We start from the raw sequence: 57,671 nt of genomic DNA, 5'->3' as shown, positions 1-57,671 counted from the left end.
GGGTCGGGGGACCGCCCGGGCTCGTTCCTTCAGTGGCGCCGTGTCCGGCACCGATGCTGAAGTTACCCGCGCACTCCGCGATTTCGACCCCACTGAACTGGGATTATCACGATGGATTTGCGACGCGTCACTTTGAGTGATGGCTTTTCAGGACAAAGGACGGCCAAGTAGCGGACCGAAGAAGCACGAAGCGTCACCATCGGAGCCGATTCAGCACGACTCCAATGCGCATTGCGGTCGGAGGCCTATCCGGGGAGAGGATTCGTGCGCGGGTCCGCGGCGGAGTGCGCGGCCCCGGGCACACGAAAACGCCGCCCCGTCGTCACGGAGCGGCGCTGGAGCAGTCGGCCCGGCCCTGTCGGGAAGGACCCGGCCGGACGTCTCCGACCCGTCCTTCCCGGCTCTCAGGACCGGAAGGCGTTGACCACTAGTTCTTGACGGTGGCGCCGGAGTCCACGCAGTTGGCACCCGCCACACCGAGGATCGCGATCGCGTTGCCGCAGACGTTGATCGGCACGTCCAGGTCGGCGACCAGCTGGTTGCCGCCGAGGATGCTGCCGTTGCCAGAGGTGAAGACGTTGCTGTTGGCCATGGCCGGAGCGCCGGTGAACAGGACGCCCGCGGCGGCGGCGACGATGGCACTGGCGGCGAAAGCCTTCTTCAGCATGTGTTTTCTCCCGTCGGACCGAACGGCGGGGGCGCCGATCGGTCGATAACGTTGACCATGTGTACAACCAAGAACACTCAACGTGTTCAGTCACCATTTAGCCATACTCGGCGGCCATCAGAGGCCAGAACACGCGAGTTTTCCTTGGTCTTGACCTGGAAGAATCACCCATCGTGAGCACCCATGTCGGACATGAGAGCCATTAGTGGAAGCAATTTGTACCGCCAATGTGAGGCACGCCACATCAGCTGTCGGAGGTGTCCTCCGCGCGCGTCATCGTGGCCCGTGTGGCCCACCGCTCGGGCCCCGCGGACGGGACCCGAGCCCGTCGTCCCAGGTCGACCATCGCGTCCAGCATCCGGCGGGCCTCGGCGGCCTCCCGGCCCCGGGCCCGCGCCCGGACCGGCCCCGGCGGGACGCCCACGCCGACCGCCGCCCGGCCGGTGAACCGGGACAGGGGGCCCGCGGTGAGCCGCAGGGCCTGGACGCGCTCCATCGGGACGACCTCCGTCACCCGCAGGAAGAGGCCGGAGACGGTGACAAACAGGTGCTCGTCGACGCCCACCAGCGACCGCGAGCCCTCCCGGCCCGGGACCAGCGGCACGTACGCCACCTCACTCTCCGGGAAGAGCTCGTCGACCAGCGCGTAGGCCCGGCGCCGGGGCGCCACCGGCAGCAGCGTCGCCGAGTCGGCCTGGCGGGCCCCGGCGTACCCCGCCACCGTCGCCTCCACCCGGGCCACGCCCAGCGCCCGCCACAGCAGCGGCTCCACCACGCGCACCGCCTGGACCCGGCCCGGCGGGACCGTCTGCATGCGCCGCTGGAACATCCCGTAGCGCAGCCTCAGCCCGTCGGAGGAGACCGAGGCGTAGTAGTCGGTGTAGCGGGCCAGCGGCCCCAGGAACGACCGGATGAGCCCCAGCGCGAGCGGCACCGCCGCGCCCAGCACCCCGGGTTCGAGGAACATCACCCCGGCGGTCATCATCGCCGCCAGCGCCAGGGAGGCCAGCAGCACCGGCACCCGGAAGGTGAGCGAGCCCAGCAGGAGCAGGAACGGCAGCCGGTAGAACGGCCACTCGGGCGCCTCCGGGGAGCGGCCGGACAGCCCGGCGGCGTGCGCCAGGACCGCGACCCGCATCCGCTCGGCGACCCCGTGGCGCAGGTAGCGCAGGCGGACCGCGCTGTTGTCGCCGCCGGCCAGCTCGATGCGCAGCTCGGCCAGCCCGAACACCTGGCCCAGCAGCGGGCGCACGACGTCGACGGCCTGGAGCCGGCTCAGCGGGATCTCCCGGGAGCCGCGCATGACCAGCCCGCTGTGGACCACCAGGTGGTCCTCGCGCAGGCCGAAGCTGCCGTACCACCAGGAGGGCAGCGTGTACGCGAACGCGCCGAACAGGACGGCGACGGTCAGCGTCACCATCCAGGCGACGCCGAAGATCGTGAGAATGGGGCCGGCCAGCGCCACGAACGCCAGGGTCACGCCCAGGACCCGCACGGGCACCATCAGCCAGTGCGCCCGGTAGACCCCGGTGGTGACGTCCTCCTCCACGCGCCGGGGGGGCGCGGGCGGCTGGCGCTGCCACACCGTCGGGGGCAGCATCACGGGCGGTCCGTACCCGGGCCCCTGCGGGCCGGGCGGGTGGGCGGGTCCGGGCATCCGGTGCGGCGGCCCCGGCGGGACCGGGGGCCCCGCCGGGTGTCCGGGGTATCCGGGGTGACCGGGATGCGCCGCCGGACGGGCCGGCGGCGCGGGCGCCTGCGGGACCGGCACCCCGGGGCCCGGGGGCCGGCCGGGGTCCGGCCGGACCGGGGGCGGCGGCACGGGCGCGGGCGGCGGGCCCTGCGGGGCCGGCGGCGGGTCGGGACGGTCGCGTTCGTGCATCTACAACCCCGTGGAGAACGTCTCGCTGCGGGAGGCCAGCCGGTCGCGCAGGGCCACCGCCTCCAGCAGGGGCAGGCCGACCACGCGCGTGTCGGCGGTGCTGGCGGCGGTGCGGACCCGCACCGTGGCGATTCCCAGCGCCTGTTCGAGCAGGTCGGCGGTGGTGTCCACCACCTGCATGCGACCGTAGGGCACGACCACCAGCTGGCGGACCAGCACGCCGTACGTCAGGTACAGCTCCGTCCGGCCCTCGGTGTACCCCCAGGAGTCCCGGAAGCGGCCGGCCGGGAACCAGCCCGCGGCGAACACGGCCAGGGCCGCCGCGGCCCAGACGGCCGCCCAGACGCGGTCCGCCCACAGGAACAGGAGCAGGGCCCCCAGCAGCCCCGAGCCCAGGCACAGGGCCCCCAGGACCATCCGGCGGTACCAGGCCAGGGCCGGGGACACCCGGCGCCACTCGGAGCCCCCGGGCGCGGCGAAGGCCGCGTCGAGCGGGCGCTCCGGCGCGGGGGGCGGCGGGTTCGGAGGTGTCGGTTCGCTGGTGTCCACGGGCCCAGTCAACCATCCGTCGCCGCTCCCCGTCCGGAGGCGGTCCGGCCGGGGCGTTCAGGCCGCCCCGGGCCGGTCGTCGTCGCGTTCCCCGTCGCCCGGGACGCGGCAGGCGTACTCCAGGTACAGGGCGGCCGCCGCCAGCACGGCCGCGGCCAGCGCGGTGCCCAGCGCGGTCAGGAAGACCTCCCGGTGGACCGGCAGGCCCAGGTTGTCCGCCACCGTCAGCGCCACCCCCGCGCAGAAGCCGCCGAACAGCGCGGCGGCCAGCACGCTCGCCTTGGCCAGGGCGACCAGGCGGGCGGCGCTGAGCGGCGGGATCGGCTCGGTGCCGGCCGCCCGGCGGATCCTGCGGCGGGTCCGCCCCGCGGTGAACGCCTCGGCCAGGGCGAGCAGCAGCAGGGTCGGAACGGCCGTCCACGGCATCGGCGGCAGCCCGGGGAGCACGGACGCGAACAGCGCGCCCAGCAGCACCCCGACCGCTCCGAGCAGCACCGGCGTCCGCCACCCGGTGGGGTGCATCCGGCGCTCGTCGTCCTCGTCGGTCACCGGACACCCCCGGACGGGTCCAGCCGCAGGTCGTCGCGCCGGTACAGCCGCTGGTCCCCCGCGGTGTCCGCGGCCTCCACCGCCGCCAGCAGGTCCGCGACCGGACCGCGCCCCGGCAGCACCGCCCCGGGGTCGGCGTCCAGCCACGGGCGCAGCACGAACGCCCGCAGGTGGGCGCGCGGGTGCGGCAGGGTGAGCACCGGGTCGTCGGAGCGCACGTCGCCGAACGCGACGACGTCCACGTCCAGGGTGCGCGGGCCCCACCGGACCTCGCGCACCCGGTCGAAGGCCCGCTCCGCGGCACGCGCCCGCTCCAGCAGCTCCCGCGGCGTGCCGCCGGTGTCGACGACCACCACCGCGTTGAGGTAGGCCCCCTGTTCGGGGCCGCCCACCGGGGCGGTCTCGTACACCGGGGACAGCGCCGCCGGGGCGGGCGCGCCCGCCCCGGACAGCACGTGCTCCACGCCGCCCCGCAGGGCCCGCCACCGGTCTCCGAGGTTGGAGCCCAGGGCCAGCACCGCGCGGGTCACCGCGCCCCTCCGCTCCCGGACGGGGACGCGTTGGCGCGCACGACCGTCACGGACACGTCCGCGAACTCGTGCCGGATCGGCGCCGACGGCTTGTGCACCGTCAGCTCGACCTCCCGCACCGCCTCGTCGGTCAGGCACTCCGCGGCCAGCCGCTCGGCGAGGGTCTCGATCAGGTCCACCGGCTCCCCGGTGACGATCGCGACCAGCCGGTCGGCGAGCAGCCCGTAGTGGACGGTGTCGGCCACGTCGTCGGAGGCCGCGGCGGGCGCCAGGTCCAGGTGCAGGACGGCGTCCACCACGAAGTCCTGGCCCTCCCGGCGCTCGAAGTCGAACACGCCGTGGTGGCCGCGGGCGCGCAGGCCGCGCAGGGCGATGCGGTCGGAGGTCACTCCCCGTCCTCCTCCTCTTCGTCGTCCTCGCCCATGAGCACCGGCGAGGCGTGGTGCGACCACAGCCGCCACCCCTGGGCCGTGTCGACGAACAGGTTGGTCGTGACGACCTGGCCCCCCGCGATGAACCCGGGGTTGCCGTCCTCGGCGGTGAGCACGTTCTCCTCGCACGTCACCATCGCGATGTCGCCGCCCACCCCGATGTGGGTCTCGGTGAGGACGTACTGGATGTAGGTGACGTTGGCCATGATCAGCGACCAGGCCCGCATGATCTCGGTGCGCCCGCGCAGCAGCGGCCACCCCGGGTTGACGCACACCAGGTCGGGGGCCTCGTGCTCCTCCGCCCAGACGCTGCGCATCAGGTCGATGTCGCCGTTCTCGATGGCGCTGTAGAACTGCGCGTTGGCCTCGGCCACGCGCTCCATGACCTCCTGGCGTGATCTCACCGGCGGCCCCGTCCCCGGCCGTCGTCCTCGAAGCGCCCCTCGTCGAGGGACGCCCCGCCGTCGGCCCAGGCCGCGGCCACCCGGACCGCGTCCGCGCTGGCGCGCACGTCGTGGACCCGCACCGCCCAGGCGCCGCGGTCGGCCGACAGCGTGGTCAGGGCGGAGGTGGCGGCGTCGCATTCGAGGAAGGCGCGGTCCTCCCCCTTGGGCTCGCTGAGCAGCCTGCTCAGGAAGCGCTTGCGGGATCCCGCCACCAGGACGGGACGGCCCAGTTCGTGGAAGCGGTCCAGGTGCCTCAGGAGCGCCCAGTTGTGGGCCTGCTCGGGTCGTTTGGAGAATCCGAGTCCCGGGTCGAGGACGATCTGCCCCGGGTCGACGCCTGCACTGATCATGGCCTCCATACGGTCTCGGAGCTCATCTACGACCTCCTGGACGACATCCGTGTACACGGCACGGCTCTGCATGTCATGACTATGCCCACGCCAGTGCATCAACACGTAGGCGACACCGGAAGCGGCCACGAGTCGCGCCATGGCCGGATCGGCCAGTCCGCCGCTGACGTCGTTGACCAGGACGGCCCCCGCCGCCACGGCGCGTTCGGCGACCTCGGCCCGCATGGTGTCCACGCTGACGGCCGCACCGCGTGCGGCCAGGGCCCTGACCACCGGTTCGACCCGGCGCAGCTCCTCCTCGGCGGTGACGCGCTGGGCCCCCGGACGGGTCGACTCGCCGCCGACGTCGATGATGTCGGCGCCCTCGTCGACCAGCCGAAGCCCGTGCTCGACCGCCCTCTCGGGGTCGAACCAGGATCCGCCGTCGGAGAAGGAATCGGGGGTGACGTTCACGACCCCCATCACCAGGCACCGCCCGCGGTCGGGCAGGCCCGGAAGTGTGTATTTCGGCCCCATGAGGGTCACCCTATTCGTAACGGGAGGGGCCGGGGGCTCACGCCCCCGGCCCCTCCCGGGAAGTTCCCGCCGCCGCGCCGCGCGCGGTCAGCGGCGGTCCAGGATGAGGCTCATGGCCTCCGCCCGGGTGCGGTCGCTGCCGCGGAAGATCCCGCGCACCGCGGAGGTGACGGTCTGGGCACCGGGCTTGCGCACCCCGCGCATGGTCATGCACAGGTGCTCGGCCTCCACGACCACGATCACGCCGCGCGGGTTGAGGTGCTCCATGACGGCGTCGGCCACCTGGCCGGTGAGCCGCTCCTGCACCTGGGGCCGGCGCGCGTAGATGTCGACCAGGCGGGCGAGCTTGCTCAGGCCGGTGATGCGGCCGTCGGAGCCGGGGATGTACCCGACGTGCGCCACCCCGTAGAACGGCACCAGGTGGTGCTCGCAGGTGGAGTACAGCTCGATGTCCTTGACCAGCACCAGCTCCTGGTGGCCGGCCTCGAACACCGTGGTGAGCACGTCGCCGGGCTTCTGCCCCAGGCCGGCGAACTGCTCCTCGTAGGCGCGGGCGACCCGCTCGGGCGTCTCGACCAGGCCGTCGCGGTCGGGGTCCTCGCCGATGGCGATGAGGATCTCGCGGACGGCGCTCTCGATCCGCTCCCGGTCCACCCGTCCGCCGGGGGCCTGCGCCCCGGTCACGTCTGGTCCCCCTCGGTGGGCGCGGAGGCGCCGTTGCCGGTGCCCTGGCCGGTGAACCCGGTGCCGTGCAGGGGGGACCCCGGCTCGGCGCCGTTGGTCTCGGAGCCGCCGGCCTCGGAGCCGTTGGTCTCGGAGCCGTTGAGCATGGCCAGCTCCTTCTTGGACCGCACGGGGGGCAGGTCGGAGGGCTGGCGCTTGCCGTAGCCGGTGTAGGAGCCGCGGATGGGCCGCTTGCCGACCGGGGCGAAGATCTCCAGCACCTGCTCGCGGGTGAGCGTCTCCTTCTCCAGCAGGGCCACCACCAGGGTGTCCAGGACGTCGCGGTGCTCGACCAGGACCTCGTAGGCCTCGTCGTGCGCGGACTCGATGAGCCGGCGGACCTCCTCGTCGATGATCGAGGCGATCTCCTCGGAGTACTCGCGCGCGTGCGACATCTCCCGGCCCAGGAAGGGCTCGTTGCTCCCGGAGCCGAACTTGCGGGCGCCCAGGCGCTCGCTCATGCCGTACTCGGTGACCATGTTGCGGGCCAGGCTGGTGGCCTTGTCGATGTCGTCGCCCGCGCCGGTGGTGGGCTCGTGGAACACCAGCTCCTCGGCGGCGCGTCCGCCCAGCATCATGGCGAGCCGGTCCATCATCTGCGAGCGCGAGGTGAGGAACTTGTCCTCCGTCGGCACGGACATGGTGTAGCCGAGGGCGCGCCCGCGGGGCAGGATCGTGATCTTGTGCACCGGGTCGGCGTGGGGCTGCGCGTGGCCCACCAGGGCGTGGCCGCCCTCGTGGTAGGCGATGATCTTCTTCTCGTGCTCGGACATCACCCGGCTCTTGCGCTCGGGTCCGGCCATGACGCGCTCGATGGCCTCCTCCAGCACCGCGTGGGTGATGGTCTCGCGGCCCGCGCGCGCCGACAGCAGGGCGCCCTCGTTGATGACGTTGGCCAGGTCCGCGCCGGTCATCCCGGCGGTCTGGCGGGCGATGGTGTCGAAGTCGACGTCCTCGGCCATCGGCTTGCCCTTGGCGTGGACCTTGAGGATGTCGCGGCGGCCGTCCATGTCGGGGCGGTCCACGACGATCTGCCGGTCGAAGCGGCCCGGGCGCAGCAGCGCCGGGTCGAGGATGTCGGGCCGGTTGGTGGCCGCGATGAGGATGACCCCGCCCTTGACGTCGAAGCCGTCCATCTCGACCAGCATCTGGTTGAGCGTCTGCTCGCGCTCGTCGTGGCCGCCGCCCATGCCGGCGCCACGGTGGCGGCCGACGGCGTCGATCTCGTCGATGAAGATGATCGCGGGGGCGTTGGCCTTGGCCTGCTCGAACAGGTCGCGCACGCGCGAGGCGCCCACACCGACGAACATCTCGACGAAGTCCGAGCCGGAGATGGAGTAGAACGGCACCCCGGCCTCGCCGGCGACGGCGCGGGCGAGCAGGGTCTTGCCGGTTCCGGGCGGGCCGAACAGCAGCACGCCCTTGGGGATCTTGGCGCCCATCGCCTGGAACTTGGCCGGGTTCTGGAGGAACTCCTTGATCTCCTGGAGCTCCTCGATGGCCTCGTCCGCGCCGGCGACGTCGGAGAAGGTGTTCTTGGGCGTGTCCTTGGTGATGAGCTTGGCCTTGGACTTGCCGAAGTTCATCACGCGGGAGCCGCCGCCCTGCATCTGGCTGAAGACGAACCAGAAGATGGCGATGATGAGCAGGATCGGCAGGAAGCTGAAGAGCGCCGTGGTCCACAGCGGGGTCGTCGCGACGGAGACCTCGTAGCCCTGGAGCTCGGTGCCCTCCTCGTCCAGCGAGGCCTGGAGCATGTCGGCGAGCTGCAGGCCCTGGCCGGCCACCCAGTACGCCTCGAAGATCTCGTCGTCGACCGTGGTCAGCACGATGCGCTGGTCACGGTCGATGATCTCGGCGTTGTCCACCTGGTTCTGCTCGATGAGCCGGTGGACCGTCGAGATGTCGGCCTCTTCGGGCTGCGGCTCCCCGCCCAGGTCGAACACGTTGAAAACGAGGAGGAGCATGGCGAGAACGGCCAGTATCCATATCCACGGGCCGCGGAAAAAGCGCTTCAGATTCATGTGAGCGGAACCCCGTCGGGTCCGTCCCTCCTGACCAGGCCGCCCGCACCGGAGGACTTTCCGAGGCAGGACCTCTTATCGGACACGTGCGTTCCCCGCGAATACGCCGGGATCGAATCGACGGTACACCTCGCCCCGTCGAACGGGCACACCGCTCCGGCGTGCCGGGCGGGGGCCGTCATGAGAGCAACGACCGCGCCCCCGCCGCTTGTTCCCCGACCCCGGTCTAGTGCTCGTAGACGTGCGGGGCGAGGGTGCCGATGAACGGCAGGTTGCGGTACTTCTCGGCGTAGTCCAGCCCGTAGCCGATGATGAACTCGTTGGGCAGGTCGAAGCCGATGTACTTGACGGGGAGGTCGACCTCGAACGCCAGCGGCTTGCGCACCATGGTGCAGACCTCGACCGAGCGGGGGCCGCGCGACTTGAGGTTGCCCACCAGCCACGACAGGGTCAGGCCCGAGTCGATGACGTCCTCGACGATCAGGACGTCGCGGTCCTTGATGTCGGTCTCTAGGTCCTTGAGGATGCGGACCACGCCGGAGGAGGTGGTCCCGGCCCCGTAGGAGGACACCGCCATCCAGTCCATCGAGACGGGCGTGTGCAGCACCCGGGCCAGGTCCGCCATGACCATGACGGCGCCCTTGAGGACGCCGACGATCAGGAGGTCCCTGCCCGCGTAGTCGGCGTCGATGCGTTCTCCCAGCTCGGCCAGGCGCGCCCTGATCTCTTCCTCGGTGACCAGGACCTTCTCCAGGTCCCTGCCCATGTCCTTAGCGTCCACGCTCACTGTCCTCGCTGCTGGGTTCCCCGTTTGCGGCAACCAGGATAAACGTGCCGAACGGCCCGGGGGCGCCGACCGGTCGTCCCGGGCCCGGACCCGGCCGGCCCGATATCCGACATCGGATGACCCGCCGGGAGATCGACGTGTTTCAGGCTCTCACCGCTCGAAGCGCACGTGACCGGCGACACGCCGGGCCCGGACCCCGCCCGGGAGGTCCAGGTGGGCCTGGCCGCGCCACGCGGTGACCAGCCGGTCCACCTCCCGCACGTGGCGGGAGGTGAGGGCCCCCGCGGGGCAGCCCGCGTCCAGCGCGGCCCGGCGCAGCGCCCGTGAGCGCAGGGCCTCGGGCGCGGCGCCCAGCACCTCCGCGGACAGCCCCTCCGGAGCCCGCGCCCGCGACCCCAGCTCCAGCGCCAGGGAGTCCAGCGCGTCGGCGTCGGCGCGCAGCAGGGAGGCGGTGCGGGCCAGGGCCGCGGCGACGCCGGGGCCCAGGGTCCGCTCCAGGGCGGGCAAGGTGTCGTGGCGCACCCGGGACCGGGAGAACCGGGGGTCGGCGTTGTGGGGGTCCTCCCACGGGGTGAGCCCCATCGCGGCGCAGGCCGCGCGCACCGTGGCGCGGTCCAGGTCCAGCAGCGGGCGCAGCAGCCCGCCGCTGCTCGGGGCCATCCCGGAGAGGGAGCGGGCCCCCGAGCCCCGGGCCAGGCCCAGCAGGACCGTCTCGGCCTGGTCGTCGAGGGTGTGGCCGAGCAGGACCGCCGCGGGGGCGTGCTCGGCGGCGGCCCCGGCCAGCGCGGCCCGGCGGGCGGTGCGGGCCGCGCCCTCGGGCCCGCCGGTCCCCGACACCTCGACCGCGCGGACCGAGACCGGGTCCAGGCCCAGCCCGGCCAGGACAGCGGCGACCTTCTCCGCGCGCTCGGCGGACCCCTCCTGGAGTCCGTGGTCGACGGTGACCGCCCCCGCCCTCAGGCCCAGCCGCGGCGCCTCGAAGGCCGCCGCCCCGGCCAGCGCCAGGGAGTCGGCGCCGCCGCTGCACGCCACCAGCACGGTGGTGTCGGCGGGCAGCGGCGCCAGGGCCCGCCGGACCGCCGAGCGCACGGCGGCCACGGCGGGCGGCGGACCGCTCATTCGGTGATCGCGGCCGGGCGCACCACCCGGTTCACCCAGGCGGAGGGGTCGCGGATCTCCGCCAGGGTGGGAAGGGTCTCGCGCGAGGTCCACACCTTGTTGAACTCGGCCATGCCGACCCGGGCCACCACTTCGCGGACGAAGGCGGCCCCCTCCTCGTACTGGCGCATCTTCATGTCCATGCCCAGCAGCTGGCGCAGCAGCCGGTCGAGGGGGTTGGAGGTCTCCCGCCGCTTCTGGAAGCGGGCGCGGATGCGCTCCACGGAGGGCACGACCCCCGGGCCGACCGCGTCCATGACGTAGTCGCCGTGGCCCTCGGCCAGGCTCATGACGGCGGTGACGCGGTCCATGATCTCGGTCTGCTCGGGCGTCTGGATGGCGGTGATGAGGTTGCCCTCGCCCCCGCGCACGGCGTCCGCCACGGCCTCGCCCGCGGCGCGCAGCCGGGTGATGAGGTCGCCCGCGTCCATCTCGGTGGACAGCAGCAGCTCGGTCATCAGCTCCTGGACGTATCCGCGCAGCCACGGCGTGGCCGTGAACTGCATGCGGTGGGTCTCCTCGTGGAGGCAGACCCACAGCCGGAAGTCGTGGGGGTCGACGTCGAGCTCGCGCTCGGTGTTGACGATGTTGGGGGCGACCAGGGTCAGCCGCCCGGTGGGCAGGGTGCCGTCGGGGTCCGGCGGCAGGAAGAGCTCGTACTGGCCCAGGACCCTCCCGGCCAGGTAGGCGAGCACCGCGCCGAGCTGCACCCCGGTGATCCGGGAGCCCACCGCGGAGGTGAGGGCCGCCGCCGCCCCGCTGCCGAGGCGGTCGGTGCCCATCTGGTCGAGTACGGGTTCGATCACGGCGCGGAAGCCGTCGACGTTGGCCCGGATCCACCCCGGCCGGTCGACGATCACCGCGGGCCCGGTGGGCTCCAAGGGGTTCATTCCGGTGAAGTCGCGCACGTGCCCGGCGGCCACGGTGGAGAGATCGCGCAACTGCGCGACGGCCTGTCGCGCGTCGGCGAGGTCCACCTGCGGGCCCGGTCGGACGAGGCGGACACCGGTGTTGACGGCTACGTCCCAGTCGATGACAGTCACATTCGCAGCCTACCCACGCAGAGGCTCCCGGCACGGGGATCGGGGTTCCAATTCGGGGTAAGCCCCGGGTTCCCCCCGAGACGGGCCGAAACACGGCGCCCGGCCGCGGGACGACCCGCGGGCCGGGTCAGGAGCAGCCGCAGCGGGCCAGGGCCGCCGCCAGGGGGTCGAGCTGGAACCCCTGCACGCCGGGGCTGTTGGCCACGAAGGCGAACACGAACATGTTGCCCTCCGCGTCGTGCACGGTCCCGGCGAGCGCGCTCACGTCGTTCAGGGTGCCCGTCTTGCCGCGGACCAGCCCGGCGGCGTCGTTGACCGCGGTGCCCTCCGTGTAGCGGTTGCCCAGGGTCCCGGTGGAGTTGGAGGTGGGCAGCCCCGAGACGGCCGCGTGGAGGTCGGCGCGGTCGGCCGCCACCCGGACCATCTCCACCAGGGCGCGCGGGGTGATCCGGTTCTCCGGGCTCAGGCCGCTGTTGTCGGCCAGCTCCACGTCCTCGATCCCGTAGGACTCCATGACCCGGTGGGTCGCCTCGGCACCGCCCGCGAAGGAGCCCTCGCCGCCCGTCTCCAGGGCGGCGACGCGGCCCAGCGCCTCGGCCATGTTGTTGTCGCTGGCCAGCATCATGTGCTCGACCAGCGCGGTCATCGGCGGGGAGTCGACCGAGGCGATCGGGTCGCCCTGCGCGGTGGCCTCCGCGGGATCGCCCTCGACGGCGAGCCCGGCCTCCTTCAGCCGCTTGGCGAACTCGTCGGCGGTGGCCCGGGGCGGGTCCGGGACGCGCACGCTCGTGTCCCGGGAGATCCGGCCGCTGTCGTGCATCAGCGCGTGGACGGAGGCGGTGCTGCCCTCCGTGATGTAGCCCGGCTTCCAGGACGGGCCGGTGTCCGGGCCGGTGAAGAGGGAGTCGTCGTAGCCGACCGAGACCGTGTCCACGCCCTCCTCCGCCAGGGCCGCCGCGACGCCCTCGGCCAGCTCCTCCAGGGTGGCCACCCGCGGGTAGGCTCCGGGGTCGACGGTCGTGGTCAGGGTGGCGTCGCCCGCGCCGCGCAGCACCACCATCCCCCGCTCCGCGTCGAAGTGGGCCGTGGTGGTCAGCACGTGGTCGGGTCCCACCACGTCCAGGACCGCGATGGCCGTGGCGATCTTGGTGGTCGAGGCCGGGATCGCGGGGACGTCCGGGCTCCGCTCGTAGAGCGCGGCGCCGGTGGCCCCGTCTGCGACGAAAGCGGAGAGGCCCTCCGCGAGCCCGGACTCCGCCATGGGATCATCGAGAACGGCCGCGATCCGTTCCGGGTCCGCCGGGGACGAGGACGCGGGTTCCGCCGCGGCCGCGCCTTCGGCGTTCACCACCGGGTGGGGAACCGCGGGGAGTGGTCGGGCCTCGATCACGTCGAGGGCGGCGAACCCTGCGATCAGCACGAATATGTTGAGCAGGGCCAGTGTGAGGAAGGCCTCACTTCGTACCCGTCGCACCCGGGGCACCCGCCCTTCCTGAGGTGTCGCGGCCTGACGTTGTTGTTATACGGCGACATTAGTCGCAATGGGAGCCGAGATCAGCATGGAATTCGACGTTACGATCGAGATCCCCAAGGGGGAGCGCAACAAGTACGAGGTGGACCACGAGACCGGTCGCATCCGTCTCGACCGCATGCTGTTCACCTCCACCACCTACCCCGCCGACTACGGTTTCGTGGACGGGACGCTCGGTGAGGACGGCGACCCGCTGGACGCCCTCGTCCTCCTCAAGGCCCCGACCTTCCCCGGCTGCCTGATCCGCGCCCGGGCCATCGGCATGTTCCGGATGCGCGACGAGGCGGGCGGCGACGACAAGCTCCTGTGCGTCCCGGCCACGGACCCGCGCATGGAGCACCTGCGTGACATTCACCACGTGAACGAGTTCGAGCGCCTGGAGATCGAGCACTTCTTCACGGTCTACAAGGACCTGGAGCCCGGCAAGTCCGTCGAGGGCGCCAGCTGGGTCGGCCGCCACGAGGCCGAGCAGGAGATCATCGCCTCGGTCAAGCGCGCCGAGGAGGCGGGCGTCCACGGCGACTCCTCCCACATCTCCGCCGACAAGGAGAAGTAGGGACGGCCTCCGTCCCCCGCGGGTGCGGCGACGGCCCGGCGGCGTCCGCCGGGCCGGGCCCGCGGCGCCGGGCCCCGGTTCCCGCCGCCCGGGCTCCGCGACCGCCCCACCGGCCGCGGGGCCCGGGTCAGCGGCCGAGCAGGGTGACCGAGCCGCTCCAGGGGCCCTCCGCCTCCGCGGTGCGGGTCAGCAGGTAGCCGGCGCAGACGGCCGCCATCAGTATCACCAGCATCATCAGCCCCACGGAGCTCACCAGCGCCGGCCCGTGCGGGGTCGGCGACGCCCCCGGCCGCACCGGGAAGCCGTCGCGGTCGAACCGGTCGGCGCGCGCCGCCACGTGCGCCCGGTAGCCGTCCAGCTCGGGGGCGGCCATCCCCTTGAGGACGCGGACCGGCACCAGACCGGTGTTCTCCGGCATGCTCCGCCCGCCCGGGAGCCGGTGGTCGTAGGAGCGGCGGCGGACGCACTCCACCTCCGCCAGGGCGTGCAGCCACTCGGCCAGCCGGTCGGGGCCGGGCAGCCGCCCGATGTGGGCGCAGGCCACGATCAGCGTGTCGCGCAGCACCACGTGCGCCGCGTCCCGGTCGCCCAGGGCCAGGATGCAGTGCCGGAACAACTCCTCGCCGTACGCGTCGAGCAGCCTGCCGTAGGCCTCGGCCGACGGCGCCCCGTCGGCGCGCAGTGCGTGGAGGAGGTCCCGGTCCGTCATGGACGAGAATCTACGCCGCCGAGCGCGCACTCCCCCGCGCTTCGCCGAAAGACGCGTGTGAGAGTCCTCTCCGTCAAGGATCCGAAGGCGGACGGCGCCGCGGACGGCCGCGCAGCCAGAGCAGGACGAACGTCAGCGCGGTCAGGGCGCAGACCAGCAGCGCGGCCCCGGGGCCCAGGAAGCCCAGCGCCATCACCCCGGCCGCGACCACGACGATCACCCGGACCAGCAGGCGCACCCACAGCCCGGCCGGATCGGGGGTCAACCGGCCCCTCCGGGCGTGCGAGCCGACACGGCCACTCCTCGTGCGTTCGGGGGACGGCGCCTTTCCGGCGGTGCTCTCACGCCGTTCTCGGGCACCACATGTCACCACCACGCGGCGCCTCCCGCAATACCGGGAAGTGAGAGGGGTGACACACGCGATTCTCCATGATCGCTTGACTCCCCGCGTCCTTTGCTGGTCTCCTTGCAACCATGTATCCGCGCACCCGCACCGACGCCATGGCTCGCAGGGCCCTCACGGCCCCCTGCCACCCGTCCTGTGCGGCGTGTCCGTGTTGTCGTCGCTGAGCCCTCTCCGGGGCGCCCCGCGCCCGTAGGCTCCCGGCCCGGCCGTCCGCCCGCGTACCCGCGGCTCCGGAACCGCCGGACCCCTCCAGCGCATCGCCCGCGGTGTCCCGCGCCCTGAGCGGCCCCGGCACCGCTCGCCCCGTCCCCTGAGCGACGGGGTCCTCTGACGACATCCGCGCCGCCGCCGGCGCGCACGCGAAGGATCTCTCCACGATGGCCCAGCAGGTTCTCTCCGTACGTACCGCCCCGCCCGCCCGCGTCCCGGGCGACGACGCACCCGCCGCCGCACCGCACCGCGTGTCGGTGGAGGGCATCGGCGACGTGGTGGACGCCGGGCGCAGCTCCGGCTACGCCCACCTGGCCGAACGCCGCCTGCCCACCGTCGGGCGCCTGGTGGCCGCGGCCCGCGGCGCCGCCGCGGTCCTGGCCCGGCCGACCCTGTGGCCGACCCGGCGGGGGCACTGGCAGCCCGCCCCGCGCGTCGCCCGCCGCCAGGCGTCCGGGCGGGTGCGGATGAGCACCGTGGCGCTGGACCCCGACGGCTTCGTGTCCGGCCCGGTGTCCCCGCGCGCGGCCGACATGGAGGTGCTGTTCCTGGTGAGCGGGCGCGCCCACCTCATCTCCTCCGGCTCGGACGGGCGCATGCGCGCGGCGGCCGAGCTGGCCCCCGGGCGGGCCCGGGTGGTCGGGGGGTCCCTGGGCGGGTACCAGCACCTGGTGAACACCGGCGGGGAGACCGCCGTGGTGCTCCGGGTGACCGCCTGAGGGGGGACTCACGCCCCCTCCTCGTACGCCTCTCCGTCACGCCGGGAGGAGAGGGCCGCGTCGACGGCCTCGACGGAGCGCAGGACGGCGGCGGTGCGCCGCCCCTCCGCCTGGTAGGCGCGCATCACCTGTTCGAGCGCGTGCGGCGGCAGGTGGGCGCGCAGGTCGACCCGGGCGGTGCGGTACCCCTCGCGGGTGGCGGCCAGGACCGCTGTCAGGTGCTGGCGCGCCAACCGGGAGAGGGCCACCGGGTACCGCCGCAGGACCCCGTGCAGCCGGTAGTCGGCGGGCAGGAGGTCGAACAGCCACACCGCGGCCGTCCGTTCGAAGGAGTCCGACCCCGGTGGGTGCACACTCGCGGGCCAGTCCGAACTCAGCGACTGATCGGGCATGGTCCGAGCATACCCGCTGTTCGAAAATCCGTTCGAAAAAGGTCGGTATCAATCCGACGAGGGGATCTCCTCGCCGGCCTCCTCCCGGCCCTCCCCGGACTCCCCCTTCCTTCTCTCCAGCTCGACCTTGATCGCGTGTTCCGCCGCGTCGACGGCGGCCCGGGCGGTGATGGCGTTGACGTGCGCCCGGTCCAGCTCCTCCAGAAGGATGCAGTCGAAGGCGACCCGCGCGTCGTGGATCGCCGCCTCCAGCTGACGTGATGCCTCTTGCAGACTCATGCACCCCCCATACCCCGCGAGGAGTGTTCCGCACATCCCGTCACAGGACGAGGAGGGGGCGTGCCGCTGGCCCGGGGCGGGTAGGGCGGTGGGCGACCGGAAATTCGGGAGGGCACATGGTCTATCTCATACTCGTCCTGCTGGCGCTGTGGCTGTTCCTGGCGATCCTGGGCCTGCTGGTCAAGGGGCTGTTCTGGCTCACCGTCATCGCGGCCCTGCTGTTCGTCGCCACCGCCGTCTGGAGCGGCCTGCGGAGCCGGTCCCGGATGTGATCAGCGTTCGAGGACCGGGGTGCCGTCGTCCTCGCCGCCCAGCGCGGCGACGATCCCGCGGGCCCGGTCCTCGTCTCCGTCGAGGCGGTCGCGGACCAGCCGCACCGCCTCCTCGGAGCGGCCCCGCGCCACGAGGTCGGCCACCCGCGCCCGCAGCGGCGCCGGCAGCTCGCCGGGGACGCGCGGCGCCGGGACGTACCCGCCGACCTGCGCGTCCGGCACGGGGCCCGCCGGAGCGGGCGCCTCGTCGGCCTCCAGCCGGGAGGCGACCGCGGCGATGACCCGCCGGAGCGCGTACGAACCGGCCGCCAGCACGAACACCGCTCCCACCAGCGCCAACAGCATGAACAAGAGGCTCATGCGCTGCTCCTACCCAGGCGCGCCCCCGGCCATTGCGCACGAAAGGTCATCATTCGCCCACGTCAGGTGGCGACCACGTCCCCGGGCGGCGGCGTCCCGGGTTCGGTCCCCGTCCGCTCGATCCGCCGCGCCCGCCGGGTCGGTCCCTCCTCGAACGCCTCGCGGCCGTCGGCGTCCGGGCAACCGCCCGGGACTCCTCGTGGACGGCGGCGCGAGAACGCGCCCGGGACCGGCTCCGGCAGGGGACGGGCCGACCCACGTGGGACAACACGGGCCGCCCGGGAGCTTCCAGGAACGGCGACGCAGGCCTCGCCCGGAACCGGCTTCCGGCAGGGGGCGGGTGAACACCGTCAAGGGCCGCACGAGAGACCCCATGGGCGGCGACGCAGGCCCCGCCCGGGGCCGCGCCGTAGAGCGTCTTCGCCGAGTAGGCATTGGTCACCTTTGGGCCCCATGCGAAACGCCACCCCGGTCCAGGGTGGCGTTCGTGCTGGAGCCGCCTGTCGGAATCGAACCGACGACCTATTCATTACGAGTGAATCGCTCTACCGACTGAGCTAAGGCGGCGCGACGCAGCGGGGTTCCACGCGGCGAGGCGATCACCAGTTTAGCGTCTTCGCGGAGTGCCGGGTACAGGGTTTCGGACCCGGCACCCCGCGCGGCTCAGGCGCAGGCCATCCCGTCCCCGGGGACCTCCAGGTCGAGCAGGTAGGCGTCCACCATGCGGTCCACGCAGGCGTCGCCCATCCGGTAGCCGGTGTGGCCGTCGCCGTCCCGGGTGACCAGGAAGCCGGACTCCAGCTCCCCGGCGAGGGCCTCGGCCCAGGCGTAGGGGGTGGCGGAGTCGCGCGTGGTGCCCACCACCATGATCGGCGGTGCGCCCGGCGCGTCCAGCGGGCCGCCGTCGTAGACCGCCTCCTCGGGCCAGAACGCGCACGGCAGCGCGCCCCAGGCCAGGCTCGGGCCGAAGATCGGGGACTCCTCCCCCGCCTCCTCCGCGGCCTCGGCGTAGGCGCCGACCTCGCGCGGGCTGGGCGAGTCCGAGCAGTTCACCGCGATGAGGGCGGCCGTGGAGTTCTCGTACTCCTGCGTGTCCCCGCGGCTGTACAGCTCGTCCCCCAGCTGGAGGAGCACGGTGCCGTCGCCGTCGTTCACGGCGTCGTCCAGGCCCTGGCGGACCCGCTCCCACCAGGACTCGGAGTAGAGGGCGGCGAGCACGCCCAGCTCGGTGCGGGCCCGGCCGATCTCCCGGTCGTCCACGGCGTTGGACAGCGGCTCCTCGGCGGTCGAGGCCAGGAACGCGTCGAGGGCGGCCACCCCGTCCTCGACCGTGTCGCCGCTCTCGCCCAGGGGGCACCCCTCCCGGGCGAGGCAGTCCTCGACGAAGGCGCGCAGCGCGGTCTCGAACCCGGTGGCCTGGGCGACGCTCAGGTCGAGCTGGTCCAGCGTGGGGTCGACGGCGCCGTCCAGCACCAGGGCGCGCACCCGGTCGGGGAACCGCTCCGCGTAGTGGGCGCCGATGTGGGTGCCGTAGGAGGCACCCAGGTAGGTGAGCTTCTCGTCGCCCAGCAGGGCGCGCAGCACGTCCATGTCGCGGGCGACGTTGACGGTGCCGACGTTGAGCATGAGGTCGGGCGCGTTGGTCCGGCAGGCCTCCACGAACCCGCGGCTGTCCTCCTCCATGTCGGCGACCCCGGCCTCGGTCAGCTCGGCCATGTCCCCGTCGCCGTCGACGGACTCGGCCCCCTCCCCGATGAAGTCGTCCAGCTCCGCGGCGGACAGGCAGGTGATCGGGGTGCTGCGGCCGACCCCGCGCGGGTCGAAGCCGACCAAGTCGAAGCGCTCGCGCACCTGGTCGCTGACGATGAAGGAGGCGTGGTCCACGTAGTCGTACCCGGAGCCGCCCGGGCCTCCGGGGTTGACCAGCAGCGAGCCGATGACGTCGTCGCCCGTGGCGGCCATGCGCTTGACGGCGATCTCGATGCGGTCCCCGCCGGGCTCGTCGTAGTCGAGCGGCACCTCGTAGGTGGCGCACTCGGCGTCGGAGGGCCCGCTCTCGCAGGCGTCCCAGTCGAGTTCCTGCTCCGTGATGTCGCCCAGGGCGCCGAGCGACTCGGAGGGCTCCTCCGCCCCGCCGTCCGGTGCCTGTCCCGTGCATCCGCTCACCAGGAGCACCGTGCCGGTGAGCGTCGCCGCCACCGCTGTCCGCAGCCTCGTCGCCACGCGTCCCCATCCTTCGCTTCGTCGGTCGGTCCCACCCTTGCCTGTGACGGCCGTGCCGCCGGTCCGGTTGCGACGGGGAGGTGGTGTCCTGCGACGACCGTATCCAGCGCGGCGGCGGCGCACCGCGGCGCCCCGTCCCCGCCGGGTCACCTCAGCCGAGCAGGAGGGCGGAGGTCATCGCCTCCATGGCGATCTGCGGGTGCACGTTGGCGGCGATGCGCTCGCGGCACTCCATGATGGCGTCGATGCGCCGCAGGCTGGTCTCGGGAGAGCTGGTGCGGGCGATCCGCTCCAGGTCGCCGGAGCGCTCCCCGGTGGAGCGCTCGACGGACGCCCCGAGCTGGAGGGTGAGCACGTCGCGGTAGAAGGCGGCCAGGTCCAGCAGGGCGCGGTCGTAGGAGTCGCGCTTGATCCGGGTGGCCCGGCGCTTCTGCCGCTCCTCCAGGTCCTTCATGGCGCCGGCCGAGCCGCGCATGGCCTTGGCCACGCCCTTGCCGGTGGAGCCCTCGCCGAAGGCGGCCCGCAGCTCGTCCTTCTCCTTGTCGTCCAGGGCGGCGGTGATCGCCTTGGACTCCTGCTCGGCGATGTCGTAGAGGCGGGCGGCGGAGGTGACGCAGGCCCCGATGCCGTCGAGCCGCGCCGGGATGGACAGCACCTCCTCCCGGCGGCGGCGCGCCTCGGGGTCGGTGGCCAGCTGCCGGGCCCGGTCCACCCGGCCGGCGGAGGCGACGGCGGCGGCCCGCGCCGTGTGCTCGTCGACCTCCCCGGAGCGGGTGAGCGCGGCGACGATCTCGGCGGTGGCGGGCGTGGCGAGGGTGACCAGGCGGCAGCGGGAGCGGATGGTGACGAGCAGGTCGTCGGGGGTGGGCGTGCACAGCAGCCACACGGTGCGCGGCGAGGGCTCCTCCACCGCCTTGAGCAGGGCGTTGGACGCCGCCTCGGTGGCGCGCTCGGCGTCCTCGAACAGCACGATCCGGAACCGGCCGCCGGAGGGCTTGGACCCGGCGCGCAGCACCAGCTCGCGGGTGGCCGCCACGCCGAAGCTCAGCCCGCTGGGCCGCACGTACAGCATGTCCGGGTGGGTCCCGGCCATGACCTGGTGGCAGGAGTCGCAGTGGCCGCAGCCGCCGTCGCGGCACTGGAGGGCGGCGGCGAAGGCGCGGGCGGCCTCGGAGCGCCCCGAGCCGGGCGGGCCGGTGAACAGCCAGGCGTGGGTCATGCCCGCGCCCGCGCCCCCGGCGACGAGGTCGGCCGCCCCGGCCACCGCGCGCCGCAGGTGGTCCACCGCGGTCCGCTGGCCGACCAGGTCGTCGAAGACCGTCACACTCCACCCCCACCGAGAAAGACGTGCCAGGGCTCCAGGATAGGAGGAGGCGGCGACGGTCGGGCCGCTGTCCACAGGTCCGGTCCCCGGCCGCGGAACGACCGGGGCCCCGCGGTCCGGCGCCGCGGGGCCGGGGCGGGAACGCGCGGGGCCCGGGGGCGTGCGCCCCCGGGCCCGTCCCGCCGTGGGCGGGTCAGTCGTTCCTGATGACCGGGATCATCCCGGTGACGGCCTCGGAGCCGCTCGGCACCGGGTCGGGCAGCAGGGCCCGCACCCGCTTCTGGATCTCGCGGGTGGTCTTCTCGCGCGGCTCCCGGGAGTCCAGGACCAGGTAGCGGTCCGGGTCCTTGCGGGCCAGGTCGAGGAAGCCCCGGCGGACCCTCTCGTGGAACTCCACGGACTCCGACTCGATCCGGTCGGCCGGGCCGCCCAGGCGGGACAGGCCCTCCTCGGGGCGCACGTCCAGCAGCACCGTCAGGTCGGGGACCAGGCCCTGGACCGCCCACGCGCTGATGTCGCCGATGTCGGACGCCGCCAGGTCGCGGCCGGCGCCCTGGTAGGCGAGCAGCGAGTCGGTGTAGCGGTCGCTGATGACCACGGCGCCGCGGCGCAGCGCGGGCAGGATCTCCTGCTGGACGTGGTCGGCCTTGTCCGCGGCGTACAGCAGCACCTCGGCGCGCGGGGTGATGTGGGAGTTCTCCCGGTCCAGCAGCAGGGCGCGCAGCCGCATGCCGAGCTTGGTGGCGCCGGGCTGGCGGGTGCTGACCACCTCGAAGCCCTGGTCGCGCAGCCACACGGTGAGCTCGCGGACCTGGGTGGACTTGCCCGCGCCCTCGCCGCCCTCGACGACGATGAACGCGCCGGAGGGGCGGTCGTCCTCGGCGACGGGCTCGGTGATCTCGACCCCGCGCAGCGCGGCGAACAGCTCCGGGAGCAGGCCCGGTCCGGCCTCGGGGTCGTCCCGGTTGACCTGGCGGTGGGCGACCGCCGCGGCGACCACGCCGAGCAGGGCGACCACCGTCAGCACGACGGTGCTGCCGCGCAGGTCGTAGGTGAGCGGGCCGAGGGGCAGCGCGTGGTCGCCGACGAGGCCGGCGGCGACCGGGGCGAGCACAGCCGTGGCCACCAGGGCCAGCCGGGCCGCGCCGTTGAGGTGGGCGTGCACCGCGGTGCGGTGCTCCTCCTCGACCTCCCGGGTGACCACGCCCAGCGCGGTCGCCCAGGCCATGCCCGCGGCCACACCCAGGGCCAGGGCCAGCACGGCGGCCAGGACCATGTCGCCGACGGCCCCGGTGAACAGCAGCAGGACCGCGGCGCCGACCGCGGTGAGACCGAACAGGCGGCGGCGGCCGAGCAGTTTGAGGATGCGGGGGCCGGAGACGGCGCCCAGGCCCATGCCGCCCAGGACGGCGGCGAACAGCATGCCGAACCCGGCGTTGCCCGCCTCCAGGCCCTCGGCGTGCAGGCGGCCGACGCCGATGACGGCGCCCACCGCGACGACCGTGGTGACCAGGCCCAGGGACAGCCCGCGCAGCAGGACCGGGTCCCCGGCACCGCGCAGGCCCCTGACCGCGGACGGCAGGATGCGCGCGTCGCGGGTGGGGCTCTGGGTGTCCTTGGCGGGCCGGTGCCCGGGGATCTGGAGTCCGGCGACCAGCGCGGCGGCGGCGAGGAAGAGCAGGCCGTTGAGGTAGAGCGCGATGTCCGCCTCGGGCGAGGCCAGCGAGGGGACGAGGGCGCCGAGCACATTGCTGACCGAGGCCAGTGCCGCGAACAGCAGGGCGGCGGCCGGGGCGGTGCCGTAGGAGGTGAACAGCACCAGCCGGTCGGCCTGGCCCAGCAGCTTGCGGGGCACCAGGTTGGGGATCGCGGAGTCCCGGGCGCCGGTCCACAGCAGCTCGACGATCTCCGCGAGGAGCGCGGCGATGAACAGCCACGGCAGGGCGAACCCGGGGGCGAGCAGGCCCACCACGGGGACCGAGACGTAGAGCAGGCCCCGCAGGACGTCGCCCCCGACCATGGTCCAGCGGCGGTCCAGACGGTCCACGAGCGCCCCGACCAGGGGGCTGAACAGGACGGCAGGGGCGAGTTTGACGGCCAGGACACCGGCGATGGCCAGGTACCGGACCAGGGCCGGGGCGTCGAACGTGAAGATCGCGGCCAGGGAGACGAGAGCCAGCAGGCTCAGCCAATCACCCAGTCCGGACAGCACGAGCGAGATCCACAGCCTTCGGAAGGGAGTGATCGCGAGGACGTTGTGCGCCTCGGACGGCGCTCCCGGAGATGCAGGTCTGCTCATAGCGCTCAAGGTTATTCAGTGAGGGGGAGGGAGGAGTGGGCCGTCGTCCGCCGGGGATTCGGTGGATCACTCGGGGAGGAACATGCGTTTCAGCGTCCCCGTCGGCCACACCCAGCGTAGTACGGAAGATCATGTCCCGACAGGGGTACGGCGGACCCCGCAGCGGACGTGGAGATCGTACCGACCCGGACACCCCGTGTCACACGAAGACGGCCGCCCCGGGCCGGCGGCGGCCGGTCCGGGGCGGCCGGGTGCGCGCCGCGGGGGTCGCCCGCGGCGCGGCTCAGGCCTCGTCGGCGGCCCTGGCCGTGCTGCGGGGCGTGCCCGTCTTCTTGGCCGGGGCCTTCTTGGCGGCGGTGGTCTTCTTCGCCGCCGCGGGCTTCTTGGCGGCCGTCTTCTTGGCCGGGGCCTTCTTGGCCGCGGTCTTCTTGGCGGGCGCCTTGGCGCGGCGCTCGGCCAGCAGCTCGGCGGCCCGCTCGTCGGTGATGGACTCCACCTCGTCGCCCTTGCGCAGGGAGGCGTTGACCTCGCCGTCGGTCACGTAGGGGCCGAACCGGCCGTCCTTGATGAGCATGGCGACGCCCGACACGGGGTCCTTGCCCAGCTCGCGCAGCGGCGGTGCGACGGTGCGGCGACCGCGCTGCTTGGGCTGGGCGAACAGCTCCTCGGCCTCCTTCAGGGTGACCGTGAACATCTGCTCCTCCCCGGCCAGGGAGCGGCTGTCGGTGCCCTTCTTGATGTAGGGGCCGTACCGGCCGTTCTGGGCGGTGACCTCCTCGTCGCCGATCACGCCGACCACGCGCGGCAGCGACAGGAGCCGGAGGGCGTCGTCGAGGGTGACGGTGTCCAGGCTCATCGACTTGAGCAGCGAGGACGTGCGCGGCTTGGGGGCCTTGGCCTTCCTGCCCCCGGTGTCCTCGGGCTCCTCGACGACCTCGGTGACGTAGGGGCCGAAGCGCCCGGACTTGGCCACGACGAGGTGCCCGGTCTCGGGGTCGGTGCCCAGTTCGCGGTCGCCGCTGGGCTGGGCGAACAGCTCCTCGGCCTTGTCCGGGGTCAGCTCGTCGGGCGCCAGGTCCTCCGGCACGTTGACGCGCACGCCGCCGCGGTCCAGGTAGGGACCGTAGCGGCCGACCCGGAGCACGACGTCCTCGGTGCCCGGCACCGTCAGGGAGCTGATCTCCTTGGGGTCGATGTCGCCGAGGCGGTCCCCGACCAGCTCCTTCAGGCCGGTCTCCTCCTCGCCCTCGGAGGTGGCGCCGCCGAAGTAGAACCGGCGCAGCCACGGCAGGCTCTCGGCCTCGCCACGGGCGATGGAGTCGAGCACGCCCTCCAGGCGGGCGGTGAACTCGTAGTCGACCAGGTTGCCGAAGTGCCGCTCCAGCAGCTGCACCACGGCGAACGCCAGGAACGACGGCACCAGGGCGGTGCCCTTCTTGAACACGTAGCCGCGGTCGAGGATGGTGCCGATGATCGAGGCGTAGGTGGAGGGGCGGCCGATCTCCCGCTCCTCCAGCTCCTTGACCAGGGTGGCCTCGGTGTAGCGGGCGGGCGGGCGGGTGCTGTGCCCCTCGGCGGTCAGGTCCCGGGCGGCGAGCGGGTCGCCCTCGGACACCGGCGGCAGCCGACGCTCGCGGTCGTCGAGGTCGGCGGCCGGGTCGTCCGAGCCCTCCACGTAGGCCTTGAGGAAGCCGTGGAAGGTGATGATCTTGCCGGTGGCGTTGAACTCGGCGACCTCGCCGGACGAGGAGGTGCCCTGCACCTTGACCGTGACGGACTCGCCGACGGCGTCCTTCATCTGGGAGGCGACGGTGCGCTTCCAGATCAGCTCGTAGAGGCGGAACTCGGGGCCGCTCAGCCCGGTCTGGGCGGGGGTGCGGAACTCGTCGCCGGCCGGGCGGATGGCCTCGTGCGCCTCCTGGGCGTTCTTGACCTTCTTGGCGTAGACGCGGGGGCGGTCGGGCAGGTGGTCGGCGCCGTACAGGCGCTGCGCCTGGGAGCGGGCGGCGCGCACCGCGCTGTCCGACAGCGTGGTGCTGTCGGTGCGCATGTAGGTGATGTAGCCGTTCTCGTAGAGCCGCTGCGCGACCTGCATGGTCTGCTTGGCCGACAGCCCCAGCTTGCGGGACGCCTCCTGCTGGAGGGTGGTGGTGCGGAACGGCGCGTACGGCGAGCGCCGGTAGGGCTTGCGCTCCACCGAGGACACGGCGAAGGCCGCGCCGGACAGCCGCTCGGCCAGGCCGCGCGCGGCGGCCTCGTCGAGCTGGCGGACGGTGCGGTCCGGGCGCACGGTGCCCTGGGGGGTGAAGTCGCGGCCCACGGCGATACGGGTGCCGTCCACCGAGACCAGGGTGGCCGGGAAGTCGGCCGGTTCGCCCGCGGGGAGGTTCGCGCCGGTGGCGTCGAAGAGCGCCTTGAGGTCCCAGTACTCGGCGGGGGTGAACGCCATCCGCTCCCGCTCGCGCTCGACCACCAGGCGGGTGGCCACGGACTGCACCCGGCCCGCGGAGAGCTTGGGCATGACCTTCTTCCACAGCACCGGGGAGACCTCGTAGCCGTAGAGGCGGTCGAGGATGCGCCGTGTCTCCTGGGCGGTCACCAGGCGGGTGTTGAGGTCGCGCGTGTTGTCGGCGGCGTGCTGGATGGCCTCCTTGGTGATCTCGTTGAACACCATGCGGCGCACCGGGATCTTGGGCTTGAGCTCCTCCAGCAGGTGCCAGGCGATGGCCTCGCCCTCGCGGTCCTCATCGGTGGCGAGCAGGAGTTCGTCGGCGTCCGCCATGAGCTCCTTGAGCTTGCGGACGTGCGACTTCTTGTCGGCGTTGACGACGTAGAGGGGCTCGAAGTCGCCGTCGACGTTGACACCCAGGCGGGCCCAGGGCTCGCCCTTGTACTTGGCGGGGATCTCCGCGGCCTTGGTGGGCATGTCGCGGATGTGCCCGATGCTGGACTCCACGACGTAGCCGCGCCCCAGGTAGCCCGCGATGGTCTTGGCCTTGGCGGGCGACTCGACGATGACGAGGGCGGTCCCCGAACCCCGTCGTGTGTTGTCCTGCGAGCCGTTCTTGCCGGCGCTGCCCTTGGTGGGTGGCACGTGTTCCCCTACGTCTACGTCTGGCCTCTGCGTGATCTGTCGGTCCCGGTCGCTCGGCTCCCGTGGAATCCGACGGTAACCGAAACTGCGGTCGTTCCCCCGTCGGTGGGCGGACGGAGGGCCCCGTGTACACGGGGCCGCACCGCGGAGAGCGGGCTCTCACCCACCGGCAACCGCAGAATAAGCGCTCGCCGTACCGCTACCGGCCCGTACCGCGCAGGACGTGGGTCGAGCCTGCGGGCGGCGGAACGGTCTGCGGCTCCGGCGATCACCCGGAACACTCCCTTTGAGTGACTTCAGTCACACTTCTGGGGGGCCGGATGCCCGTACCCCCCAAAAAGCGGCGAGTCCTCCCGGATATTCCCGGGAGGACTCGACTGTCGTCCGAGTGCTCGGCGGCCACCCCCACCCGCCCGCAGTCCACCGCGTTCCCAACGGAACGGGCGCGCGGAGGCGGTCCCCCTCGTCCTCGGCACGACGCGCGCGGCACCCTGCACGTGCCGCTACGGGTTTCGGACTCCCCGACCCGCCTCCCGCCCGTGGTGCTCGGCACCCCGCAGTCCACCGCGTTCCAAACGGAACGGGGCGCCCTGCACCACCGGCGGGGGAACGGGTCCGTTCGTCACCGACCCGAACGCGTCGTTACAGGCCGACGCCCACGGCGCCCAGGACCTGGCCCACCGGGTCGACCGGCGCGGTGGCCGCGGGCAGCGCCTCGGCCTGCTCCGGGGCGTGCTCGGCGACCGCCTGCTGGGCGGTCTCGGTGACGGTGTACTCGACGGGCAGCGTCTCGGAGACCGGCAGCTCGGGGAGCTGCTGGACCGCGGGCAGCACGTCCAGCGCGCCGGACTGGTGCTCGGTGGCGCTCTGGTGCACGACGGCCGCGCCGTCGTCGGTGGAGCTCGCGCCCGCCAGGCCGGCGACCGCGGCGATCGCGTTGCCGGACACGTTCACGGGGACGTCGCCGTCCACGACGGCCTGGTTGCCGCCCAGGAGGGAGCCGTTGCCGGAGGTCGCGATGTCCTCGTGCGCCTCCTTGACGACGGCGCCGCTGTCCGTGGAGGCCGCGCCCGCGACGCCGCCGACGGCGCCGACGGCGTTGCCGGCCGCGTTCACGGGAACGTCCAGGTGGGCGACCAGCTGGTTGCCGCCCAGGACCGAGCCGTTGCCGGAGGTCGCGATCGACTGGTGCTCGCGGACCGGGGCGGACTGGCGCAGCACGCCGGCGTCCACGCCGGAGGTGTCCGGCAGCAGGCTGACGTTGCGCGCGGCCTCGCCGACCAGGTCCATCGGGGTGATCTCGCCAGCCGCGGAGTAGTGCTCGCGGTCGTGGTGGTCGCGGTGCCCGTGCCCGTGGCCGTGGCCGTCCCGCACGAGGGCGTCCGCGTCGGTGGCCGCCGCGCCCGCGACGCCGCCGACGGCGCCGATGGCGTTCCCGGACACGTTCACGGGAACGTCCAGGTCGCCGACCAGCTGGTTGCCGCCGATCAGGGAGCCGTTGCCGGAGGTCGCGACCTCGGGGCCGTGGCCGTGGTGGCCGTGGTGGCCGCGGTGGCCGTGGCCGTCGTGCACCACGGTGGAGTCGGAGTCGGTGCTGGAGGCACCGGCGATGCCTGCGACCGCGGCGATGGCGTTGCCGGTCACGTTCACGGGGACGTCGCCGTCCACGACCAGCTGGTTGCCGCCCAGGACCGAGCCGTTGCCGGAGGTGGCGACCTCGTTGTGGTGGTGGTCCACCACGGTGGAGTCGCTGTCGGTGGTGGACGCCCCGGCGGTGCCCAGGACGGCGCCGACGGCGTTGCCGGTGACGTTGACCGGGACGTCGGCGTTGACGACCGCCTGGTTGCCGCCGAGGACGGAGCCGTTGCCGCTGGTGGCGGCGTCGGAGTCGGCGAAGGCCACGCCGCTGCCCAGGGCGACGAAGCCCGCGGCGAGCAGGACGGACTTCGCGGAGGTCCTGACCCACTTAGACATGTGGGAAGTTCCTTTCAGAAAACGTGCTGATGAGAAGGTGTGTGCTCGGGCCACAGGCCGTTCCACACCCCTGGGTGGGGTACGGGCCTTCGGCCAAGGCCGGGGATCGTCCTCCCGGCTCCGCACCTGGGCGGTGCGTGTCGGTCGGTGCTCGAGGGCTGCGTCGCCGTCCCGTCCGCCGGGTGCGGACGGAGGCGCGCGCCCCGTCGGTCAGCTCCGCCCTGGTGGGGCGGCGGCTGACGTGAACCCCGCGCACATGGCCTCGGCCGGTGCTGCGGGACTCGCGTCAACCCCCGGACCGCTCGCGCGGCCCGGGAAGCCGGACGGTCAGGCGCGGGCGCGCCGGCGGCCCGCCAGGACCAGGCCCGCCCCGGCGACCGCGACCGCGATCGCCGCGACGGCCAGTCCGGTCAGCCCAGCGGAGCCGGTCAGCGGGAGGCGCGCGTCCGCGGGCTCGGACGGGCGCTCACCCGCGGTGCTGGAGTCGGAGGGGTTCTCGCCGGGGGTCTCGCCGTCCTCAGGGCCCTCGGAGGGTCCTTCCGACGGCTCCTCCGACGGTCCTTCCGAGGGGCCCTCGGAGGGTCCTTCCGACGGCTCCTCCGACGGTCCCTCGGAGGGGCCCTCCGACGGCTCCTCGGACGGCTCCTCCGAAGGGCTCTCGGAAGGGCTCTCGGAGGGCTCCGGCGCGTAGCCGGGGATGCCGTTGTCCCGGTCCCGGCCCGGGTCACGGTCACGGTCCGTGACGGCGTCGCCGTCCGCGCACTGGGCGCCCGCGATCCCGAGGATGGCCAGGGAGTTGCCGCAGACGTTGATCGGGGCGTCGAGGTCGGCGTTGAGCTGGTTGCCCCCGGCGATCGATCCGTTGCCGCTGGTGGAGGTGTCCGCCTGGGCGGTCCCGGCGGGGGCCAGGGCCAGGAGGCCTGCGGCGGTGAGCGCCGCGATCCTGCTGTGGGTCCGGTGGTGCATCGCGTGTCCTTGTCAGCGAGAAGGTCATGATTGCTGCGTGGACCGCGGTCGTTCCGACTCCTGGGAAAAGGGACCCGAGCGGGGGCGCCTCAGAGAGTCAGCGGGTGGAAAGGGGCGCGCAGGGCACGCCGGACCGACCGCGGCTGGTGAAGGCGCGGCTAGTCGGGGGCGAAGGAGGGGTCGTCGGCGGCATCGCGCACGACGAGGGTGGGGTCGCCGGGAAGGGCGACCCGCTGCGCCCGCGGAGCCAGGTGCTCGGCCCGGGGCGTGAGGAACCCGGCGGCGCCGGGCGCGGGGAACGACGGGGCGGACGCACCGGTGGCGTCGGCTCCGCTCGGACCGTGGGAGCCGCCCGCGATCAGGCGGATGCGGTCCCCGGAGTCGGTGTCGGCCGCGTCGGGCGTGCCGCCGGCGGCGGTCGCGGACGCGTCCAGCGGTACACCCGCCGGGGTCAGCAGCTCGAACGCGGGCGCTGCGCGCCCGGCGCGCTCGGCCGCCTCGGTGGCGGAGCCGACCGCCCGGTCCACCGCGGGACGTCCCACGGCCGCGGGGGTGTCGGGACCGCCGACCAGCGGCAGGTCCACGGGCATCGTCGAGGTGACGGTCCCGTCGAGGGCGTGCAGCGCGCCGGCGGAGCCGGCGAGGTCGGCGACCCCGCCCACCAGTTCGCTGTCGCGCAGGGCGCCGTCGGCCGAGCCCACGACGTCGCGGCCGGTGCTGGCGACGGAGCCGACCAGCCGGCCCGCCCCGTGGGCGGTGCCGTCGACGGCGCGGGCGGTGTCCTCGACGACGCGGCCGGCGGAGGTGCCCTCCAGGGCACCGGAGACGCCGGTCTCGTCGAGCACGTTCTCGGGGAGTGCGGCGGCCTGGGGCACGACGGTGCCGGTCAGGGTGCCGGTGGCGGCCCTGGCGGCGGCGCCGGTGACCCGGACCTCCTCGCCGGCCGCGCGGCCGGCCTCCTCCACGACGCCCTCGGAGCCCAGGACCCGGTCGACGAGCCTGCCGGGGCCGGTCTCGCCATGGGCGACACCCACCCCGGCCAGCCACGCGACGGCCACGATGCCGGACAGGAGCAGCAGGCGGCAGAGGGCACGGTCGCCACGGGTGGCGCGGACGGTCGATACCGACCACTCCCGACCCGTGAGCACCATGGATGCCCCCTCATTTCCCACTGCTGGACGGTCCCGTGCGGCGGCGCCGCCCGGTCGGATGCGGTGGGTGCACGGCGGACGTGCCCGAGCCACCCCATCTCTGAACTCACAGACACCGTAGCATCACACTCAGTGACCGCGCACGGGAAAAAGGGGACCGCGTCGAGAACTTCCCGACGCGGCCAGGGGACGAATTACCGCAGGTGAGGACGGACCCGCCCATCCCAGCGCCACGCTCCCCCGGCGCCGGTCCCACCCGGGCGTCAGCTCATCTCGATGAACCGGTCGAGCACCCGGACCCCGAAGCGCAGCCCGTCGACCGGCACCCGCTCGTCGACCCCGTGGAACATGCCCGCGAAGTCCAGCTCGGGGGGCAGCTTCAGCGGCGCGAAACCGAAGTTGCGCACGCCCAGCCGGGAGAAGCTCTTGGCGTCCGTGCCGCCCGACAGGCAGTAGGGGACGGCGCGCGCCTGCGGGTCCTCCGCCAGCAGGGCGGCCGACATGGCGTTCACCAGGCCGTCCTCGAAGGGCGTCTCCACCGCGGGCAGGTGGTGGATGAACTCCCGGTCCACCTTGGGGCCGAGCAGCTCGTCGATCTTGGCGAAGTAGTCCGCCTCGGTTCCGGGGAGGAAGCGCCCGTCCACCTGGGCGGTCGCCTCGCCGGGGATGACGTTCGCCTTGTAGCCGCCGCCCAGCACCGTCGGGTTGAGGGTGTTGCGCAGGGTCGCGCCGATCATCTTGGCGATCGGGCCCAGCCGGGCCACCGTCGCGTCGAGGTCGTTCTCGTCGAAGGGGATCGCGAACTCCTCGCAGATCTCCTCCAGGAACGTGCGCACCGTGGGGGTCAGGTGCACCGGGAACTCGTACCGTCCCAGCCGGGCGACGGCCGCCGCCAGCTCGGTGACCGCGTTGTCCCGGTTGACCATCGAACCGTGCCCGGCGGTGCCGCGCGCGGTCAGCTTCATCCAGGCGATGCCCTTCTCCGCGGTCTCGATGAGGTAGAGGCGCCGCTCGTCCCTGACCGTGAACGAGAACCCGCCGACCTCGCTGATCGCCGCGTCGCAGTCCGCGAACAGGTCGGGGTGCTCGTCCACCAGGTACTGCGCGCCCCAGGTGCCGCCCGCCTCCTCGTCGGCGAGGAACGCCAGCACGATGTCGCGCGGCGGCCGGCGGCCCTCGCGCAGCCGCTGGCGCAGCATGGCCAGGACCATCGCGTTCATGTTCTTCATGTCGACCGCGCCGCGGCCCCACACGCAGCCGTCGGCGATCTCGCCGGCGAAGGGGTGGTGGGTCCAGTCCTCCGCGGCGGCGGGCACCACGTCCAGATGGCCGTGCACCAGCAGCGGGGGGCGACCGGAGTCGACGCCCTCGATGCGCGCCACGAGGCTGCTGCGGCCGGGGTGCTTCTCATAGATCTTCGACTCGACACCGACCTCGTCGAGCTTTCCCGCCACGTACTCCGCGGCCTTGCGCTCGCCCGGCCCGGAGTGGTCCCCGTAGTTGGAGGTGTCGAAGGCGATGAGCTCCCGGCACAGGTCGACGACCTCGACCTCCGCCGTGCTCAACCCCTCGGATCCCGTTGTCATCGGACGCTCCCGTTCCGCCGTGTCCACTGTGCTCGTCGCACCCGACCCTGCCATGATCACCCCCGGCCCGAAAAGCGGTTCGGGGTACTCCCCGGCTTTGCTATTGTTGACCTGTCGGGCGGCACAACCGCCGGACGTCACCGGTCCGGGTGGCGGAATAGGTAGACGCGCTAGCTTGAGGTGCTAGTGGCCGTTAAGGCTGTGGGGGTTCAAGTCCCCCCTCGGACACAGAGGAAGGCCCTGCTCGCAGGGCCTTTTTTCATGCCCGGACGGCGCCGCATGCCCGGACCGCGCCGGGGGCGGCGGACCCCGGGCGCCCGTGTCACCGACCCCTGGCCGGTACACCCGGCACCTGGTCGGCGGATCATCCGGGGTCGCTCCCCGGGCCGGCCCCCACGCGCCGTCCGGCGGGAGACCGCCCGGAAACCGCCCCCGCGCTCCGACGCGGGCGCCGGACCACGCGGAGGCACCCGCCGCACGGCCCTAGGAGTCCGCGCGGACCGCGGGGAAGACGTCCCGGAGCAGGTGCAGAACCGACCGGGTCAGCATGACGTGCAGGTCGGCCCGGCTGAGCGCACCGCGCACCAGCCACTCACGGGACGCCGCCTTCAACATGCTCCCGTAGGCGCGGACCATCGCCCGGAGCTCGGTACGCCCCTCCACCACGTCCGACATCATCGCGGCCTGGAGGATGTGGTCGGTGGCCACCTCGTCGGCCTCCAGCAGGATCTGCTCGGTGTCGCGGTCCTGCCCGATCGCCTCCGCGCCGATCGCCGACAGCCACAGTTCTTTGTCCCGCTCCACCACGTCCAGCCACCGGTCGACGCAGATCGAGATCCGCTCCTCGATCGTGGTCCGGGGCAGGTTCTCCGCCACGGAGGCCGGGACGATCAGCATCCGCCGCACGACCTCCAGGTACAGCTGGCGCTTGCCCCCGAAGTAGTGGTTCACCAGGCCCCGCGCGACCCCCGCCTCCTGGGCGATCTCCGCCACGGACACGGCCGAGTAGGTGCGCTCGCCGAACAGTGTGCGGGCCACGGCCAGGATCTCCGAACGCCTCTGGTCGGGTTCGAGACGGCGCCGCTGCACGGGCGGTTGCATGAACGTTCCCCCTCCGCCTCGTCGGCACGACGCCGGCGACAGCCGCAAAAGTACCACCGGGGCCCGCTCCCGCCCCCGGTCGTCCCCCCATCGGACCTGTCGGCCGTCGCGCCCCTGCTCTTCCCTGCCCACCCTACTGTCGAACAAACGCCAATGAGACCCCGCCACCCCTTCCAGGTTCGGCGCACCCATCGGCACGGACAGGGATATAACCCTATTGACACATGGACAATAGCTTGCGGACAATGGCCGGTGTCCCCGAACACACCGAGGAAGGCACGACATGCCGCGAGCCCTGACCGACGAACAGAGGGACCTGGTCGACGCGATCACCAGGTTCTGCAAGCGCGAGTGCGGAACCGGGGAGCAGCGGGACGCGCTGACCGACCACGGGCGGGAGCCGCACAACCAGGCCCTCTACGCCAAGATGGCCGACCTGGGCTGGCTGGGCGTCTCCCTTCCGGAGGAGTACGGCGGGAGCGGCCTCGGGATGGTGGAGCTGTGCCTCTTCCTGGAGGAGACCGCCTACGGACGGGCCCCGATCAGCGGTTTCGGGACGACGGTCATCGCCGCGGCGGCCTACGAGAAGTTCGGCACCGAGGAGCAGAAGCGCAAGGTCCTCGGGGGCGTGGTCCAAGGCCGGGTCGAGGCCATCTCCATGTCCGAGCCCGGCGCCGGGTCCGACGTGGGGGCCCTGACCTGCCGCGCCCGGCCCACCGAGGGCGGGTACGTGGTGAACGGCCAGAAGACCTGGTGCTCCAACGCGCACATCGCCGACCACATCCTGCTCATCGCGCGCACCTCGCAGGAGGGCTCCAAGCACGAGGGCCTGACCCAGTTCCTGGTGCCCGCCGGCACCGCCGGCCTGAAGATCAGCGGCATCGACACCATGGGCGGCCGGGAGGTCAACGACCTCTACTTCACCGACTGCTTCCTCCCCGACTCGGCCGTGGTCGGCACCCCGGGCCAGGGGTGGGCGCAGCTCATGGCCGGGCTGAACCTGGAGCGGATGATCCTCGCCGCCCTCATGCTGGGCACCGCGCGGCGGGCCTTCGACGACACCCTCGCCTACGTCCGCCAGCGCGAGCAGTTCGGGCGTCCCATCGGCTCCTTCCAGGCGCTCAAGCACCGCATCGCGGACATGGCGACCGAGCTGGAGTGCGCCCGGCTCCTGGTCGACGACGTCGCGGCGGCCATCGACGCCGAACCCGACCGGATCTTCGCCCGCGAGGCGTCGATGGCCAAGCTCAAGTGCACCGAACTGGCCAAGCACGTGACCCTGGAGGGCATGCAGATGCTCGGCGGCTACGGCTACGCCACCGAGTACGGGATGGAGTCCCTGCTCCGGTCGACGGTGGTGTCCACCGTGTACGGGGGCACGAGCGAGATCCAGCGGGACATCATCGGCAAGACCTACGGACTCTGAGGTGCGGAGATGCTGACGACCCGGTTCTGCGAGACCTTCGGGGTCGAGCACCCGATCGCCCAGGGCGGCATGCAGTGGGTGGGCCGCGCCGAGCTGGTCGCGGCCGTGGCCGAGGCGGGCGCCCTCGGGTTCCTGACCGCGCTGACCCAGCCGACCCCGGAGGCGCTGGACGCCGAGATCCGGCGGTGCCGGGAGATGACCGACAAGCCCTTCGGCGTCAACCTCACGATCCTGCCGTCCATCACCCCGCCGCCCTACGACGAGTACCGCCGGGTGATCATCGAGAGCGGGGTCGGGGTGGTGGAGACGGCCGGGTCCAACCCGGCCGAGCACATCCCGGAGTTCCACCGGGCCGGAGTCAAGGTGCTGCACAAGTGCACCAGCGTGCGCCACGCGGTCAAGGCCGAGGAGGTCGGCGCCGACGCGGTGAGCATCGACGGGTTCGAGTGCGCGGGCCACCCGGGCGAGGACGACGTGCCCGGACTGGTGCTCATCCCGGCGGCGGCCCGGCGGCTGTCGATCCCCATGATCGCCTCGGGCGGGTTCGCGGACGGCCGCGGCCTGGCCGCCGCGCTGGCACTGGGCGCCGACGGGGTCAACATGGGCAGCAGGTTCCTGTGCACGGTCGAGTCGCCGGTGCATCGGCGGGTGAAGGAGCGGATCGTCGCCGGGACCGAGAAGGACACCGAGCTGATCTTCCGGTCGCTGCGCAACACCGCGCGGGTGGCGAGCAACACGGTCAGCCGGAAGGTGGTGGAGATCCTCGACGGCGGCGGGGCGTTCCCCGACGTCCGGGAGCTGGTCGCGGGCGCACGCGGCCGGAAGGTGTTCGAGGAGGGGGACCTGGAGGCCGGGATCTGGAGCGTCGGCCTGGCCCAGGGGCTCATCGACGACATCCCGACGGTGCGCGAGGCCGTGGACCGCATCGTCGCCGAGGCCGAGGACCTGGTCTCCCGCCGCCTGCCCGCACTGGCCGGCGGCGTCCGCGGGGACGCGGCCCCGCCCGCCTGACCGCGGCGGACGACCGGGGACCGGGCCCGCACGGGCACCGGTCCCCTCTCCGTGCGGGCACCCGGCACGGAACACGGGCGGGGATCGGCCCCCCGGGCCCGCCGCGCGGTGCCGCCCCCGCGCGGCCTCGGCGCGGGGGCGGCGGGCGGTCCGCGGGCCCGGAGGCGCCGCCGGCCGCCGGCGGGCCCCGCCCTCCCCGCAGGCGGAGGGCGGGGCGGGGCGCGGTCGGCGGGAGGGGTCCCCGGCCGGGCCGGGAGGGCCGGCCGCGCCCGTCTGCGGCGGACCCCTAGTACATCGAGTCGATGACGTCGGCGTACCGGTCCACGATGACCCTGCGCTTCAGGCTCAGCTTGGGGGTCAGCTCCCCCGACTCCGCGGTCCACGGCCCGGCCAGGACCCGGTACTTCTTGACCTGCTCGGCGTGGGACAGGGCCGCGTTCGCGTTCTCGACCAGCTCGTCGAGCGCCTTGAGCACGTCGGCGTGGCGGGCCAGCTCCTCCGGTCCGCCCGCCTCGATCCCCGCCGAGCGCGCCCACAGGGGTGCCGACTCCTCGTCCAGGACGATCAGCGCGGTGACGTAGGGGCGGCCGTCGCCGACCGCGACCGCGTACGCGACGAGGGGGTGCGACCGCAGGGGGGACTCGATCGCGGTGGGGGCGATGTTCTTGCCCCCGGAGGTGATGATCAGCTCCTTCTTGCGGTCGGTGATGGAGACGATGCCCCGGTCGTTCACCGTGCCGATGTCGCCGGTCGCCAGCCAGCCGTCCCCGTCCGTGGCGGGCACGACGGCGCCGTCCGCGTCCAGGTACCCGGCGAAGACCACCGGGCCGCGCACGAGCAGCTCCCCGTCCTCGGCGGTGACGACCTCGATGCCGGGCCCGGGGCGGCCCACCGCGCCCGGCTCGAACGCCCCGGGCGTGCTGACGGTCGCGGAGCCGGTGGTCTCGCTGAGCCCCCACACCTCGTAGACGGTCAGGCCGATGCCGGCCAGGAACTCCAGGACCGGGACGGGGATCGGCGCCGCGCCGCTGAAGCTGCGGTGGCACTCGTCGAGCCCGACGGCGGCCCGGATCGGCTTCAGGACCTCCCGGTCCAGGTACTCGCCCTGTTCGAGCAGGTCGGCGGGCACCTCCTCCCCGCGGGACCGGAGGCGGTGGATCCGTGTGGCGGTCTCGCGGGCCGGGGCCACCGCGGCGGCGGCCTCCTCGGGGAGCGCGTCGAGCCGCATCCTCAGCCCGGCCGCGAGCTTCTCCCACACCCGCGGGACCCCGAAGAACCCGTTCGGCCGGACCGCGCGCAGGGCCAGCGGGAGCTGCGCCGGGTCCGCGCAGATGGTGACGTGCCCGGCGTTGCAGATCGGCATGTAGACGCCGAGCACGCGTTCGGCGATGTGCGCCAGGGGCAGGTAGGCCACCGTCCTGGGGTGGTCGGGCACCTCGACGAGGTGGTCCTGCATGAGGGACTCGTGGATCACGTTGCGGTGGGTCAGCACGACCCCCTTGGGCTCGCCCGTGGTGCCCGACGTGTACACGAGGGCGAGCGGCCGGTCCGCGGTGACGGCGTCGGTCAGCTCCTCGAACTCGGCGCTGCCCGCCTCCGGGACGGTCTCCCCGCGCAGGCCGGCGTACGCGGCGAACCGCCCGTCCCCGGAGCGGACCAGGGCGGGGTCCAGGACGACGACGGCGCGCAGGTGCGGCAGCTCCTCCAGGACCGGCTCCCAGCGCCGCATCTGCTCGGGCCCCTCCAGCACGACCATGGTGGCCGCGCTGTGGTGGGCGATGTAGCGGATCTGCTCGGTGCTCAGGGTCTCGTACGCGGTGCAGGCCAGGGCGCCGAGGTGGATCGCCGCCAGGTCGACGACCCAGTGCTCGGGCCGTTTGGACATCGCGATCAGCACCCGGTCGTTCGGCCGGATCCCCAGGAGGGAGAAGGACCGGGTGAGGGCCGCGACCTCGTCGCGCAGCCGCGACCAGGTCCAGGTCTGCGCGTCCGGGCCGAGGCCGTCGGTGAGGGCGGGGTGGTCGGGATAGAGGAGGGCGTTGCGGCGCAGCAGCCGGGGGATCGTCTGTCCCTCAACGGCCTGCCGCACCTGTTCCGCGATCGTCACGGGGGGTTCCCTTCGTCGTGAGCCGCCAGGACACGGTGTGAGTGGCACCACACTGTGCCTTTGTTGTCCCTATGTCAATAGGTGATGGCCGAGATCCCGTTTCGACGCACGTGCAACGCACCGGACCCGATTCGATCAAGGACAGCGACCGCGAACCACTATTGACAAACGGACAACAAGAGTGATCATGAGGAGGGCCGGGCGCGGTGGACCGCCGCGCCGCGCACGGGCCGGGGAGCGGCTCCCCGGCGGAAGGGACGGCACGCACGTGACCACCGAGGCGTACATCTACGAGGCGATCAGGACGCCGCGGGGCCGGGGCCGGAAGGGCTCCCTGCACCAGGTCAAACCCCTGTCCCTGGTGACCGGGCTGATCGGCGAGCTGCTCCGGCGCCACCCCGGCCTGGACCCCGGGCGGATCGACGACATCGTGCTCGGGGTGGTCTCCCCCGTGGGCGACCAGGGCATGGACATCGCCAGGACGGCGGCGCTGGCCTCCGGCCTGCCCGACCGCGTGGCGGGGGTCCAGCTCAACCGCTTCTGCGCCTCCGGCCTGGAGGCGGTGAACACCGCCGCGCAGAAGGTCCGCTCCGGCTGGGATCGGCTGGTGGTCGCCGGCGGGGTGGAGTCCATGTCGCGGGTGCCGATGGGCAGCGACGGCGGCCCGATGAGCGACGACCCCGAGACCAACTACGACACCTCCTTCGTCCCCCAGGGCATCGCCGCCGACCTCATCGCGACCGTCGGGGGCTTCTCCCGCGACGACGTGGACGCCTACGCCGTGCGCTCCCAGCGGCGGGCGGCCCTGGCCTGGTCCGGCGGCCGGTTCGAGAAGTCGGTCGTCCCGGTCCGGGACCGCAACGGGGTGCCGCTGCTGTCCCACGACGAGCACATGCGGAGCGAAACGACGGTGGAGGACCTCGGCGGGCTGGAGCCCGCCTTCGCCGGGATCGGCGACCTGGCGGGGTTCGACGCCGTGGCGCTCCAGAAGTACCACTGGGTGGAGCGCATCGACCACGTGCACACACCGGGCAACTCCTCGGGGATCGTGGACGGCGCGGCCCTCGTCCTGGTCGGCTCCGGGCAGGCGGGCGCCGAACTGGGACTGACGCCCCGCGCGCGGATCGTGTCCGCCGCGGTCGACGGCGCGGACCCGACCATCATGCTCACCGGCCCCGCCCCGGCCACCCGCAAGGCGCTGGACCTGGCCGGGCTGACGGTGGACGACATCGACCTGTTCGAGATCAACGAGGCCTTCGCCGCGGTGGTGCTCAGGTACGTCGAGGACCTCGGGCTCCCCTGGGACAAGGTCAACGTCAACGGCGGCGCCATCGCCATGGGCCACCCGCTCGGCGCGACCGGGGCGATGCTGGTCGGCACGGTCGTCGACGAGCTGGAGCACCGCGGCGCCCGGCGCGCCGTGGTCAGCCTGTGCGCGGGCGGCGGCATGGGCATCGCCACGGTGGTCGAACGCGTCTGAGCCCCTCCCCGACCACGAAAGGAAACACCGCAGCGATGCCCGACACGAACATGTTCACCTGGGAGCAGGGCGCCGACGGCGTCGTCGTCCTGACGATGGACGACCCCGACCGCGCCGTCAACATCATGAACCGGACGTACGTCGACTCGATGCAGGCCACGGTCGAGCGGCTGGAGGCCGAGCGCGAGGGCATCACCGGCGTCGTCCTCACCTCCGCCAAGGCGAGCTTCTTCGCCGGGGGCGACGTCGACTCCATGAGCCGGGCCCGGCCCGAGGACGCCGCGGACCTCAGCGACCTGTGCGCGACCCTGAAGTCCCAGCTGCGCCGCCTGGAGACCCTCGGCAGGCCGGTGGCCGCGGCGATCAACGGCACGGCGCTGGGCGGGGGGTTCGAGATCGCGCTCGCCTGCCACCGCCGGATCGCCCTGGACGCCCCGGACAGCCGCATCGGCCTGCCGGAGGCGACCCTGGGCCTGCTCCCGGGGGCGGGGGGCGTCAGCCGCACGGTCCGGCTGCTGGGACTGGAGAGGGCGCTGGCGGACGTCCTGCTCCAGGGCCGGCGGTACCGGCCCGCGCAGGCGCTGGCCAAGGGCCTGGTGCACGAGCTGGTCGACACCCCCGGAGAACTGCTGGCCCGGGCCGTGGAGTGGGTCCTGGCCAACCCCGGCGCGGCGCAGCCCTGGGACCTCGCGGACTACCGCATGCCCGGCGGCTCCCCCGCGCACCCCTCGGTGCGCAGGTCCCTGCCCGCCCTCCCCTCGGCCCTGCGCAAGCGGCTCAGGGGGGTGGACGCGCCGGCGCCGCGCAACATCCTCGCCGCCGCGGTCGAGAGCGCGCAGGCGGACTTCGAGACGGGGCAGCGGATCGAGACCTCGTACCTGGTGGAGCTGATGGTCGGCCAGGTCTCGAAGAACATGATGCAGGCGTTCTTCTACGACATGCAGCACATCGAGGGCGGGGGCAACCGCCCGCCCGGGTACGACCGCTACGAACCCGCGAGGGTCGCGGTGCTGGGCGCGGGCATGATGGGCGCCGGGATCGCCTACTCCTGCGCCCGCGCCGGGCTGGAGGTCGTGCTCAAGGACGTCGACACCGCCGCCGCCGAACGCGGCAGGGGGTACTCGGAGAAGCTGCTCGCCGCGGCGGTCGACCGCGGCCGGACGACCCGGGAGGAGGCCGACGCGGTGCTGGCGCGCATCCTGCCCACGGCGGAGGCGGCGGACCTGGCCGGCTGCGACCTGGTGATCGAGGCGGTCTTCGAGGACCCCGGCCTCAAGGACGCGGTCCTCAAGGAGGCCGAGGCCGTGGTCGGCCCGGACGCCCTGCTGGCCTCGAACACCTCGACCCTGCCGATCACCGCACTGGCCCGGGGCGTGAGCCGGCCGGAGGACTTCGTCGGCCTGCACTTCTTCTCGCCGGTGGACAAGATGCCGCTCCTGGAGATCGTCGCCGGCGAGCGCACCGGCGACCGCGCCCTGGCCAGGGCCGTCGACGTCGCCCGGCGGATCGGCAAAACGCCGATCGTGGTCGACGACGGCCGGGGCTTCTTCACCAGCCGGGTCATCGGCAGGTTCGTCGACGAGGCGGTCGCGATGCTCGGCGAGGGGCTCTCCCCCGCGTCCGTCGAGCAGGCGGGCGCCCAGGCGGGCTACCCCACACCGCCCTTGCAGCTCATGGACGAGCTGACCCTGACCCTGCCCCGCAAGATCAGGGAGGAGACCCGGGCCGCGGTCCTGGCCGAAGGGGGGGAGTGGACGCCGCACGGCTCGGAGGCGGTGGTCGACCGGATGATCGACGAGTTCTCCCGCGGGGGGCGCGCGTCCGGGGCGGGCTTCTACGAGTACGCGGACGGCGTGCGCACGCGGCTCTGGCCCGGCCTGTACGAGCACTTCGCCGTCCCCGGCCGGGAGATCCCCTTCGAGGACATGAAGGAGCGGATGCTGTTCGCCGAGGCCCTGGACACGGTCCGCTGCCTGGACGAGGGGGTGCTGCGGTCGGTGCCCGACGCCAACGTCGGGTCGCTGCTGGGCATCGGCTTCCCGCCGTGGACCGGCGGCGCGCTCCAGTACGTCAACGGCTATCCCGGGGGGCCTCCGGGGTTCGTCGCCCGGGCGGAGCGGCTCGCCGCCGCCTACGGCGAGCGGTTCGCGCCGCCCGCCTCGCTCGTGGCCCTGGCCCGGGCCGGCGGACGCTACGAGTGAGCGCGCACCGGACGGGGGCGGCCCGGACCGGCCCCCGTCCGGCCGTGCCCCTCCCGCGCGCCGGCGGCGCGCGGGAGGGGTCACCGGCCGGGGGGTTCCAGCATCGGGACCAGGAACCGCTCGGCCACCGAACGCAGCTCCGCGTCGTCGTCGAGGTCGATGATGTGGCTGGGGATGATGAGGAAGGAGGCGGAGACGCGGACCATCAGCTCGGCCACGCGCTCGACCTCCACCCCGGCGGAGATGTGGCCCGCCTGCTGTTCGAGGCGCAGCTGTCCGGCGACGAAGGCGCGCACGGTGGCCAGCGTGTGCCCGCCGTCGCCGATCATCGACGGCGCCACCACGTCCGGCTCGTCGTCCAGGAGGCCGCCGATCAGCGGGTTCCCGCGAATGGCCCGCAGCGAGCTCACGAAACCGCACACCACGCGTTCGGAGACCGTCTCGGCCTGTTCGATGTCGACGAGGAAACGGTCGAAATACCGGCGGAACTCCCGGCGCACCACACTTTCGACCAGCACGTCCTTGGTGGCGAACCGGCGGTAGACCGTGATCCTGGACAGGCCCGCCCGGCGGCCCACGTCCTCCATGGTGGAACGCCGGATTCCCAGTCGGCAGAACTGCTCGTAGGCGGCGTCGAGCAGGCGTGTCGTCGTCGCGTCGTGGTCCTCGACCCGGCCGACCGCGTCGGCGTACGCACGTTCCAGGAGCGATTCCGATTCTGTGGGCGCCATGGGAACAGAGGGTACCGGTTCCGCGCCCGCCTCCCCCGCCGCCCGAGGTCACGGCGGTCGCGCGGCGCACGGGCGCCGCTTCGCCGCCCTGCCCGGACCGGACCGGGAAAGAGTCCGCACCGGTATCGGATACCCGAATGCGATCCGAATTTCCCGGACTACGGGTCTGGCTTTCCCTATTCACTTGTGTTTCGCTGATGATACGTAGATGCAAACTACGTATCACAGTATCACTCTGTCCTCTATTTCGAGAGGGATTCAGTCATGGGGCAGTTCAGCAGGCGCCAGGCCCTGATCGCGGCCGGTGCGTTCGGCGCACTGGTGGCCGCGGCACCGGCCCAGGCGCGCGCGATGGTCGGCTGGACGTGGTCGCCCAGGGGCTCGGTGGCCGGTTCCGGCGCCGGACTCGACCCGTTCGAGGTCTGGGACGAGGTCGCGGACCCGCTCCTGAGCTCACTCCTGGACCGCGGCGCCGTTCCCGGGGTCAACGACCTCCTGTGGAACTGGGAGACGAACGCGCAGCCGCTGCCGGACGGGCTGCCGGCGGACCTGCGGGACTTCATGGAGGAGGCCCGGCGGATGCCCTCCTGGGCCGACCGGGACAAGCTCGAACTCGCGGCCCGGTTCAACACGACCCACGGCCTCTACCTCAACCTGTGCAACGGACCCGGCGGGGGCATGCTGGCCTGCGCCATCCCCAAGGAGGCGCGCTCGGTCTACTACTCCGCCGGCGGCGCCGACATGGAGGACCGGGTCGCCAAGACCAGCATCTTCGGGTTCTCGGTGGGCTCCCTGGACGCCTTCCGCCCCGAGGGCACCTGCGTGGTCGAGTGCGTGAAGACCCGGCTGGTGCACGCGGCGGTGCGGCACCTGCTGCCCCAGTCCGAGCGCTGGCGGGAGTCGTCGGACGAGACCGTCCCGATCAACCAGGAGGCCATGCTCGTCACCTGGCACACCCTGCCGACCTTCGCCATGCGCAAGATGCGGGAGTGGGAGGTCTCGGTCTCCGACGACGAGGCGGAGGCCTACCTGCACGCGTGGCAGGTCGCCGCGGCCCTGATCGGCATCTCCGAGGAGTACATCCCCGCCACCTGGGAGGCCGCCTACGCGCAGTCCGACCAGATCATGGCCCGGAACATGGGCCCCACCGACGAGGGCGTCGTCCTCGCCGACACCCTGCTCTCCCAGCTGGCCGAGCAGACCAGCCCCGGCAGCATCAGCCGGCCGCTGTGCAACGCGCTCGCCCGGTTCCTGGTGGAGGACGAGACGGCCGACTGGATCGAGGTCCCGCGCGAGCGCCGGTGGGACTACCTGATCCCCCGGCTCTGGCCCGCCCTGGTGCGGTTCCGCGAGGGGCTGATCACCCGCCCGGCGGTGCCCGCGCTGGCGTGGACGCTGGAGGAGGCGATCCGCCGCTACATCCTCTTCTACCTCACCAAGGGCGAGGAAACGAAGATCACCATCCCCACGGGCAACCGCCCCGACAACTGACCCCCGCGGTCACCGCGTTCGCACGCACGCCCCCCGGCGCGCCCCGGGCCCCCGGGCCCGGTCCCCCGACACACCCCCCTTCGGGCCGCCCGCGCACCGCGGCCCGGCGAAGGAGTTCAAGGCATGTACGACCCCACCAGACGCAAGGTGCTCGCGGCCGGAGGGCTCCTGGGAGCCCTCGGGGCCATGGGCATGATGTCCCCCGCCCGCGCGCGGACCCTGACCGAGTGGTCCTGGCCCGCCGGAGACTCCGTGGCCGGCTCCGGGCCCGGTGTCGACCCCCACCTGATCTGGGACGCCAAGGCCGACCCGGTGGTCTCCGCCCTCCTCGACGACGGGGTGGTCCCCCAGGTCAACGAGCTGCTCCGCAAGTGGACCCGCAACGACCAGCCCTTACCCCAGGGCCTGCCGCGGGACCTGCGGGACTTCATGGAGGAGGCCCGGGAGCTGCCCTCCTGGACCGACCAGGACAAGCTGGCGACCGCGGTGGAGTTCAACGAGAAGCGCGGGCTCTACCTCGGCGTGCTCTACGGCCTGGCGAGCGGCATGATGTCCACGGTCATCCCCCAGGAGGCCCTGGCGGTCTACTACTCCAAGGGCGGCGCGGACATGAAGACCCGCATCGCCAAGACCGCCAAGCTCGGATACGACATCGGCGCGTCCAACGCCTACAAGCCCGACGGCGAGATGGTCGTGACCGCCGTCAAGACCCGGCTGGTCCACGCCGCGGTGCGCCACCTGCTCCCGCAGTCGCCCCGGTGGGCCGAGGTCGCCCCCGAGGAGGTCCCCATCAGCCAGGCCGACATCATGGTCACCTGGCACAGCCTGCCCACGACGGTGATGCAGAAGCTCGCCGCGTGGGAGGTGCCGATCCCGGAGGAGGAGTCCGAGGCGTTCCTGCACACCTGGCAGATCGGCGCCCACATGCTCGGTGTCGACGACGAGTACATCCCCGCCACCTGGGAGGCGGCCGACGACCAGGCCGCGCAGGTGCTCGACCCCATCCTCGCCCCGACCCGCGAGGGCGTCGACCTCGCCGACATCCTCCTCGGCCTCGGGGAGGAGGTCGACCTGGGGATCATCAGCAGGCCGGTCCTGGGCTCGTTCACGCGGTTCATGCTCGGCGACGAGATCGCCGGCTGGCTGGAGATCCCCCGGGAGCCGTTCTGGGACCGGGCGCTCGACACCTTCTGGGACCCCTTCGTCGCCGTCCGCGAGGGCGCGCTCGACCGGTTCCCCGGAACGAGCGGCCTCTACTGGACCTTCGACGAGTTCCTCCGCAGGGCGGCGCTCCTCTTCCTCTCCGAGGCGAAGCCGATCAGTATCGAGATCCCCACGCACAACCGGCCCGAGTGAACACGGGCCCCGGCGGCACCGCCGCCGGACGGCGGGGAGGGGGCGGCGCGGTGGCGACACCGGGCCGCCCCCGGCCCGGTCCCGGCCACGGGGCCGGGCGGGCGCGGCACAGGCCGCGGTACGGAGACGGAACCAGGGCGAGGGGATCGACCGGATGAGCAGGACCGCAGGGCCCGACGCGTCGGAGCCCGGAGCACACCCCGTCGGCAGGCGGCGGTTCATCGGCTACGTGCTGGCCGGGACGACCCTGGTCACGGCGGCGGGCCTCCTGCCGGCCGCCGGGGCCGCCGCGGAGGAGGGGGCGCGGGCCGCGGACCTCACCGACGTGGTCGACCTCAACGACGTGATGACGCTCGCCGCCGAACCCACGGCGTACCTGATCAGGGTCGAGGTGCACGACGACGGCACCGTCTCCTTCGCCCTGCCCCGGGCCGAGGTCGGCCAGGGCATCACCACCTCGACGGCCATGCTGATCGCCGAGGAGATGGACCTGCCGGTGGACCGGGTGCGGGTCACCCTGGCCGACGCCCGGCCGGAACTCCTGTTCAACCAGCTCACGGGCGGCTCCAACACGACGATCTCGACCTACACGCCCGTCCGCGTGGCCGCGGCCCTGGCGCGCAGGCGGCTGCTGGAGGCGGCGGCGGCCGAACTCGGCACCGGCATCGACGGGCTCACCGTCCGGGACGGGGTGGTCAGCGACGGGTCGGGGCGGAGCAGGGACTTCGGCTCCCTGGCGGCGGCGGCCGCGAGCGCGCGCACCGAGCGGGCCGAGGTGCGGCTCAAGGCACCGGGGGACTTCACCGTCATCGGTGCGCCCCGCGGGCGCGTCGACGCGCTGGACGCGGTCACCGGGCGCAAGAAGTTCGCCATGGACCTGGACGTCCCCGACGCCCTGCCGACCATGGTGTGCCGGGCCCCGACCATCAACGGCACGGTCGGCTCGGTCGCCAACCTGGAGGAGGTCGCGCGGATGCCGGGCGTCACCGACGCCGGGGTCGTCTCCACCGGGGTCGCCGTGCGCGCCGCGACCTTCGGACAGTGCATCGACGCCGTGCGCGCCCTGGACGTGTCCTGGGAGGCGGGCACCGTCGACGGGATGTCCGACGACGACGTGCTCCGGGACCTGGGGCGGGCCGAGGCGCCCATGCTCCCCCGGCCCCCGTTCAGCTCGACGGTGGACGAGAAGTTCACCTTCCACTTCCGCAGCAACAGCGCGCTGGAGCCCAACTGCGCGATCGCCGACGTGCGCCCGGGGAGCGCGGAGGTCTGGGCGGGCCTCAAGGCGCCGATCGTCGCCCGCGGCGCCATCGCCGCCAGGCTCGGCCTGCCCCCCGGCGCGGTCACCGTGCACGTCACCGAGAGCGGCGGCTCGTTCGGGCGCAAGCTGTTCTTCGACGCCGCCCTGGAGGCGGCCGAGGCGTCGCGGCTGTTCGGCAAGCCGGTCAAGCTCATGTGGCACCGGGCCGACGATACCCGGCAGGGGCGCACCCAGCCGATGGCGACCTCGCGCGTGCGCATCTCCCACATCGGCGACAGGGTGCTCCGCTACGACCAGCGGCACACCGGCGTCTCCACCGACCTCGGCCACGGGTTCGGGGACGTCATCACCGCCATGGCCGCGGAGATCCCGGGGCTCGACGGCACGTTCGCCCAGGTGTTCTTCCAGCTCTCCCAGGCGACGTCCTACGACTTCGGCCTGGGCGGCAGGCTGCTCAACGAGGTCGGCCGGGGCTTCAACACCGGCAGCATGCGCAACGTCTACTCGCCGAACGTGGTGTGCGCGCGCGAACTCGTGGTCGACCGCCTGGCGCGGGAGCTGGGCCGCGACCCCTACGAGTTCCGGCGCGACCACCTGAAGGACGAGCGCTCCCGCGCGGTCCTGGACAAGGTCGCCGAGGTCGGCGCGTGGGGCCGGGAGATGCCCCCGGACACGGCGCAGGGCATCGCCTTCATGCACGAGTACAAGGCGGACTGCGCGGTGCTGGTCGAGATCGACTGCCGCCGCGAGACCGTCGAGCGGCCCGTCCGCAACGGCGTGGCGGGCCCGCGCGTCACCAAGGTGGTCCTCGCCGTGGACGTCGGCCTGGCGGTCAACCCGCTCGGGCTCGAAGCCCAGATGCAGGGCGGCGTCATGGACGGCATCGCGCTCGCCCTCACGTCCGGCCTGCACCTGGAGGACGGACACTTCCTGGAGGCGAGCTGGGACAACTACTTCTACACCCGCCAGTGGAACGTGCCGCCGGAGTTCGAGGTGATCGTGATGCCGGGCACCGGGGAGCCCGGGGGCGCCGGCGAACTGGCCGTCGCACCCGCCCAGGCCGCCGTCGCGTGCGCCTACGGCCGTGCCACCGGGACCATGCCCACCACCTTCCCCGTCAACCACGGGGAGCCGTCCTTCGAACCCGTACCGACCGTTCCGCCGGTCCCCGCGCCGCCCGCCGACGGCCTGGACCACGTCGACTGAAGCGAGGCCACACCCCCCATGCCCGAACACACCTTCCGCCTCAACGGCGAACAGGTCACCGTCGACGTCGCCGGAGACGTGCGCCTGCTGTGGGTCCTGCGCGACCTCCTCGGCGTGACCGGCCCGAAGTACGGGTGCGGCGTCAGCGTCTGCCGGGCCTGCGTCAGCCATGTCAACGGCAGGGCGTTCACGCCGTGCACCGTCCCCGTCGAACAGCTGGAGGAGACCGACGAGGTCACCACCATCGAAGGCCTCCCCGCCACCGTAGGCGCGGACCTGCACCCGATGCAGGAGGCCTGGCTGGAACACGACGTCTCCCAGTGCGGCTACTGCCAGCCGGGCCAGATCATGGCCGCCGTCGCCCTGGTCCGGCGGGTCGCCGAGGAGGGCCGCGCGATCACCGAGGCCGACCTGGACGGCATCCGCAACATCTGCCGGTGCGGCACCTACAACCGGATCCGCGAGGCGATCAGGACCGGCGCCGCACGCATGTGAACCCCGCCCCGCCCCGGCCCGCCCCGGCCCGGCCGGGGCGGGCGCGGTCAGGCCGGGGCGGGCGGCCCCGGGTCAGAGCTCGCGTGAGGTGGTCACCGACACCCTGCTGTGGGAGACGTAGCGCCCGTCCGGCGGCGGGGTGTACCCCGGCAGGCCCTCCAGTTCCGACGGCGACAGGTCCACGTCGGAGAGGCGGACCGCCAGCGGGCCGCCGGCGGCGGCGAACCGCACCTCCACCCCGACCGGCGCGTCGGCGGGCGGCGCGTACACGTGGACGCCCACGAGGCCCTCCGGGGTGGGCACGGGGGCGACCTCGCGCCCCTCGACGGAGAACCCCGACACCCGGCCGTCCGGGTCCTCCACGGCCAGCACGATCCCCTCGGCGCCGCGCGGCGACGCCAGCGCGAGCCGCAGGACGCGCTCGCCCGCGGCGGTCGCGTCGGAGACGACCTCCAGCTCCGGCGGGTCGAGCGGCACCGCCTCGGCCGCGCCGGCCAGGGCCCCCGGCAGGGCCGGGTCGGGGACCGGACCGTCGGCGGACGCCCCGCCGGACACGTACCCGGCCGCCCACGGCTCCGGGGTGCGCGGTTCCCCGCCGTACCGGGGGAACGCCCAGAAGGCCTCCCCCGTGTCGGCGTCCAGCGTGTACGCCAGCGCGGTCGGCAGCGGCTGGGCCGCGCCGCCCGGGTTGGCCGCGACCCCCGCGGCCACCAGTGCGGCCGAGACCGCCGCGGCGAGCACGGGCACCGCGGCCACGCGCACCCGGCGGGCCCGCGGGGCCTCCACCAGGGGGAGCCCCAGGACGAGCCCCAGCACCACCAGGGGCAGGGCCGTGTACAGGCCCGTCTCCAGGCCGGAATCGAAGGAGGTCCAGGCGGCCGCGAGCACGCACACCGCCGTCGGCACCAGGCCGGCGGTCCAGAGCACCCGCCGCCACGGCGAGTCCGGGTCGCGGACGGCCAGGGCCGCCAGGGCCCCCAGCGCCGCGAACGGCACCGGCACCAGCACCGGGGCCAGCCCCGGGGACGCGAGGACCCCCGCCGTCCCCAGCAGGGCCAGGACCAGCAGGGCTCCCAGGGCCAGCGCGTGGGCGCCGACCCGGCGCAGCACCAGGTACCAGAGCGCCGCCAGGCCGACCGCCAGCGCGACCGCCCCCGCCTGCGGCCACAGCGGCGCGTACGGGGTGCCGGTGGGCAGCTCGGCGAAGCCCGGCCGCAGGGCGACCAGCAGCCGCCAGTAGAGGGCCCCCGCCGCCCCGGCCAGGACGAGCAGCACCAGGACCGCCCCGGTCCCGGCCAGGAGGCGGGGCGCGGTGGCCTCCTTGCGCACCCGGGCGAGCACGAGCGCGCCCGCCGTGAGCAGCAGGGACACGGCCGCCAGCGGCACCGCCCACCCCGCCGGGAAGTACAGCAGGGCGCCGGGCGGGACGTTGAAGTAGACCAGGTCGCCGCCGTCGGCGGTGTACTCGGCCAGGTCCTCCCCGGCCAGGAACCGGGTCAGGGCCAGGGTGTTGGCCCCCATCTGCTGGAGCGAGGCCCGGTCCACGTGCTCGGGGGAGTCCAGGGCGGAGTGGTAGTGGGCGCTGCCGCCCGCGTAGGCGAAGTCCATCCCGGCCAGGCCGCCCGCCCGGAACGCCGTGAAGTCGGTGTCGTTGGGCAGGAACTCGAAGAGCGCCGCGGTGGTGGAGTCCGCGACCGGGTACGGCGCGGCCCCGGCGAACGCCCGGACCAGCGGCGCCGCCCCGGGGGTGGCGCGGAACATCATGACCGTGCCGCCCGAGCCGCGCGCCTCGTGGTTGAGCACCACCCCGTCCCGCGCCCCGCGCGGGTGGTCGGCGGTGAAGGCCTGCGCGCCGAGCAGGCCGACCTCCTCGCCGTCGGTGAGCAGCAGCACGACGTCGTTGCGCGGCGGCTCACCGTCCCGGAGCAGCGCCCGTGCGGACTCCAGGATCGCGGCCACCCCGGCGCCGTCGTCGTTTGCGCCCGGCCCGGAGGGCACGGAGTCGTAGTGGGCGGCCAGCAGCAGCTGCCCGGTGGGGTCGGTGCCCTCGATGACCGCGACGATGTTGCGGACCCGGCCGACCGGGGCCAGCCCCTCGATCTCGCCGAGTTCCGCGGGGGCGGCGCCCCAGGCCTCGTGGACCTCGGGTTCCAGGCCCAGGTCCTCCAGCTCGGCCACCAGGTGGTCGCGCACGCGGTCGTGCTCCGCGGTGCCCAGCGGGTGGGGGCGCACGGCGAACCGCTCGATGCGGGCGTGGGCGCGGTCGGCGGAGAACTCCCCGGCGGGGGCGTCGGCGGGCACCGGGGCCGGCGGGGCCTGGTCCAGCACGGTGAGGACGGCCACGGCCGCCAGGAGGAGGGCGCCCAGGACCCCGGTCAGGGCGGCGGCCCGCCGCCGGGGCGCCGGGGGCGCGGTGGCGGTTCCGTCTTCCGGCTGCGTCACAGGCGGCCTCCACGTCGTCGGTCCCACCACGCTACTGCCCGGCCGCGCGCACGCCCGGTCCCCGACGCCCGCGCCCGTGGCCGCTTCCGGCCGCCCGGGGCCGGGGCGGTGTCGGTGTCCGCTGGGATACTCCCCGCATGCCCTTTCCCCTCCCGCCCCTCCCCGACCAGGCGCACCGGTCGACGCTCTACACGGACTGGGTCCGCCTCAACGACCCCGGCAACGAGCGCTCGGCCGCGGAGTTCCTCGACGGGCTCCCGGAGTCCGCGCGCAAGCTCGCCGGCGACCTCGACCGGATCGAGTCCCGCGCCGCCCGGGCCGGCCTGCCCCTGGACCACCTGCCCTGGCTGTGGGACACCGTCGGCCACCGGCTGGCCTCCGGCCACCCCCGCAAGGCGGGGGCGGCCTACACGGCGGCCCGGGAGTCCGAGTCGCGGCACCGGCTCCCGGTGTCGCCGGTGCACGCGGTGGACAACGCGCTCCTGTTCGCCCGGTACGGCGCCCTGCCGGCCAAGGAGGTCCGCGCCCACTGGGACCGGCTGAGCGGGCTGTTCCCCGCCGGGGAGGCGTACCGGGAGTTCCAGGGGTTCCTCGCGGCCTGGGCCGCGGGCGGCGCGGCCCTGCCCGCCGACCTGGTCGCCCGGCTGCGGGCGGCGGCCTCGCACGCGGGCCTGGGGCCCGACGAGGTCGGCCGCGCCCTGGGGCGGGTCCTGACGGCGCGCACCCCGGGGGCGGCGGCCTCGGACAGGCTCCTGGACGCGGCGGCCGGGGTGTTCGCCCGCCATCCCCCGGAGGAGGACGCCCGGACGGCCCTCGTGGACCTCTTCCCCGCGGGGACGACCGACGGCGGCGCCTGGCTGCGGCTGCTGGACTCCCTCGGCCTCGTCGACGACCTGGCGCAGGGCCGGGTCGTGCCCGACGGGGGGTACGCGGCCTGGCTGTCCGCCTTCCCGCGCCGGTACTCCCAGGTCAAGGACGGCCGGTACATGAAGGTCCAGCCGATGGCGGCGGAGCTGCACGCGCTGGTCCCGCGCATCGCCGACCGGGTACGGGCCGAGGGGGCGCGGGTCCGCACGGACGGGGGCCGGTGGTGGCCCGTCCTGGACCTCGGGTTCGCCGAGGCCTGCCTGTCCGCCGGGCTGGCCGTGGCCGACCCCGACCCCGGGGTGAAGCTCCGCTCCCGGATCGGCGGGCCCCGGGACGCGGTGGCCGCCGACCCGCGGTTCGCCCCCCACGTCCCGGCGAAGGCCGCCCGCCCCGGGGCCGCGCCCGACCGGGCCGGCGTCCCGGGCCTGTCCGCGCAGGCCGCGCAGCACCTGGACGCCCTCGACCGGGCCCTGTCCGACGGCACCCCGGCGGCGGGGGAGGAGGCGCTGGAGGCCGTCGAGAAGTCGCTCGACGGCCCGGCCGTCCTGGCCGCCGCCGCTGCCGGGCGCCTGCCGGCGGCCCCGGACCCGGCCGTCCCCCTGGCGCGGGCGCTGCGGTTCGGCGTCCCCGCCGAGTACACCTGGCCCGCCTTCGAGGCCGCGGTCGCCGAGTTCGCCGCACGGGGCGAGGCCGTCCACGGCATGAGCGCGACGTGGCCGGTGCTCACCGTCTACGGGCGCTCGCTCGCCATCGCGGTCGGCCCCCGCGGGGAGGAGGCGCGGGCGGAGTACGAGATCCCCGAGGGCATCTCCCGGTACGCCGTCCACCGCGTGGGCGGCGACTTCGTCGTCGGCTGGCCGGGGCAGGGCTGGGGGAACCACCGGGCCTTCTGGTGCTCGGACCCCGACACGGTCCTCGCCGGCACCGGTTTCGACGCGAGCTCCTACCACGGCTACTCCGACGCCCCCGCGCTCGGCTACACCTTCGGGGACTCCCAGGGCCGCCACGGCCGGGACCGCCGCACCGCCCCCGGGGAGCCGGGGGGCGTGTCCTCGTCGCCGGACCTGCTGGGCGACGGCACCTCCCTCTGGCGGGTCCGGTCCGAGCCGGAGCCGGGCCAGGACCCGCTGGAGGAGGTCGACCCGGCCGACGGGACCCCCACGGGGCGGGACTCCCGGCCGTCCTTCCTGCCCGCCGGGGACCGCGACTGGGTCCTGGGCAGGTCGAGCCTGGCCCCGCTGCCGGAGGGTGTGGCGGACTCCCCGCTGGGCGCGGCCGGCGGCCTCACCGGCTTCCGCGTCCACCACGAGGGGGAGGGGGCGGACCGGCGGACCGTCGTCGAGGGCGTCGACGGCCGCCGGTGCGCCGCCCGCGGCGCCTCCGGCGCGCAGGCCTGGGGCGTGGTCCGCATGCCCGGCGGGGACCTCGGCCTGCTCACCGAGCGCCGGGACGCGAACCTGCGCGTGACCCGCTGCCTGTCGGCCGGGGACGGGGGCCCGTGGTGGGAGGTGTACTCCCACCTCAAGAGCGAGTCCGGGGACGGCGGGAGCGCGGGCGGGCGCATGCTCTACCCCCCGCCCGCGTTCTGGCACTTCCTGGTCCCGCGCGACCCGGAGGGCTCGCGGGCGCTGCGCGGGGCCGGCACCGCCGCGGCGCGGGAGCTGCTCGACGCGGCCGGGTCCGCGACGGGGGACGGCGCGCGCCGGGACGCGGTCCGCGCGGCCCTGGCCCGGGTGCTGCCCGGCGTCTCCGACGACCGGCTCGCCGGGGGTCCCGGCGGGCTCGTCGAACTCGTCCTGCGCTCGGCCGGCGTGGAGCGGCGCCGCGCCCGGCTGTCCCGGCTCATCTCCACCGCGGACGCGGAGAACCCGGTCCCGCACGCCGGGGTGGCGGACCGGGCCCTGCGGTCGGCCCTGGGCGGCCTGCTCTCCGCGGGCCTCCCCGACGGCGGGTCCCCGTCGGTGCTGACCGCCGTCGCGGCCGACGGCGCCTTCCTGCGCGGGAGCATCACGGAGGCGACCCGGCGGGTCGCGCCGCCCGCGCCCCCGGGGGACTGGAGCCCCCTGCTCGGGCGGACCGACGCCGCCCTGTGGCGGCTGGCGGGGACCCCTGCCGAGGAGGCGCGCGCCGCGCTCACCGGGTTCCTGCGCGTCTGGGCCGGCACGCCCTTCGCCGAGCGGGGGACCCGCTGGCGCCGGGGACTGGCGCCGGGAGGCGCCCTGGAACCGCTGTGCGAGCGGGGCCTGGCCATCGCCACCGGCAGACGGGGGACCGGGCGCCGCGGCGACCGCGGCACCGTCGCCCCCTCGCCGGGCGAGCCGCTGCGCCCGGAGGAGGAGTACCGCTTCGTGCAGCCGGCCGGGGAGCCCGCCCCGGAGGGGACCGTCCAGGAGGACACGGTGTCCGTGGACCTCGACCAGGCCGCGCGCGTCCGGCGCCTCCTGGAACTCCTGGCCGAACGGGGCCCGTTCCGGGCCGGGGACCGGGCCGTACGGGCGTTCACCGAGCGGACCGGAGCCCTGGGGCCCCTGGCCGCGCTGGTGCTGAACGGCCGCCTGGGGCTCTCCGACGCCAGGCCGGGCGGCGCCAGAGCGCGCACCAACCTCGCGGGCGAGTACGACCGGGCGGTCCGGGCCCTGGGGCCGGACGGCCTGAACCGGCTGCTGGGCGCGGCCCTGCCCGAGGACCCGGCCGACCTGTGGGAGCCGGACGGGGACGTGCGCGCCGCCGAGCGCGCGGCCGGGGTGTGGGCGGAGCTGCTCGGGGTGCGCACGGTGCTCGACGCGGATGCCGTCGCCCTGATCGACAAGGAGCTGAAGCTGGACGCGGGGTGGGTGGAGACGCTCATGGACCCCTCCGGGTCCGACGTCCTCACCACCGACCTGCACCGGGTCATCGCGGAGGGCTCGTACGCCTCCCCCGCGCTGTTCGCCGCCTCGGCGAACGGGCGGCCCGGCAACCGGATCTTCCACTACGACCCGGCCACCCGCTACCCGTACCGCGTCCCGACCTCGCTCGTGGCCTGGCCCTCCGCCCGGCTGCCGGCGGGCCACCCGGCCGCCGCCGGGGTCCCGGAGCTGTACCGGCGGCTGGTCGACCGGATGCGGGCCCCGGGGTCGCTGGTCCCGGTGGGCTCCTACTTCCGGGGCGAGGAGGTGCTCCCGCTGCTGGAGGCGACCGGGTACGAGCGGCTGCCGTACTCACCGCACGACGAGCGCGAGCCCGGTCGCGCGGTCGCCCGGGTCCTCGGGGGGCCGCTGCTGGTCGCGGCCGTCCGCGACGAGCACGGCAGCGCCGAGCTGTTCGTGCGCACCGCCGGGTTCTTCGAGCCCGGGGCGTACGGGGCGACGGAGAAGGCCCTGGACGCGCAGGGTTTCCGCGACTCCGGGGCCAAGGACGAGCTGGCCCTCGTGCTGCGCGGCCTCAGGGAGGTCTGCGACGGGTCGCTGGGCCGGCTGGCGGCGCGGACGGCGGACTCCCCGGTGCCGGCCGGCGGCTACGAGGCCGATCCGCGGCTGAGCGCCCCGGAGCCGGTGGAGGAGGCCGCCGCGTCCCTGGGCACGGACGCCGACGCGGCCGCCCTGTACCTCCAGCTGCTCACCCTGTCCCGGCCCACCGACCAGAACGTGCGCCGGTGGAACGGCTGGTCGGCGGCGCGGCACAGGAAGGTGTCCGCGCGGCTGCTGGAGACGGGGGCGGTGGAGCAGGACAAGCGGCCCCGCGCCGGGCGGACCCTGTTCCTCCCCGACGGATGGGTGGCGCCCAAGTCGCCGGACCTGCCGCTGGAGGCCGCCAAGCTGGAGACCCACTTCGCGGTCCTGAGCGACAAGAAGGTGCTGGTCTCCCCCACCTCGGCGCAGCTCCCCCTCGCCCCGCTGCACGAGATGTTCGCGCGGTCCTGGCGCTCCCGGGGCGCGGACGGCTGAGCGGCCCGGGCCGGCGGCGCGGTGCGCGCCGCCGGCCCGCGGTCAGCGGACCCGCTCGGGCAGGCGTCCCAGCACGGCCTTCTGGAGGGCCTCCAGCGGTCCGAGCCGGAAGCGGCGCAGCCACAGCGCGGACCCGGCCAGCAGCAGGGCGGAGACCGCGGCCCACAGGCCGATCACCCACCACGGCCCGGTCCCGGCCAGCCGGTGGGCCAGGCCCAGGCCGACGCCGTAGCAGGCGAGCATGCACAGGAGGTTCTGCGCCACGTAGCCGGTCATCGCCATCCGGCCCAGGCCGGACAGCGACACGATCCCCCACCCGGCCGGGTCGGACCGGTCCACCAGCCATCCGACCGCGCCGACCAGGCCCAGGGCGACGACGGGGGCGGCCACGTAGCGGTCCACGAAGAACAGGTCGGCCCCGCCCAGCGCGGTGGCGACGTTGAGCGGGACGCCGACGCCCAGCCCCCAGGCGAGCAGGCGGGCGCGCAGCCGCCTCCCGGTGCCGTCCCCCGCGAACGCCCCGGCCCGGAAGAGGCGCACGCCCAGCAGGAACATGAAGCCCATGAACGCGAACGTGATGATCGGCTCCGCGCGCAGGGCGAGCGCGTTGTCCAGGCGGAAGGCGACCTGCTCCGCGTAGGAGCCGTGCGCGTACAGGTCCACCACCCCGGCCGGGACCCCGCCGTCCATCGCCTGCGCGCCGGGCCCGCCCGGGAGCGCCGTCGCCGCGGTGAGCAGCCCCACCAGCGCCAGGTGCAGGGCGGCGCAGGCCCACATCACGGTGTTCCGGAGCCGCCGGGAGCGGGTGAGCAGCCAGGCCACCGCGAGCGAGGTCACGGCGTAGCCCATGAGGACGTCGGCGGCGAACACGAGGGCGAAGTGCACCAGGCCCTCGGTGAACAGGAACAGCGCCCGCCACTTGTAGGGGCCGGGCCAGCGGTCGCCCCTCTCGGCCGCGGACCGGAACTGGATGGCCAGCCCGACCCCGAAGAGGAGGGTGAGCAGCGCCAGGAACTTGCCGTTGGAGGCCAGCAGCAGGACCCCCTGGACGACGGTGGCCGGCGAGGGGTCCGCCAGCGCGGCGTCCAGCGGGCTCAGCGCCGCGGTGAAGAGCATGTTCGCCTCGCCGCCGGGCGCGGAGAACAGCCACACGTTGGTGGCGAGGGTGCCCAGGATCGCGACGCCGCGCAGGACGTCGAGCAGGGGGAGGCGGCGCGACGGGGCCGGGGGCGGGGCCTCGGGGGCGGATGGTCGGGTCTGGTCGGGGTGGCCGGTCATGGTCGTCGCCTCCGTGGCGGGGGTCAGCGGGTACGGGGGCTCCCGGGGGCCGAGAAGAGCCGGTCGAGGTGGGCGGTGAGGGCGGTGCGGACCGCCTCGGCGGTGAAGGGCCCGGCGGTGACCAGGTGGTGCAGGGTCAGCCCGTCGACGCAGGCGACCAGGGCGAGCGCCTCGGCGCGGGGGTCCCGGTCCGGGGGGATCTCGCCCTCGCGGGCGGCGAGTTCCAGGGCCCCGGCGAGGGCGTCCACGAGGGTGCGCGTGGTGTCCCTGTGCATCCGGAGCATCTCGGGGTCGGCCAGCGCCGCCGGGAGGAACTCCAGCCAGACGGTGAGCTCGCGGACGCGCTCGTCGTCCAGGGGCAGCAGGGTCTCGCAGGCGCGGTCGAACCAGTCGCGCACCGAGGCGGGCGGCTCCGGGCCGTCGGAGACCTCCTCCAGCCGCTGCTCGGCCCGGTGGTACATGTGCTCCACGCCGAACCGCAGCAGCTGCGCCTTGGACCGGAAGTAGCGCTGCACCAGGCCGACGGAGACGCCTGCGCGGTCGGCGACGTCGGCGAGGGTGGTCCGGGCCAGGCCCTTCTCCCCCACCACCTCCATGAGCGCCTCGGCGACCTGTCGCCGCCGCCGTTCGTGGTCCGCGGTTCGTGCCATGAAAAAAATAATACGGAAATATTTTTATCTGGCAAGAGGCGGCCGCGGCCCGGACCGCCGCGCCCCCGGGGGCGCGGGCCCGGGGGCGCGCCGCGTCAGCCCTGGTCCATCAGGCGGTTCAGCAGCGGGCCGAACTCGTCGTCGGACGTGTACAGGGCCACGGACTGCTCCTCGTGGTCGACCTTCACCCCCACCCGGCGCAGGTCGGGCACGTCGGACTCGGCGCGGTCCGCCGAGTCCGGGTGCCACCAGAACAGCCGGGCGTCGATCGGCTTGTCCGCGTCCGCGACGAAGCGCTCGGCCAGCTCCTGGAGGCGCTCCATCGCCATGATCGGGTGCCCCTTGCCGAGCGGGTGCACCAGCACCACCTCCCGCACCGGGAACGCCACCAGCGCCCCGTGCGGAGCGCCGTCCAGGAAGCGGGACAGCACGTGGGCCTGCGCGGCGGTGTAGGGGTGGGCCCCGCCGATGTGGATGATCGCCGCCCCGCCCAGCTCGACCCCGCTCGCCTCCACGTCCTCGGCGACCGCGGCGGCGACCGCCCGCGCGAAGGCCTCCTCCTCGTCCAGGCCCATCGGCTCCAGCGCGGAGCGGCTCAGCGGCTGCACGGTCTCGGCCGTGTCGACGACCACCGCCTCGCGCAGCCCCTCGGCGAACCCGCGGTACACGAGGGTGTCCCAGACCTCCTGGTCGAGCGCGCCCTCCGGGTAGACCCGGGTGCGCAGCCGGTCGGCGGAGGACGCGTCCTGCGGGGCGATCCGCCGGATCCGGTCGGCGAGGTCCTGGGCGTAGGGGCCCGCGCGCTCGAAGGCCGCGTCGGCGGAGGCGTCGTCCAGGCCCTCCAGGTACCGGCTCACGTCGGTGCGGATCCACCCCTGCGCGGTCTCCGCCTCCAGCAGGTCCGGGAACGCGAACCGGGCGCGCACGCCCAGCCGG

46 protein-coding genes and 2 tRNA genes (1 of these 48 running past the window's edge) are annotated in these 57,671 nt (G+C 74.1%); 13 read left to right on the top strand and 35 right to left on the bottom strand.

The features are described 5' to 3' along the window. Positions 1-427: 427 nt before the first annotated feature. The 14 genes from BUE45_RS19985 to dacB form a co-directional block, all read right to left on the bottom strand. Positions 428-667, bottom strand: a complete 240-nt coding sequence (locus tag BUE45_RS19985; RefSeq protein WP_073380878.1) for a chaplin family protein — start codon at positions 665-667, stop codon at positions 428-430. A 244-nt stretch (positions 668-911) separates the two neighbouring features. Continuing rightward, positions 912-2,267, bottom strand: coding sequence for a PH domain-containing protein (locus BUE45_RS19980; RefSeq protein ID WP_073380877.1), 1,356 nt, complete (start codon positions 2,265-2,267; stop codon positions 912-914). 282 nt (positions 2,268-2,549) lie between these two features. Then, complete coding sequence (locus BUE45_RS19975; RefSeq protein WP_073380913.1) at positions 2,550-2,996, bottom strand: PH domain-containing protein; 447 nt, start codon at positions 2,994-2,996, stop codon at positions 2,550-2,552. Between the two features lie 159 nt (positions 2,997-3,155). After that, positions 3,156-3,620 (bottom strand): DUF3180 domain-containing protein, encoded by a 465-nt coding sequence (locus BUE45_RS19970; RefSeq protein WP_073380912.1) that lies wholly within the window; start codon positions 3,618-3,620, stop codon positions 3,156-3,158. A gap of 23 nt (positions 3,621-3,643) precedes the next feature. After that, entirely contained in the window at positions 3,644-4,177 is a 534-nt protein-coding gene (gene folK, locus BUE45_RS19965; protein ID WP_073380876.1) for a 2-amino-4-hydroxy-6-hydroxymethyldihydropteridine diphosphokinase, read from the bottom strand. Continuing rightward, positions 4,174-4,566: a dihydroneopterin aldolase gene (gene folB / locus BUE45_RS19960; RefSeq protein ID WP_073380875.1), complete on the bottom strand. Its 393-nt coding sequence runs from the start codon at positions 4,564-4,566 to the stop codon at positions 4,174-4,176. Before folB ends, folK begins: the two co-directional genes overlap by 4 nt. Further along, positions 4,563-5,012, bottom strand: a complete 450-nt coding sequence (locus BUE45_RS19955; RefSeq protein WP_073380874.1) for a nuclear transport factor 2 family protein — start codon at positions 5,010-5,012, stop codon at positions 4,563-4,565. The genes folB and BUE45_RS19955 overlap by 4 nt, the downstream gene beginning before the upstream one ends. Then, positions 5,009-5,920 carry a dihydropteroate synthase gene (folP, locus tag BUE45_RS19950; protein WP_378664379.1) on the bottom strand — a complete coding sequence of 304 codons (912 nt, stop codon included), beginning with the start codon at positions 5,918-5,920 and terminating at the stop codon, positions 5,009-5,011. The genes BUE45_RS19955 and folP overlap by 4 nt, the downstream gene beginning before the upstream one ends. Positions 5,921-6,007: 87 nt before the next feature. Beyond that, on the bottom strand, positions 6,008-6,574 hold the full coding sequence (gene folE / locus BUE45_RS19945) for a GTP cyclohydrolase I FolE (protein WP_073380911.1): 567 nt from the start codon (positions 6,572-6,574) through the stop codon (positions 6,008-6,010). Between the two features lie 26 nt (positions 6,575-6,600). Then, positions 6,601-8,667, bottom strand: a complete 2,067-nt coding sequence (gene ftsH, locus BUE45_RS19940; RefSeq protein WP_073380872.1) for an ATP-dependent zinc metalloprotease FtsH — start codon at positions 8,665-8,667, stop codon at positions 6,601-6,603. A 226-nt stretch (positions 8,668-8,893) separates the two neighbouring features. After that, a complete protein-coding gene (gene hpt / locus BUE45_RS19935) occupies positions 8,894-9,448 on the bottom strand; it encodes a hypoxanthine phosphoribosyltransferase (RefSeq protein WP_178378586.1) in 555 nt (184 codons plus the stop codon). 156 nt (positions 9,449-9,604) lie between these two features. Further along, positions 9,605-10,573 carry a tRNA lysidine(34) synthetase TilS gene (gene tilS / locus BUE45_RS19930; RefSeq protein ID WP_073380870.1) on the bottom strand — a complete coding sequence of 323 codons (969 nt, stop codon included), beginning with the start codon at positions 10,571-10,573 and terminating at the stop codon, positions 9,605-9,607. Then, positions 10,570-11,655: a zinc-dependent metalloprotease gene (locus BUE45_RS19925; RefSeq protein ID WP_073380869.1), complete on the bottom strand. Its 1,086-nt coding sequence runs from the start codon at positions 11,653-11,655 to the stop codon at positions 10,570-10,572. The genes tilS and BUE45_RS19925 overlap by 4 nt, the downstream gene beginning before the upstream one ends. A gap of 127 nt (positions 11,656-11,782) precedes the next feature. Further along, on the bottom strand, positions 11,783-13,138 hold the full coding sequence (gene dacB / locus BUE45_RS19920) for a D-alanyl-D-alanine carboxypeptidase/D-alanyl-D-alanine endopeptidase (RefSeq protein ID WP_143173418.1): 1,356 nt from the start codon (positions 13,136-13,138) through the stop codon (positions 11,783-11,785). Between the two features lie 76 nt (positions 13,139-13,214). Between dacB and BUE45_RS19915 the strand changes: the two genes are divergently transcribed. After that, the gene (locus BUE45_RS19915) at positions 13,215-13,742 is read left to right on the top strand and encodes an inorganic diphosphatase (protein WP_178378590.1); all 528 of its coding nucleotides are present in this window, start codon (positions 13,215-13,217) and stop codon (positions 13,740-13,742) included. A gap of 127 nt (positions 13,743-13,869) precedes the next feature. Here BUE45_RS19915 and BUE45_RS19910 read toward each other — a convergent pair whose 3' ends face one another. Both BUE45_RS19910 and BUE45_RS19905 read right to left on the bottom strand, forming a co-directional pair. Then, positions 13,870-14,451 carry an RNA polymerase sigma factor gene (locus BUE45_RS19910; protein ID WP_073380867.1) on the bottom strand — a complete coding sequence of 194 codons (582 nt, stop codon included), beginning with the start codon at positions 14,449-14,451 and terminating at the stop codon, positions 13,870-13,872. Between the two features lie 73 nt (positions 14,452-14,524). After that, positions 14,525-14,716: a hypothetical protein gene (locus BUE45_RS19905; protein WP_073380866.1), complete on the bottom strand. Its 192-nt coding sequence runs from the start codon at positions 14,714-14,716 to the stop codon at positions 14,525-14,527. Between the two features lie 518 nt (positions 14,717-15,234). Here BUE45_RS19905 and BUE45_RS19900 point away from each other — a divergent pair. Next, positions 15,235-15,786, top strand: a complete 552-nt coding sequence (locus tag BUE45_RS19900) for a hypothetical protein (protein ID WP_073380865.1) — start codon at positions 15,235-15,237, stop codon at positions 15,784-15,786. A gap of 8 nt (positions 15,787-15,794) precedes the next feature. On the opposite strand, the gene BUE45_RS19895 is transcribed toward BUE45_RS19900, so the two are convergent. Beyond that, on the bottom strand, positions 15,795-16,178 hold the full coding sequence (locus tag BUE45_RS19895; protein WP_073380864.1) for a hypothetical protein: 384 nt from the start codon (positions 16,176-16,178) through the stop codon (positions 15,795-15,797). A gap of 48 nt (positions 16,179-16,226) precedes the next feature. Next, positions 16,227-16,457 carry a hypothetical protein gene (locus BUE45_RS19890; protein ID WP_073380863.1) on the bottom strand — a complete coding sequence of 77 codons (231 nt, stop codon included), beginning with the start codon at positions 16,455-16,457 and terminating at the stop codon, positions 16,227-16,229. 116 nt (positions 16,458-16,573) lie between these two features. On the opposite strand from BUE45_RS19890, the gene BUE45_RS32615 reads away from it, so the two are divergent. Continuing rightward, entirely contained in the window at positions 16,574-16,729 is a 156-nt protein-coding gene (locus tag BUE45_RS32615) for a hypothetical protein (RefSeq protein ID WP_178378585.1), read from the top strand. Here BUE45_RS32615 and BUE45_RS19885 read toward each other — a convergent pair whose 3' ends face one another. The 10 genes from BUE45_RS19885 to BUE45_RS19840 form a co-directional block, all read right to left on the bottom strand. Further along, positions 16,730-17,089, bottom strand: coding sequence for a hypothetical protein (locus tag BUE45_RS19885; protein WP_073380862.1), 360 nt, complete (start codon positions 17,087-17,089; stop codon positions 16,730-16,732). It lies immediately after the preceding gene. 491 nt (positions 17,090-17,580) lie between these two features. Then, positions 17,581-17,656: transfer RNA gene (locus BUE45_RS19880), tRNA-Thr, on the bottom strand. A gap of 96 nt (positions 17,657-17,752) precedes the next feature. Beyond that, a complete protein-coding gene (locus tag BUE45_RS19875; protein ID WP_073380861.1) occupies positions 17,753-19,288 on the bottom strand; it encodes an alpha/beta hydrolase in 1,536 nt (511 codons plus the stop codon). Between the two features lie 175 nt (positions 19,289-19,463). Further along, positions 19,464-20,636, bottom strand: a complete 1,173-nt coding sequence (locus BUE45_RS19870; RefSeq protein ID WP_073380860.1) for a DNA polymerase III subunit delta' — start codon at positions 20,634-20,636, stop codon at positions 19,464-19,466. Positions 20,637-20,829: 193 nt separating this feature from the next. Beyond that, entirely contained in the window at positions 20,830-22,935 is a 2,106-nt protein-coding gene (tmk, locus tag BUE45_RS19865) for a dTMP kinase (protein ID WP_073380859.1), read from the bottom strand. A gap of 283 nt (positions 22,936-23,218) precedes the next feature. Next, positions 23,219-26,029, bottom strand: coding sequence for a type I DNA topoisomerase (topA, locus tag BUE45_RS19860; RefSeq protein ID WP_073380858.1), 2,811 nt, complete (start codon positions 26,027-26,029; stop codon positions 23,219-23,221). A 642-nt stretch (positions 26,030-26,671) separates the two neighbouring features. Further along, complete coding sequence (locus BUE45_RS19855; RefSeq protein WP_073380857.1) at positions 26,672-28,003, bottom strand: hypothetical protein; 1,332 nt, start codon at positions 28,001-28,003, stop codon at positions 26,672-26,674. Positions 28,004-28,330: 327 nt separating this feature from the next. Continuing rightward, positions 28,331-28,969, bottom strand: a complete 639-nt coding sequence (locus tag BUE45_RS19850; protein WP_073380856.1) for a chaplin family protein — start codon at positions 28,967-28,969, stop codon at positions 28,331-28,333. Positions 28,970-29,127: 158 nt separating this feature from the next. Continuing rightward, positions 29,128-30,120 carry a hypothetical protein gene (locus tag BUE45_RS19845; RefSeq protein WP_073380855.1) on the bottom strand — a complete coding sequence of 331 codons (993 nt, stop codon included), beginning with the start codon at positions 30,118-30,120 and terminating at the stop codon, positions 29,128-29,130. 263 nt (positions 30,121-30,383) lie between these two features. Continuing rightward, a complete protein-coding gene (locus tag BUE45_RS19840; protein WP_073380854.1) occupies positions 30,384-31,706 on the bottom strand; it encodes a M20/M25/M40 family metallo-hydrolase in 1,323 nt (440 codons plus the stop codon). A gap of 143 nt (positions 31,707-31,849) precedes the next feature. On the opposite strand from BUE45_RS19840, the gene BUE45_RS19835 reads away from it, so the two are divergent. Continuing rightward, positions 31,850-31,934 (top strand) — tRNA-Leu (locus BUE45_RS19835). Positions 31,935-32,189: 255 nt separating this feature from the next. Here BUE45_RS19835 and BUE45_RS19830 read toward each other — a convergent pair. Beyond that, on the bottom strand, positions 32,190-32,807 hold the full coding sequence (locus BUE45_RS19830) for a TetR/AcrR family transcriptional regulator (protein WP_073380853.1): 618 nt from the start codon (positions 32,805-32,807) through the stop codon (positions 32,190-32,192). 283 nt (positions 32,808-33,090) lie between these two features. On the opposite strand from BUE45_RS19830, the gene BUE45_RS19825 reads away from it, so the two are divergent. Continuing rightward, positions 33,091-34,233, top strand: a complete 1,143-nt coding sequence (locus BUE45_RS19825; protein ID WP_073380852.1) for an acyl-CoA dehydrogenase family protein — start codon at positions 33,091-33,093, stop codon at positions 34,231-34,233. A 9-nt stretch (positions 34,234-34,242) separates the two neighbouring features. Next, a complete protein-coding gene (locus tag BUE45_RS19820) occupies positions 34,243-35,244 on the top strand; it encodes an NAD(P)H-dependent flavin oxidoreductase (protein WP_073380851.1) in 1,002 nt (333 codons plus the stop codon). Positions 35,245-35,530: 286 nt separating this feature from the next. On the opposite strand, the gene BUE45_RS19815 is transcribed toward BUE45_RS19820, so the two are convergent. Continuing rightward, positions 35,531-37,351 (bottom strand): AMP-dependent synthetase/ligase, encoded by a 1,821-nt coding sequence (locus BUE45_RS19815; protein WP_073380850.1) that lies wholly within the window; start codon positions 37,349-37,351, stop codon positions 35,531-35,533. A gap of 268 nt (positions 37,352-37,619) precedes the next feature. On the opposite strand from BUE45_RS19815, the gene BUE45_RS19810 reads away from it, so the two are divergent. Beyond that, positions 37,620-38,831 carry an acetyl-CoA C-acetyltransferase gene (locus BUE45_RS19810; protein ID WP_073380849.1) on the top strand — a complete coding sequence of 404 codons (1,212 nt, stop codon included), beginning with the start codon at positions 37,620-37,622 and terminating at the stop codon, positions 38,829-38,831. Positions 38,832-38,866: 35 nt separating this feature from the next. Further along, positions 38,867-41,032 carry a 3-hydroxyacyl-CoA dehydrogenase NAD-binding domain-containing protein gene (locus BUE45_RS19805; RefSeq protein WP_073380848.1) on the top strand — a complete coding sequence of 722 codons (2,166 nt, stop codon included), beginning with the start codon at positions 38,867-38,869 and terminating at the stop codon, positions 41,030-41,032. 80 nt (positions 41,033-41,112) lie between these two features. Here the strand turns inward: BUE45_RS19805 and BUE45_RS19800 are convergent, their stop codons facing one another. Continuing rightward, positions 41,113-41,763: a TetR/AcrR family transcriptional regulator gene (locus BUE45_RS19800; protein WP_073380847.1), complete on the bottom strand. Its 651-nt coding sequence runs from the start codon at positions 41,761-41,763 to the stop codon at positions 41,113-41,115. A 264-nt stretch (positions 41,764-42,027) separates the two neighbouring features. Between BUE45_RS19800 and BUE45_RS19795 the strand changes: the two genes are divergently transcribed. The 4 genes from BUE45_RS19795 to BUE45_RS19780 all read left to right on the top strand — a co-directional run bounded on the left by BUE45_RS19795 (position 42,028) and on the right by BUE45_RS19780 (position 47,572). After that, on the top strand, positions 42,028-43,254 hold the full coding sequence (locus tag BUE45_RS19795; protein WP_073380846.1) for an oxygenase MpaB family protein: 1,227 nt from the start codon (positions 42,028-42,030) through the stop codon (positions 43,252-43,254). A 123-nt stretch (positions 43,255-43,377) separates the two neighbouring features. Next, on the top strand, positions 43,378-44,610 hold the full coding sequence (locus BUE45_RS19790) for an oxygenase MpaB family protein (RefSeq protein ID WP_073380845.1): 1,233 nt from the start codon (positions 43,378-43,380) through the stop codon (positions 44,608-44,610). Between the two features lie 154 nt (positions 44,611-44,764). Then, complete coding sequence (locus BUE45_RS19785) at positions 44,765-47,077, top strand: molybdopterin cofactor-binding domain-containing protein (protein ID WP_073380844.1); 2,313 nt, start codon at positions 44,765-44,767, stop codon at positions 47,075-47,077. 18 nt (positions 47,078-47,095) lie between these two features. Then, positions 47,096-47,572 (top strand): (2Fe-2S)-binding protein, encoded by a 477-nt coding sequence (locus BUE45_RS19780; protein WP_073380843.1) that lies wholly within the window; start codon positions 47,096-47,098, stop codon positions 47,570-47,572. 72 nt (positions 47,573-47,644) lie between these two features. Here BUE45_RS19780 and BUE45_RS19775 read toward each other — a convergent pair whose 3' ends face one another. After that, positions 47,645-50,014: a M20/M25/M40 family metallo-hydrolase gene (locus tag BUE45_RS19775; RefSeq protein ID WP_084737525.1), complete on the bottom strand. Its 2,370-nt coding sequence runs from the start codon at positions 50,012-50,014 to the stop codon at positions 47,645-47,647. Between the two features lie 137 nt (positions 50,015-50,151). Between BUE45_RS19775 and BUE45_RS19770 the strand changes: the two genes are divergently transcribed. Beyond that, positions 50,152-54,807, top strand: a complete 4,656-nt coding sequence (locus BUE45_RS19770) for a hypothetical protein (RefSeq protein WP_073380841.1) — start codon at positions 50,152-50,154, stop codon at positions 54,805-54,807. 42 nt (positions 54,808-54,849) lie between these two features. Here the strand turns inward: BUE45_RS19770 and BUE45_RS19765 are convergent, their stop codons facing one another. From BUE45_RS19765 to BUE45_RS19755, 3 genes are all read right to left on the bottom strand, one after another. Beyond that, the gene (locus BUE45_RS19765; RefSeq protein WP_073380840.1) at positions 54,850-56,085 is read right to left on the bottom strand and encodes a DUF418 domain-containing protein; all 1,236 of its coding nucleotides are present in this window, start codon (positions 56,083-56,085) and stop codon (positions 54,850-54,852) included. 23 nt (positions 56,086-56,108) lie between these two features. Then, positions 56,109-56,735, bottom strand: coding sequence for a TetR/AcrR family transcriptional regulator (locus tag BUE45_RS19760; protein ID WP_073380839.1), 627 nt, complete (start codon positions 56,733-56,735; stop codon positions 56,109-56,111). 95 nt (positions 56,736-56,830) lie between these two features. Further along, on the bottom strand, positions 56,831-57,671 hold the 3' portion of the coding sequence (locus BUE45_RS19755; RefSeq protein WP_073380838.1) for a hypothetical protein. The gene runs 326 nt beyond the window's last position; 841 of the gene's 1,167 nt are visible here — the last part of the coding sequence; its start codon lies off the right edge, out of view — the gene reads right to left on this strand; its stop codon occupies positions 56,831-56,833.

Source organism: Nocardiopsis flavescens (genome assembly GCF_900141985.1).
GTDB classification, from domain to species: domain Bacteria; phylum Actinomycetota; class Actinomycetes; order Streptosporangiales; family Streptosporangiaceae; genus Nocardiopsis; species Nocardiopsis flavescens.
This window is presented reverse-complemented; position numbering and strand designations above follow the sequence as displayed.

Excerpts from the sequence above, each read along its gene's own strand:
- BUE45_RS19900 (WP_073380865.1), top strand. The coding sequence starts at position 15,235 with ATGGCCCAGCAGGTTCTCTCCGTACGTACCGCCCCGCCCGCCCGCGTC.
- BUE45_RS19855 (WP_073380857.1), bottom strand. The coding sequence starts at position 28,003 with ATGTCTAAGTGGGTCAGGACCTCCGCGAAGTCCGTCCTGCTCGCCGCG.
- BUE45_RS19800 (WP_073380847.1), bottom strand. The coding sequence starts at position 41,763 with ATGGCGCCCACAGAATCGGAATCGCTCCTGGAACGTGCGTACGCCGAC.
- BUE45_RS19820 (WP_073380851.1), top strand. The coding sequence starts at position 34,243 with ATGCTGACGACCCGGTTCTGCGAGACCTTCGGGGTCGAGCACCCGATC.
- tmk (WP_073380859.1), bottom strand. The coding sequence starts at position 22,935 with ATGAGCAGACCTGCATCTCCGGGAGCGCCGTCCGAGGCGCACAACGTC.
- BUE45_RS19890 (WP_073380863.1), bottom strand. The coding sequence starts at position 16,457 with ATGAGTCTGCAAGAGGCATCACGTCAGCTGGAGGCGGCGATCCACGAC.
- BUE45_RS19770 (WP_073380841.1), top strand. The coding sequence starts at position 50,152 with ATGCCCTTTCCCCTCCCGCCCCTCCCCGACCAGGCGCACCGGTCGACG.
- BUE45_RS19785 (WP_073380844.1), top strand. The coding sequence starts at position 44,765 with ATGAGCAGGACCGCAGGGCCCGACGCGTCGGAGCCCGGAGCACACCCC.
- BUE45_RS19915 (WP_178378590.1), top strand. The coding sequence starts at position 13,215 with ATGGAATTCGACGTTACGATCGAGATCCCCAAGGGGGAGCGCAACAAG.
- BUE45_RS19805 (WP_073380848.1), top strand. The coding sequence starts at position 38,867 with ATGCCCGACACGAACATGTTCACCTGGGAGCAGGGCGCCGACGGCGTC.
- BUE45_RS19790 (WP_073380845.1), top strand. The coding sequence starts at position 43,378 with ATGTACGACCCCACCAGACGCAAGGTGCTCGCGGCCGGAGGGCTCCTG.
- BUE45_RS19825 (WP_073380852.1), top strand. The coding sequence starts at position 33,091 with ATGCCGCGAGCCCTGACCGACGAACAGAGGGACCTGGTCGACGCGATC.
- BUE45_RS19840 (WP_073380854.1), bottom strand. The coding sequence starts at position 31,706 with ATGACAACGGGATCCGAGGGGTTGAGCACGGCGGAGGTCGAGGTCGTC.
- BUE45_RS19910 (WP_073380867.1), bottom strand. The coding sequence starts at position 14,451 with ATGACGGACCGGGACCTCCTCCACGCACTGCGCGCCGACGGGGCGCCG.
- BUE45_RS19970 (WP_073380912.1), bottom strand. The coding sequence starts at position 3,620 with ATGCACCCCACCGGGTGGCGGACGCCGGTGCTGCTCGGAGCGGTCGGG.
- ftsH (WP_073380872.1), bottom strand. The coding sequence starts at position 8,667 with ATGAATCTGAAGCGCTTTTTCCGCGGCCCGTGGATATGGATACTGGCC.
- BUE45_RS19795 (WP_073380846.1), top strand. The coding sequence starts at position 42,028 with ATGGGGCAGTTCAGCAGGCGCCAGGCCCTGATCGCGGCCGGTGCGTTC.
- BUE45_RS19845 (WP_073380855.1), bottom strand. The coding sequence starts at position 30,120 with ATGGTGCTCACGGGTCGGGAGTGGTCGGTATCGACCGTCCGCGCCACC.
- BUE45_RS19765 (WP_073380840.1), bottom strand. The coding sequence starts at position 56,085 with ATGACCGGCCACCCCGACCAGACCCGACCATCCGCCCCCGAGGCCCCG.
- BUE45_RS19985 (WP_073380878.1), bottom strand. The coding sequence starts at position 667 with ATGCTGAAGAAGGCTTTCGCCGCCAGTGCCATCGTCGCCGCCGCCGCG.
- BUE45_RS19760 (WP_073380839.1), bottom strand. The coding sequence starts at position 56,735 with ATGGCACGAACCGCGGACCACGAACGGCGGCGGCGACAGGTCGCCGAG.
- BUE45_RS19830 (WP_073380853.1), bottom strand. The coding sequence starts at position 32,807 with ATGCAACCGCCCGTGCAGCGGCGCCGTCTCGAACCCGACCAGAGGCGT.
- BUE45_RS19980 (WP_073380877.1), bottom strand. The coding sequence starts at position 2,267 with ATGCTGCCCCCGACGGTGTGGCAGCGCCAGCCGCCCGCGCCCCCCCGG.
- tilS (WP_073380870.1), bottom strand. The coding sequence starts at position 10,573 with ATGAGCGGTCCGCCGCCCGCCGTGGCCGCCGTGCGCTCGGCGGTCCGG.
- folP (WP_378664379.1), bottom strand. The coding sequence starts at position 5,920 with ATGGGGCCGAAATACACACTTCCGGGCCTGCCCGACCGCGGGCGGTGC.
- BUE45_RS19780 (WP_073380843.1), top strand. The coding sequence starts at position 47,096 with ATGCCCGAACACACCTTCCGCCTCAACGGCGAACAGGTCACCGTCGAC.
- BUE45_RS19885 (WP_073380862.1), bottom strand. The coding sequence starts at position 17,089 with ATGAGCCTCTTGTTCATGCTGTTGGCGCTGGTGGGAGCGGTGTTCGTG.
- BUE45_RS19850 (WP_073380856.1), bottom strand. The coding sequence starts at position 28,969 with ATGCACCACCGGACCCACAGCAGGATCGCGGCGCTCACCGCCGCAGGC.
- BUE45_RS19895 (WP_073380864.1), bottom strand. The coding sequence starts at position 16,178 with ATGCCCGATCAGTCGCTGAGTTCGGACTGGCCCGCGAGTGTGCACCCA.
- BUE45_RS32615 (WP_178378585.1), top strand. The coding sequence starts at position 16,574 with ATGGTCTATCTCATACTCGTCCTGCTGGCGCTGTGGCTGTTCCTGGCG.